Source organism: Virgibacillus carmonensis (assembly GCF_057836705.1).
On the sequence record NZ_JBYQFJ010000023.1, the window covers coordinates 1 to 49,246 of the forward strand.

The following is a 49,246-nucleotide window of genomic DNA, read 5'->3' on the forward strand; positions in this document are numbered from 1 at the left end:
CCTACACGGTGATAGCCACGCTTTTTTATTTACTGGGTTTTGTCCCAGCCTCTTTATTTGATTTGATAGTACGATAGGCAAGCAAAATATTTTCTCTAGATGTAATGACATCATAAAGATGAGAAAAGGATTGATGCTTCAAGCTTTTGTCGAACAAATCTGTGAAAGTCTCGGTCATTTCATAGTAATCCCAATATCGTAAAGCTTGCACTGTGGCATCCCTCCTTTTGGAGTGATGTTCCCACGTTCCTACCCGATCGGTGCAATACACGTTTGGAAAATAATCTTTCTCTTCGCTAGACTTGGGATTGTTCCTCCACTCTCATTACAAGAGATTCATCAGTCATACCCCTACCCTCGCAAGGATAAATGCTCTTTGGCATAAGCCTTATAGCAAACGTTTTGGATGACAGTCCTTGGTTCAACGTTCCTTGTTTTCCAAGTCCCTTACAACCTAGCTATCGATACTGAACTTAGGTGTTCCCCTGGAAGCCTGTGAGCTGGATACCGCCTTAGTCCAGTATAGCGTGTTTCATAGGGCCAATTTTTACTTCACACCACTCACCCCATCGTTGGATGGGACATAAGTTTCCCTATGTTCAAACTTTAGACCTGTATATTCGGTTATTCGTCAGTTTCGTTTCTCTGAAACCATTCTCACCATATCCAGTTTTTCAGCCGTGCGGCATATCCGTCGGCTTACCTTCTCCGAAGGAGTGGCTATAGCCTTCGTTCTGCCGAATCTACCTGTACTTCAAACCCCGTAACCTGTCAGTTACGACGCATGCAGGAGTATTGACGGGATGATTTCAGGAAACTTGGTTCCGACATTCCCATCCTCGGTTGTAAAGTTAGGATTATACGCTACATAACCCCCTGCATTTCACGCTTCAAAGCGCTTATAGCAGAACTTGTCGAGCGTGGCCCTATTGCGGAACAAAAAAATTATATAAGATACAAATCAAGCAATGTTTGTACAGAAAGCCAGAAGTAATATAAGTAATGGTATCCCAAGTACAACGAGCCAAAATTCTGGAGAGCCAACCAAGTCTAAGTAAAACGGTGTAGTCATAAACCACCCGAACGTTGCCAGGAATACAATGCCGCAAAATGTTGAAAAAGCAATAAATAGTACAATTAGGATACATATAAACAACGTATTTTTTATTGCCTGAAGCATTACTATTCTCTCCTTTCTGAGAAGATTCCATATAAATGTCTGCCTAACATCTCTAATGCTTCCTTCTTAATAGCAATGTATTTTCTCTTCCCTATAAACAATTGCGGATAAATCACCTCATCACTAAACCTCTTTCCATCGTTACGTTTTTGCAGGTATTTTAATTGTATGAGTTGCTGTTCACATGTGCCCAACGTATTGACAGCTTGATTTAGGATATTTATCCACTCCGAAGCCTGAATTTGTTTTAACGCAAATGACTCTGTTTTACTTTTCTTAAAATCACCAGAACCGTGCGGCATGTCGGAAACTTGTGAAACAATACACGGTACTTGGGTTCTTTTTGCTACTGCCTTGACCTTAAAATAGCGGTCTAGCCAATTTTTTTCCGCATATTCAATATAAAATTGTTCCTCATCCTTTAATATTTCCTCTATTTCTTCTTGTGAGAAGATGTTTTCCATATGAGAAGCAAACTGCATCAAATCAACTCCTTAACAGTAATGAAAGCATAGTAATTAAAAATATAGATTAAACCAATCCATCATTAACTGATTGATATTTGTGGAACGTAATACCATGTAATAGTTGAATGGGAAAGATCTATATAAGTCTCCGTTTTTGACTAGATCTGATGGCCTTCCTAAATTCATATCATAGTAATTTCTTTCACTTTTATATGGTCTTGCATGGTTTGTGTCTTACTCTTTCCCACTGTTATAATTACTTTCGTCATTCAAAAGCTCGCTCATATTTCCTTACCGGAAATACACTTATGAAACGATGAGGATACAATTTCATACAATCCATGTTGAGTTTTAGTGAGATTCATATTCGTTTCTGGAACATAACAGGGTTTTTCTTGTTGAATTGTATTTTCACTTAATTATTTCCATCAGATCTATTAGTCACCTTTACACCCTCCTTCAATAGTTCAAATCATTAAAATAAACTACAAGATAGTGACTTTGTGTAAATAGATGAAATAACACGATACTAATCAAATCCTCGACTTAAAATGGTGCTTTCCTTATTTAGTTTAAATATGCTATACTAAAGACCCTTTTGATTGGCAGGTAAAACAGATTGTGATATTAGGCGTATCGCTTATTTATGTTTTTCTGCTTTTTTAAGTACTCTCTTGTTTGTTCAACAGTGGGTACAGCTTTATCACCAACTGAACTTTTATGCTTCATCCACTCTTTCAACTTTTGATTGGTTTCCATCTGACTATCCTTTGGATCAAATAGCATTACGCTCCTCATTCCCTTCCACATATTACCATCACCTTTCTATAAACTTTCTATCTGTTTTCATTCGTTCAATGGCTTGATTTTTACGGTAATTAGAAGCTCGATTCACTACCACATTCATGTTGCCTATAATTCGCCACCACGTGCGTCCTTTGTCATCCAATTTGTAAGCAACTTCATCAGCTTGAAACTCTTCTGGAGTTATATTTGATGTTGCCCATATAGGTTTTCCTGCACGTTCTCGCCCATTAATGATTTGAAACATCCAATCCTTTTCTTCGCCTGATAAACGTTGACTGCTCATGAAATCATCCCATATTAATAAATCCGCCTTAAGACATGCCCCCATGATTTCCTCAAAGGACTCTGTATTTTTAAAGTTTTTCGTTGCTAGTAATCTACTAAACAAGTCTTTTTCCGTAATAAAGATAACAGTATGCCCTTGATCAAGTAACTCATTTCCTCCTGATGCGGTTAGGTGACTTTTACCATTACCAGTTTCACCTATAAGAAAAACACCTAATTTCCCTCTCTCCTTAAAGTGATTAACAGCATGTTCGATTTCTTGTTTTGCTTCTTTCGTACCTTTTCTTGAAATAAAGTTAGTAAATGTCATATTTCTTATCTGAGTCATCGAACTACTTAATCTTAGAACCTGATTTATTCGTATCTGTTTTGCTCTGTTTGCTTGTTCTCGCTTAAATTGTTCATCATGTACAATTTCACATGGACATGCACAAGTTACCCAACGCTTTTCTTTTTTGATTGGATGTTCTATTGGTATTTGCGGTTTATCCTTACCACAGTACTTGCATGTAATAGGCTCTGGTTTACTACCATTTGGAGACATTCCAGCACGTTCTAGCACTTTATCTATTTGCTTATACATCCGTATCCTCCTTGTTATACCCTCGAATAAAAATACTAAAGTCTTCCTCTTGTTTACTAGATCTATTCTTTTTTTGTGAAGTTGTTCTTTTATTACTAATCGATTCTTTATGATTATGAAACGCTATTTCCTCTGCATTTGCTTGGTCTAGATTGGTGATGTTTTTGTTGTACCATGATTTTAGTATCTTCTCTGTATAGCCCCAAGATTTCTTACTACGCTTAATAGAACGCTTCATAGCCTCAATTACTAATTTTTCTCCAGAATCATCTATCCATTTCAGAATGGATTCCTGTTCGTATGGACTAGCTATACCAAAATTTTGTTCGTAGAAGGAAATGGCTTTGTCAGTAGTAGTAGTTATAATATCTTTATCTACTTCTTTATCTTCTTCTACTTCTTCTTCTATTGCGTGACTGTCACGTGACGTCACCAATTTGCTGTTTTGTTGTATTTGTTTTGCTTGTTGACGAGCTCTTTGTTTTTGCTTCCTCAACCTATTTTGGTTTCTTACTCTCTCCATACCTTCAATATTTTGATGTTTTTCCCAGTTTGTAATTTGAATGAAGGAGTTTCGATCAATTTCTATCATCCCAAAATTATTTAGTGTTTTTAAAGCGAGCCGAACGGTATTAATTGGTCTATCGAAAATGGTGGCTAACATTTCATCTGTATATGGAATGTTTTCGTTTAAATAAATATATCCACTTGCATTAGTTTTACCTGCCTGTGATAGTAATTTTATCCAAATGATTAGAATCGTATCAGCTTCAGGCACATGTTCAATCAACTTTATTTTTTCATCTTCAAACATGGCTGTATTTAATTTTATCCATTTTATTTCGCTCAAATCTAGCCCTCCTTACTTCCTATTCTCCAACCATTCTTCCAGAAATAGTTTTGCTTCTTCTGCTGGAAAATACCATTTTCCACCGACTTTAATTTTCGGGAAATCCTCATTAAAGAAAAAGTTGTTTTGTATCGTGTTCCAACTCATGCAGGTACGTCTTTTTAATTCGTTGGAATCCCAATACACTAGTTCCTTATCAAGTTCCTCTATTCGGTTTTCAATTGCATCTAGATACATTTGCTTGATCTTATTTTCATCAACTTGTACTTGAATCATAAGCACACCTCCATATACTCTTTAAAGATCTTCCCAGATAGCTTGACCTGCCCCTTCCCAGTGATTAATTACTGGGTCAAACAAACCTTCCTAATATATATACATCAATCTTTCAACCTTTGTTTTACAATTCTCGGAGTTAGTTATAAGATTTTACTAACATCATTTACATAAAATTGTTTCGTCTTCGTGAATCACTCTTAACTGATGTCCGTTAAATATCTTTGTTTATTGACTCATGAAATACTCTCGTAAGGTCATTGATAAGTTTTTTATCAATCGTGTTTAAAAAAACATCCGGGAATAAATTCCTCATATCCTTATTAAAATAATGTTCATATTTAATCATTGTTTCCCTTCCCGGGTTAACAACACCCTTCTCTAGTTTTCGCACATAAACCGTTGATATACCAAGCTCTATGGCAAGCTGTTGCTGAGTAAAATTGTGTTGATCTCTGAGTTGCAAAAGTAATTTACGTTCCATTATATTCACCTCTTATTGATAACTTTTTTATCATTAAAGATAGTATATTAGATAAAATACTTATCGTCAATTGTTTTCGGAAAAGAAATTTATCATTGATAACTTTTTTATCTGATATTGGTTATAATAGAAGTGAATAGAGGTGTTATTGATGGAAAAGAAAAATGGAGTTTTTGGAAAAAGATTGAAATTACAAAGAGCGAAACACGAGAAAAAACAAGAGGAGGTAGCAAATGCAATAAAAGTTTCAAGGGCAAGATATTCGCATTATGAAAATAATCATGTCGAACCCGATTTAGATATTATAAAAAGACTAGCTGATTTCTATAATGTATCGAGTGATTATCTATTAGGAATAACTGATAAACCTAATTATAATATTATTGAAACTGATGTAATACAAGAGGACGATGAAGACTACAAAACGCTTAACAGATATGGACGCAAAATGACACCCGAGCAAAGGAAAAGAGCAGTTAAAATCCTTGAAGCAACATTTGAGGAGTTGTTTGATAATGAGGACTAAACCAGATTATAAAAACGCCAAAAACATGGCTCAAAAGGTATTGCAAGAACACAATGTAGACCAAATCCCAGTCAATGTTGGCTCAATTTTAAAATCTTATAAAAACATCAAACTTATAACCTATAATGAAATGTCAAAAATGTTTAATCTTACCGAAAAAGAAATAATTGATATAAATGCTTCAAAAGATGGGGTGATACAATATTCTGGAAGCAGAAACAAATACTTTATATCTTATAATGAAAATGTTGCTATTAAAGGCAGGATAAATTGGACGTTAGCTCATGAACTAGGTCATTATATTTTAAATCACCATAAAGAAACTAATTGCTCTCTTTTGGAAGAGAGTAGTTTGACACTAGAACAAAATTATGTTGTTGAAAGTGAAGCAAATTGTTTTGCTAGAGAACTTTTGGCACCTCCACCTGTTCTAAGGGAGTTAAATGTAATTAACCAGGAATCCATTTCTGAATTATGTGGGTTATCGGATCACGCATCTAAAAACATACAAAATTTCCTAATTAAAGGGATGAAGGAATTTGGTATAGCATATACACCGGACGACCCAATATTAGAACTGTTTTCTGATTTTATTAACATTGTTAAGAATATCAAATGTTGCAATAAATGTAATCACATCTTTTCAGCTTCGAAACCTCACTTTTGTCCAAATTGTGGTAGTGATAATCTAGTTATAAATATCAATCCTAGCAGAAGTAATAAAACATTATTTAATACTATAAGAACGGATATAACAAGTAATCAAGTAAAGCATTGTCCAAATTGCAAACATAAAGACATAGATGAAGATGCGAATTATTGCAAAATATGTAGCGCATATCTTATCAATAAATGTACAGGCTTTGACATTACCACGAAACACTTATTCAAACAATCAATAAAATGGCATGAAATCGAACTTGGGTGTGGTGAATTTTTAGATGAAAAGTCTCGGTATTGCACAAAATGTGGATCCTTCTCTACCTTTTATCTAGAGGGGTTGTTACAAGATTGGGAAAACGAATCATCACCTGATCCCGTTTTTGTTTCAAATAATGAAAATTAATATCGAGTTAAACTTAGATACATTTGTAGCTCAATAACTTTTTTTAAAAAAGGAGGAGTATTAATGGGATTATCCTTTCGTCAACGTAAAGATAAAAAATGGGAGTATAGGGTTAAAATAAAAGACCCCATTACAAAAAAGTATAAAGAAAAGTCTAAACGTGGATTCAGAACAAAACCAGAAGCTAGATTTGAAGCACAAAAGGTTGAAAAGAATCTGTTAGAAGGATTCTACGTGTCGAATATTTCCCTTCATTACTTCCTAGATTTCTGGATGCAAGAATATAAAGAAGATATTGTAAGGAGGAACACTTATAAAACCCTACAAAATAGTATAGAAAATCACATCAAGCCCTATTTTAAAAACATAGAAATACAAGAGCTAACGCCAGAATTATACCAAAAGTTCCTGAATTATTTACACGATAAAGGATTAGCTTAAAATACAATCAAAAAAGTTCATAATGCTTTAAATGGTGCTATGAATCGGGCTGTTATTAATAAGCAGGTAATAACCAATCCATGCAAAAATGCTGTCTTTAAAGGCATGGAGAAAAAAGAGGATTTAAAATTCATTGAATCATCAGATGTAAACCAATTTCTGACATTCGCCTATGATTACGGTTATATTTATTGGATGTTTTTTAAATTATTAATAGAAACTGGTATGCGAAAAGGTGAAGCTGGTGCTTTACAGTGGACTGATATAAATTTGAATGACATGAAAATTAACATTAGTAAGAGCCTTGACTTCCAGGCAAGTAATGAAACTGAATTATTTGGTGAAACCAAAAACTACAATTCTAAGCGAGTAATTTCAATGAGTAAATCTCTTTCAGATGAATTACGCTTTCATGCTAATTGGCAAAATCAAAATAAAACAGACATTAATGATTTATATCATCATAATTTGAATCTTGTATTATGCAGAAAAGATGGAAACTTTATGCCTAAATCAAGTCTTTTTAATGCATTTGAACGGATATTAAAACGATCAGGTATTAAATCATTACCGATTCACTCTCTACGCCACACACATGCTGTGTTGTTATTAGAATCTGGTGCAGATATGAAATATGTACAAGAACGTTTAGGGCATGGAAGTTATCAAATTACTGCAGATGTATACTCTCACGTATCAAAGAAAATGGAACAAAAAAATACCGCCCAGTTCGAATCCTACATGGACGATATTTTAAAGTGAAATTATTTTTTTAAATTTTTCGTGGGCATTTCGTGGGCGTTCGTTACATTTCAATACTTATTTTATATATCACCCACGATATAAACCCTTTTAAATCAACGTTAATAGCTAGTTAGATACTGTTCTCTCTCCCAAGGGTGAACAGTTGTTCTAAACATGTCCCATTCAATTTCTTTTGCCTCTACAAAGTGTTCATATAAGTGATCTCCTAGCGCTTCTTTAATGACTTCATCTTTCTCAAGTTCTTCTAGTGCATCCATTAATGTTGCTGGAAGATCTTTTATTCCATTTTTTATACGCTCAGTTTTATCCATAGCATAGATATTACGATCAACAGGGTTAGGTGGTGTAAGATTGTTTTCAATACCATCTAATCCAGATGCAAGAAGGACTGCCATGGCCATATAAGGGTTTGCAGCAGGATCCACACTCCTAGCTTCAATTCGAGTACTTAACCCTCTTGAAGAAGGAATACGTATTAGCGGACTACGGTTCAGTCCTGACCAAGCTACATAACAAGGAGCTTCATATCCTGGAACTAAACGTTTATAAGAATTTACCGTCGGGTTTGTAACAGCTGTAAAATTTGTAGCATGCTTAATGATTCCTGCAGTAAACTGCTTAGTTAATTCACTAAGTTGCATATCACCTTTCTCATCAAAAAACATATTTTTATTGTCTTTAAATAAGGACATGTTTACGTGCATTCCAGATCCGTTCACACCAAATAATGGTTTTGGCATAAAGGTTGCGTGTAAATTGTGTTTTCTGGCGATAGTTTTAACTACCAATTTAAATGTTTGAATATCATCAGCATGCTTAACCGCATCAGAATATTTAAAGTCTATTTCATGCTGTCCTGGAGCAACCTCATGGTGTGATGCTTCGATTTCAAATCCCATTTCTTCTAATTCAAGTACGATATCACGACGACAATTTTCACCTAAATCTGTAGGTGCAAGATCGAAGTAACCGCCTCTATCATTTAATTCTAAAGATGGATCACCTTTTTCGTCTAGTTTAAATAAGAAGAATTCAGGCTCAGTACCGATGTTAAAAGCAGTAAAACCTAGCTTTTCCATCTTTTTAAGATTACGTTTTAAATTGTACCTTGGGCAACCTTCAAAAGGTGTTCCATCAGGATTATAAATATCACAAATAAATCTTGCTACTTTTCCTTTGTCGGATGTCCATGGATAGACAACAAAAGTATCCATGTCAGGATATAGGTACATATCAGATTCTTCAATGCGAACAAATCCTTCGATAGAAGAACCATCGAACATCATTTTGTTATCTAATGCTTTTTCCAACTGACTTAATGGGATTTCAACATTCTTAATTGTTCCCAGCATATCCGTGAATTGCAATCTTATAAATCGTACATTTTCCTCCTCGATTTTTTTATAAATATTTTTTTTCGTCATTTCTGAACTCATCATTCATCCTCCTTGGATTAAACAGCATGTATTTTAATGAAAAAATCTTGATAACTCGCCTTGTCGTAAACTCGATTTACCAAATCGTCCTGCTTCATACAATTCATGTTTTAACATGTGCCGTAATTCACGATCTGTAATTTCTTTTGGCTTTTCTTCTATGAAATTTTTATTATTGTTAGTTGGATCCAACAATAATTTTACTCCAGCCAAATTTACACCTTTATCTAGAAGGTTCTTTATTTCTAGTAGGCGATCAACATCATTAAATGAAAATAATCGTTGGTTTCCTGTTGTTCTTGCTGGTTGAATCAGGTCATTATCCTCATAATTCCTAATTTGTCTGGCTGTTAATTCTGTTAATTTCATAACTATCCCAATTGCAAATAAGGGCATCGAACGGCGATCCTGATCATTCATTGGACACCCTCCTACTTTGTTATTATTCATATTTTATAATATGTAAGGTATTTTGTCAACATAATGTAAGGTTTTCTTACATTAAAAATTGTATGGAAAAAAATTACCATGTAACCATTTATCTTTTACCCTATTTACATAAAGTCAAACTTCATAAAAAAGATTTCTGACGGTCAAACTAAAATGAAAATTTATTCCTCAACTAAAAGGGATTTTAAAGATTCCTTTAATGCTATTTTTACGTGTTCATAGGTCAGACCGCCTTGAACGAAAGCTGTATAAGGTTCTCGAATCGGTCCATCAGCTGTTAATTCTAGACTGGCACCTTGAATAAATGTTCCAGCTGCCATGATTACCTTACTATCATATCCAGGCATTGCGCTGGGATATGGGGTAACAAACGAATTCACAGGTGAATTTTGTTGAATGGTTTGACAAAAAGCGATCATTTGCTCTGCAGTCTGAAATGTTACAGATTGTATAAGGTCAGTACGATCAGCTTCATAATGAGGATTGGATGAAAACCCTGCAAGTTGAAGTATTCTAGCTGTAAAGATAGCACCCTTAAGTGCTTCACCTACAACGTGTGGAGCTATAAATAAACCTTGAAACATCTCTTGTAGCATATTTAATGTGGCACCTGTTTCTTTACCAAGCCCAGGAGCAGTTAAACGATGGGCGCATTTCTCTACAAGATCTTTATTTCCAACAATATATCCACCTGCTCGTACAATACCACCACCGGGATTTTTAATTAACGATCCTGCAATAATATCCGCCCCAACTTGGAGTGGTTCTATTTCTTCAACAAACTCCCCGTAACAATTATCAACAAATATAACAATTGATTTATCAATGTTCTTTACGAACTGGACCATCTCTTCAATTTCTTTGATAGTAAAGGATGGCCTGTCCGCATAACCCTTAGACCGTTGTATACCAATAACTTTTGTTTGTTTTGATATAGAACTTTTTATTTGGTCAAAATCAATTTGTCCATTTGCCATCAAGTCAATTTGTTTGTAGGAGATTTGGTAATTTAATAACGATCCATTGTCGTTTTCAGGTGTTCCAATAACACCTTCTAATGTGTCATAAGGTCTCCCCGTAATATACATAAGCTCATCAGATGGGCGTAATAATCCAAATAATGTTGTTGAAATAGCATGTGTACCTGAAACGAGTTGCGGGCGAACAAGAGCGTCCTCCCCACCGAATATGTCTGCATAAACCTTTTCGATTATCTCTCTTCCATAATCATCATATCCATAACCAGTTGTTGCATTAAAATGACTATCGCTAACACGATTACGTTTAAATGCATCCAGTACACGTTTTTGATTATATTCTACAATCGATGCTACTTTTTCGTGCTGTTCTTTACAATCTAATTCAGCCTTTTTTGCTATTTTTTCTATCATGAATCACTTATTGCTCCTTTAGTATGTTTTGGATTGGATGGTTTTGTTTGATGAAGCCATTTATTTTATATTGATCCAATTCAGCATCAAATTCTCTTCCTTTTATTATGGTTTCATGTTCTAATCTGTTTATCATCTTTCCTTCATCAGGATCAAGTGCTGTCGAATACCAATCCCATTCTGATTCTAATAGTGATTCAATTTTTGTAAACAATTTGGTAATGTCTTCTTTATCAAATGCACTTATCACAATATATGGATGGTTGTTAGGGATAAACTCTTCGTTTATTTTATCTTTTTTATTATATACCGTTAGCGTAGGTATCGAAGTAGCGCCTAAATCTTGGAGTAGCTTACGGACAGTTTCTTGGTGTTGTTCTTTGTCCGGATGAGAGCCATCTACTACATGTAAAATAAAATCTGCCTCCGTAACTTCTTCCAATGTTGACCTGAATGCAGCAATCAATGATGTAGGGAGATCTTGCAGAAACCCAACTGTATCTGTCACCAATGCTTGAAATCCAGACGGGAATTGAAAATGTCTAGTTAACGGATCAAGTGTTGCAAATAACTGATCTTCTTCAAGTGATTGTTCTTTTGTGATCCGGTTAAATAACGTTGATTTTCCAGCATTTGTGTATCCCACAATCGCAAGTTGAAAAGCTTGATTTGTTTTTCTACGCTTCCGGTATTGCTCGCGTTGGCTTACTACCACCTTGAAACGACGTTGAATATCATATATTCTCCGTCTTATATGTCGCTGATCTGTTTCCAATTTAGTTTCCCCTGGACCTCTTGTCCCAATTCCTGCTCCTAAGCGTGATAATTCGGTTCCTTGTCCATGGAGTCTAGGTAATAAATATTCCAGTTGTGCAAGCTCTACTTGGAGTTTACCTTCTTTTGTTTTTGCGCGCATTGCAAAAATATCAAGTATTAGCTGACTCCGATCGATCAGACGCACACCAAATTGCTCGGATAAATTTCGTGATTGGCCAGCAGACAATTCATCATTTGAAATAACAATGTCAATTTCCAATTCCTCAATAAAATCACTTATCTCATCTATTTTACCCTTACCAATGTAATTTGCAGGGTGAATCCGATTTCTTTTTTGTGTAACAACTTTTTTAACCGTACCGCCTGCAGTGTTACATAACGATGATAGTTCTTGTAAGGAAGATTCAAAATGCTCATCTGTTTGTTCTGGGTGCTTAACTGCTATTATCAATACTTGTTCCTGCATTTTTATCAGACCTCTTTCTTCAGCCATGTCTATTCCAACAACTATTGCTTATACCTATCCCGTAATAAACGAGCGCTACCGCTTTTACTTTTTCCTAAACCTATCATAGCAAAGTGAAAACCTTATCACAATTTGTATGATAAGGTTTACTCAATTAGCTTACCTAATAACTTGGCAATTTATCAAAGACCAAATCTTGTTTTGTAAGGGTTATCAATGTATCAGTAGAAATTTTGCTCTGATTTAATATACGCATTGCCTGCTTGCGAATTGATTGTTCGATAACATTTCGGACGAAACGTGCATTCGAAAAATTGCTAGGAGAATGATTTTTTTCCATAATAATCTGTTCCTTAAGCTTCCACTCTGCCTCATTTGTTAATTGATATTCTCTCTCACGCAACATCTTTTTTGCAATTTGTACTAATTGGTCAACTGCATAATCTTCAAAATCAAGAATGAAAGGAAATCTGGACTTTAAACCTGGATTTAATAATAAAAATCGTTCCATTTCATATGGATAGCCTGCCAAAATTAACACAAAATCATCATGGTCATCTTCCATATGTTTTACTAAAGTGTCAATTGCTTCTTTACCAAAGTCCTTTTCCCCTCCACGTGCAAGGGAATATGCTTCATCAATAAATAATATACCGCCAGCGGCTTTCTGTATGATTGCACGTGTTTTTTGTGCGGTTTGGCCAATGTACTCGCCAACTAAATCTGCTCGTTCTGCTTCAATGAAATGTCCTTTTGAAAGTATATTCATATCATAATAAGCAGACGCTAATTTCCTGGCAATTGTTGTTTTTCCAGTACCCGGATTACCTTTAAATAACATATGCAGTACCTGATTAGATGAATTAAGACCTACTTGTTTTCGCTTTTCATTAATAGTAATCATTGCATATATTTCTTTTATAGATTGTTTTAAATAGTCCATTCCTACGAATGATGAGAACTCTTGGTCAATACGATAAAATGGACTACTCTCGTTATACGATAGACGCTGGTCTGACTCTACTCTCACGCCATTCTTATCATATAAAACAATATTAATTTGCCCATTTTTATTTTGCATCATTTGCGATTCCAAATCATCACCCCTTAGTCAATTTAGTATACGCACCAAATGAAAAAGTTGTGACAAACGCCTAATAAAAAACCGGAAACTCAACTATTTATAAGTATCCGGTTTCGTTATCTATTCTTTTTCTAGAGTTATATTTTTAACTGGTGCAAAGGTTGAAATCGCATGTTTAAAAATAAGTTGTTGTTTACCATCCGCCTCTAATAAGACAGTAAAATTATCAAAAGCTTTAACAACTCCTCTTAATTGAAAGCCATTTATCAGGAATACTGTAACTGAAATGTGATCTTTCCTTAATTGATTTAAATATTGCTCCTGAATGTTTACTGATTGCGCCATTGTATTTCCTCCTTTTCTATCTATATATATTTAGTTCTACTTTTCTTTCAACATTCCTGCTATATCTGTTAAAATAGTTCGAAATCTTTCATCAATTGCGTCAGATTCTACAGAATACCAATTAACATCCATCTTATTCTTAAACCATGTATATTGCCGTTTGGCAAATCTTCTGGAATTACGCTTTAATAACTCAATGGCTTCTTCCAGAGAATAATCCCCTTTAAAATATGGGATGAATTCCTTATAACCAATACCTCTCATAGATTGATGATTTTCGAATCCCTTGGAATACAACTGATGTACCTCATAAAGTAGTCCATTCTGAATCATTTTATCAACTCTATTATTAATCCGGTTATATAACATCCGTCTTTCCATATCTAATCCAATAAAAATGGGATCATAAGGCGACTCCTTTTGTTCTTCCTGATATTCAGTCATTGTTTTTCCAGTTGTTTCAACTATTTCAATTGCACGAATAAGGCGTCGATGGTTGTTAGGATGTATTTTCAATGCCTGTTCTGGATCAAATTCTTTTAAACGATCATGTAAATGATTAGCCCCCGACTTTTCCAGTTCATTTTCCAACTGGGTCGTTCGTAACGGATCTCTTGCATCGTTAGCGAAGTTATAGTTGTACAATGCTGACTGAATATAAAGACCACTACCTCCAACAATGATTGGCAAACGTTTCTTAGCTTCAATTTTATTAATATAATCCTGAACATGCCTCTGGAAATCCGCTACCGAGAAATCCTCGTTTGGGTCTTTTATATCAATCATATAATGAGGAATACCTTGTTTCTCATCTTCTCTAACTTTGGCTGTTCCTACATCCATACCCCTATACACTTGCATAGAATCTCCACTAATGATTTCACCATTAAACTGTTTTGCAAGTTTGATACTTAATTTTGTTTTACCTACAGCTGTAGGACCTACAATAGCAATAACTTTTTGTTTCATCATTTCCTCCTAGTTACATAACCCTTTTAAACATTTTTTCTAACTCATAGGAAGAAAAATGTACGATAATTGGACGTCCATGGGGACAGGTAAAGGGATCTGTCGTCTTGCGTAAATCTTCGAGTAAGCGAAACATATCTTTTTCATTTAAATAATGATTAGCCTTAATCGAACCCTTACAGGACATCATAATAGCCGCCTCTTCACGAATTGATTCAATCGTTACTTTTTCATCGGCCATTATTTGATCAACCATTTCCCGTATCACTTCTTCCTCGTAGCCAGTCGGGAACCATGAAGGATGCGATCGTATAATATATGTTTGATTCCCAAATTCCTCAAAAAACAACCCAACCTTTTTAAATTCTTCTTCATACTGATCAATAAAAATGGATTCTTGCTTAGAGAATTCAAATGACATTGGTAACAGTAATTCTTGAAGGGTATTTTCTGATTTCCCTAGTTTATCCCTGAAAAATTCATACTTCACTCGTTCTTGAGCAGCATGTTGATCAATCATATATAACCCATTTTCATTTTGCGCCAATAAATAGGTACCGTGCAGTTGACCAATTGGATACATTATTGGTACACGATCTTGTCTAGATATTGTTTGTGTGTTCGATTCTACTTCATCAAAAGAAAGCGATTCTTTTTCATTAACTTGGAATCCAGATTGCACATCATTATTAGAAATGGAATCAGTATGTTGTGCCTTACTGCCTATTGGCCTGAAATGCGATTCATGCATCACTTGTTTTGGTTCATCGAATGTTATGGAAGGCTGGAAGGATTGTGGTTTTCTTGGCTCAGCATGTTCCATCTCAGGAATCAGTGATGTTTGCCGAAACGTTTGCCGAATCATTTCTTCAATCATTTGGAACAACTCTTTTTCTTTACTGAATCTGACTTCAAGTTTTGTAGGGTGTACGTTTACATCTACTAGAATTGGATCCATGGTTATCGACAAAACAACAATGGGCATTCGACCAATTGGTAGCAGCGTATGATAGCCCCTAGTGATAGCTTGAGATAAAGGAATGCTCTTAATGAATCTTCCGTTAATAATAGTAGAAATATAATTTCGCGCGGATCTCGTTATCTCAGGTTTTGCAATGTATCCATTAATTTGAAAGTCTAATGTTTTCTCTTCAACAGGTACCATTTTTTTTGCAACGTTCATTCCATAAACTTGGGAAATAACCTGAAGCAAATCATCTGTTCCAGCCGTCTTAAATAATTGTCTCCCATTATGTGTAAGTTCAAACCGTACATTGGGGTGTGATAAAGCTAAACGATTTATTAAGTCCGTAATATGGCCAAGTTCTGTGTGAATGGTTTTCATATACTTTAATCGAGCGGGTGTATTAAAAAATAAATTTTCCACAAGAATTTCTGTTCCCATGCGAGCGTCACTTTTAGACTGGTTGATTATTTTTCCGCCTTCAAGTTGTATACTTGTACCTGAATGATCACCTTCAGAAGTCTTAATTTTCAGCATACTCACGGCTGCAATACTTGCCAATGCTTCTCCGCGAAAACCTAGTGTTTTAACATGAAATAAATCCGTTTCATTTTTAATTTTACTAGTAGCATGAGGTAAAAATGATCTAGCACAATCCGTTTCAGACATTCCTTCCCCATCATCGGTAACCTTAATCTTTTGTAATCCAGCCTCTTCAACTTCAATTTTAATCCATGTACTATTAGCATCTATACTATTCTCCACCAGTTCCTTTACAACCGATGCTGGTCGTTCCACAACTTCTCCGGCCGCTATTTTATTTGCAAGCGCATCGGACATTTGGAATATTTTCATCAAAAAATCCTTTCTACTCCTACTTTCTAAGCTTCTTTTGCAAACGGTTCAACTCATTCATAGCATCAAGCGGAGTCATGTCAAATAAATTCAATTTTTTTAGCTCTACAATAATGGACTCGTGCGATTTTTCGATTGCCGTCGTTCGAGTGGGTGATGCTTCTTCGGCAAAAAAGGATAACTGATTTGCGCTCTCCTTACTAACGTTACCTTCCTTCTTATCCTTCGCTTCAAAATCATGTAAAATCGATGATGCTCGATTGATCAATTGATCAGGGAGCTCAGCAAGCTTTGCAACATGGATTCCATAGCTTTCATCTGCTGCCCCTTCTTTTATTTGATGTAAAAAAACAACATTACCTTCGTACTCTTCTGCCCGAACATGGATATTCTTCAACTTAGTTAATGATTGTTCAAGCGTTGTTAATTCATGATAATGGGTAGAAAAAAGCGTTTTGGCATGAATATGATTGTGAATGTATTCGACGATGGCCTGTGCGAGTGCCATTCCATCATACGTGCTTGTTCCACGTCCTATTTCATCTAAAAGAATTAAACTATTTTTAGTTGCATTTGAAATTGCATGATTTGCTTCAAGCATTTCCACCATAAAAGTGCTTTGGCCAGAGACTAGATCATCAGCTGCCCCAATTCGAGTGAAAATTTGATCGAAAATAGTTAGCGCAGCATCCTCACACGGTACAAAGCATCCGATTTGCCCCATAAGTACGGTTAACGCTAGTTGACGCATATAGGTGCTCTTCCCGGACATATTTGGCCCTGTAATTAACAGAATATCAGAATCTTGATCCATAAAAACATCATTAGGTACAAATTCGCCATTTTTCATAACTCGTTCAACTACAGGGTGTCGTCCGTTCTTGATAGAAAGATTATCCTTCACAAAACTAGGGCGCTTATAATTATTACTTTCACTGACTGTAGCAAATGACTGTAAAACATCTATTTTACTAACTACTTCAGCAAGCCTTTGCAATTCTGGGATATAAGTTTTTAATTGGTCACGAATAGCAATAAATAGTTCGTACTCCAATTCAACACTTTTTTCTTCCGCTTCTAAAATAAGCTGTTCTTTTTCTTTTAGCTCTGGTGTAACATATCGTTCTGCATTTGTTAATGTTTGCTTTCGTTCATATCTCCCTTCAGGTAAGAGATGAAGATTGGCCTTAGTGACCTCTATATAGTAGCCAAAAACTCTATTATAGCCTATTTTCAATGATTTAATTTTTGTTTCCTGCTTTTCTTTCAGTTCCAGTTCTTTAATCCACTGTTTACCATTTTTAGAAGCATCTCGATACTTGTCCAGCATTTTATTATATCCGTCCCTGATTAATGATCCATCTTTGATAGAAACTGGGGGATTCTCAACTAAACTAGTTGACAACAGCTCTACTAATTGATTTGGAGAATGAATTTCTTTTATGATCTTATTAATCTGTTTGGAACCAAATTGATTTAGAATTGATAGTAAATCTGGAATTTTCATTAGAGATTGTTTTAATTGAATCAAATCCCTACCGTTTACATTTCCAAATGCAATACGACCTGATAAACGTTCCAGGTCATAAACGGATTTCAGTCCTTCTCTCAGTGCGTCACGTTCCATAAAGCCATTATAAAATGCGTCTACAATATCTAGTCGTTCTTCTATTTGTTTCTTATTTAGTAATGGACGTTCTATCCACTTTTTCAACAGCCTTGAGCCCATTGATGTTACTGTTTGATCTAAAACCCATAGTAAACTACCATGCTTACCTTTTTTTATTATTGTTTCTGTTAATTCTAAATTTCGTTTCGAGTACATATCAAGCTTTAAAAATTGTTTTAACTCAATGATTTTGGCCGGTTGTAAATGGCCAAGGGAACGTTTTTGTGTGTGTTGAACATAATTTAACAATCGGCTAAATGCTTTAACTAAACGTTCGTCATTTATATCATCAACTAATTTTCTATACTCCCCATTAAAAGATATTTCGTCCTGGTAGGATAATGTAACGTTCAATTTATCTCTGAGTTGCTGCTGATGTTCTGAAGGCATTTTAGACGATATGACAATTTCTTTGATTGGTTGATTATAAAGTTCATGAATTACAGCATCCCATCCATTTGAAACAAGTGCAATTCTGTTTTCACCTGTTGAGAGATCGTTATAAACAATTACATAGGATCCATCTTTAAAATAAGAAAGACTAGCAATATAGTTATTTTCTTTCTCACTTAACATATTCGATTCCATTACGGTCCCTGGGGTGATTAATTGAACAACCTCTCGTTTAACCACACCTTTTGCATATTTAGGATCTTCTACCTGTTCACAAATGGCAACTTTATAGCCTTTTTCAATTAAGTTTTTTATGTAATTTGCTGCAGCATGGTATGGTATTCCGCACATCGGAATTGGATCATCTTTTGCTGCATCACGTTTCGTTAAGGTGATTTCAAGTTCTCTGGCTGCAGCAACTGCATCATCAAAAAACATTTCATAAAAATCGCCAAGGCGGAAAAATAAAAAAGCATCCTTATAGTCAGCTTTTATTCGTAAGTATTGCTCCATCATCGGTGTATATTTAGACATGCCTATTCCTCCAAAAACAACAAAATATTCTCAAGCAATTATAGCATAAATAGAAAAGCGGAGGCGACTGTTTAGCGACGTACAAATAGATAGGACTGTGAAAGTACGTCGAACTTTACGTACATTCATCAGGACTAACTATTTGCTAGTCGCTAGAAGCCGTAGCTGGATCAAGAAAAGCGGAGGCGACTGTTTAGAAGCAGGCTCATAAACGATACCGGAAAATGAGCTTTGATTTTTCCAAAAGACTATTTTCTAAAAGATTGTTGTTTTTGACACAAAAGATATAAACTGTGTCATAACATACCGCTTCGGAAATACACTACGCTAACATGGTGTCTGGAAGCAGTATTATATAGCTCCTTTCGCTATTTTGGCAGTTGTTTGGAGCGGAGAACCGTTGACTCCTGCGGGAACAGCACGAGTCTGAAGACCCCGCAGCGGTGGTCTTCCCGAGGAGGCTGAAGCCGTGCCCGCGGAAAGCAACGGTCCGCAGCGGAAAACAACCAGCAGTCACTTCGCAGTTTATTTCCGGATCGGTATGTTACGTCGCATTTTTATATCAACTTCGGTGGTATTGAGCAACAAACTATACGAAAACTGCCTTCCAAAAAAAAATTACGAGAGAAATTTCTCTCGTAATAGTATTAATCTTTATCTTTTTCATTGAGAAAATCTGGATTGATCTCATCGAGCTCATCATTACTAACATCAAAATCCCAATCATCGTCGTCATCTTTATGATGAAATCCACTAGGGCTTACTTTCACGGAAATTTTAGTGTCACCTATTATTTGCACCAAAAATTCTCTTTCTATTTCAACTACAATTTTGTTACCTTGGTTCGTTATTTTGCATTCAAGGCAATTAGGTTGTTGTAACACCTTAGCTACTACGTCATAATCATCGTTAATACAATGGTCATCTTTAACGGATAGTTTAATATTGTCACAGTACGTAATTCTTTCTGTGACAACCTCTGTCTTGGTATTATCATTATACGAATACCAAATATTGATATCGTAGCTCCCATTTACCTCGACAGTGTCCTTTGATTTCTTCTTGGCATGATACAAATGGTTAATTACCCAGCACCCTAAAATGCTAGATGGTTTATGGGATGCTGAAACAGAATGTGTTGCTTCAACGAACCTGCGCCCTTTCCCACAAACGGCTTTGGTAATGATTTCTCTATATTCTTGATCAAGATATGTCATAATTCCGTTTACCTCCTCATTTTTCATAGTCATTTTATGCAAGACAAATACCTAAAGTGCATAACAAAACCATGAAAACAAAAGAAGATAAATATTATTCCCCTGAAAAGGTTGCCTAGACTGGGTTTTTGAAGTGAAAAGCCCAGGTAAGAAATATTATATTTCCTACCTGGACAATCAATTAGTGACTACATGATGAACCGTTTTTAGATTTTGAACCAGTTTCACCCGATAATAAATCGCCGCCTGTTGAACGGATCACGTCGTTTGTTACCTCACGAGCAATTGTACCAGATACAAGCTGCAAGACATCGTTTACAACGATTTGTGTTTCCTTAAATTCTTGAACAACAGGAATATCATCTATTTCTGCCTGCAGGCGATCTATTTCTTCTTCCACTCTCTTTAATGCTTCTTTTTTTTCATATGCCTGAAAATTGACTGCTTGCTTTTGTAAAGCTTTAATTTTGGTAATGAGTTTTTGTACCTTTTTGTTTTCATTTATTTTTGCTTCTACTTCTTTAAAACGATCTATCTCATCTGTATTAGCGAGCATTTGGGCTAGATTTCTTGCTTCATCTAATATCTGTTTACGTGTATATTCAGCCATGTTAATTCACCTCAACTGTATTTTCTACCATGATACCATTTAATGACCATGTCTTTGCTTCCGTTATATGAACCTCCACAATTTTTCCAATAGAAGATTCTGGTCCTTTAAAGTTTACAAGTTTATTTTTTTCTGTGTAGCCAGCCAAAACATCTGGATCTTTTTTGCTTTCACCCTCAACCAGCACTTTTACTACTTTATTTTCTAATCGTTTCATGGATTCTGCAGATTGCTTGTTAACTAGGTCATTTAAACGATATAAGCGCTGTTTCTTCACATCCATGGGTACATTATCTTTCTTTTTCGCTGCTGGAGTGCCATCTCGCGGTGAATAAATGTACGTATAAGCGGCCTCAAATCCTACTTCCGCCATCAGTGTCATCGTTTCCTCAAATTGTTCTTCAGTTTCGTTTGGAAAACCAACAATAATATCAGTAGTTAACGTAGCGTTTGGTATTGCTTTACGAATTTTTGCAACTAATTCTAAGTATTGCTCTCTGGTGTATTTACGATTCATCAATTTTAACACATCACTACTACCTGATTGAACAGGTAAATGTATATGATCTAATAAGTTACCACCTTGAGCTAACACTTCAATTAGATGGTCATCAAAATCTCTTGGGTGTGAAGTAGTAAATCTTACTCTGGGGATATCAACCCTGTGGATATCATCCATTAATTCCCCGAAACCGTACGCAATATCTTCAAAGTCTTTTCCATAAGCATTAACATTTTGACCTAATAGGGTGATTTCTTGATAGCCCTGTGCAGCCAAATGCCGTACTTCCTGAATGATATCTTCTGGTCTGCGGCTTCGTTCCTTACCTCTAGTCATTGGTACAATACAATACGTGCAAAACTTATCGCAACCATACATAATGTTTACCCAAGCCTTTATTTTACCTTTACGAACTTTAGGAAGGTTTTCAATGATATCCCCTTCTTTAGACCAAACTTCAACAACTTTGGCCTTACCAAAAAATGATTCTTTAATCAACTGAGGTAAGCGATGGATATTATGCGTACCAAAAATGAGGTCTACTTGCGGGTGCTTTTTCAAGATACGATTAACTACTGATTCCTCTTGTGACATACATCCACATACACCTAAAATTAGGTCTGGTTTCTCTAATTTTAATGGTTTTAAATGCCCGATCTCACCAAACACTTTATTTTCAGCATTTTCACGGATAGCGCAAGTGTTTAGTAGAATAATATCAGCATCTTCAGTTTGGTTAGTTGATTCATATCCTAACTCTGTTAAAATACCAGCCATTACCTCTGTATCATGTTCATTCATTTGACAACCATATGTACGGATTAAGAATTTTTTTCCTACTCCGATATTTTCGATATCTTCGGGAATCCCAAAATCATAATGAACATTTACTTTGTCCCGTCCACGCTTACGAGCTTTATTAAGATTTGGGGGTTCATAAGTAGTTTCAAAGTATTTTGCGAAATCTGAACTCGTTTTTTCTTGCAAAGGTTTGTCCTGGCCGGATTTTCTGTCCGCGGCATCTTTTTGCTTAATTTGGGATATTTCTTTACGCTGTTGTTCGTTCATGTGTGTAGCTCCTTTCTCTATTTAAACATACACATAGGTGCATAGATTTTCATTATTACAGTATAAAGCCTACATGCTAATTAAACAATAGATGGGGCCAGTTAGGGCAACTAAAATTCATCATTCACGTGAAAAAGTTACTATTTTCGACAAAAAAATAGTACTACACATTAAATGTATAGCACTTTCGATATAATCATCGTATTTTAGAGGATGTTCAAAAAGTCATCAAATGATAAATGGCGAATTTCTTCGTTACTCGGTTTTCCGGTCCTCACGTATTAAGTGCATAGAGGAACTGCTACTAAAACCATCGTCCTGGACAACACAGAAGTCAACACGTTCTGTGTAAGTAAGGTTCTCAAACCCTCATGCCTCCGAAGCAGGACGTGCTAGTGTCGACCTCTTTCTAATTCAGCGACTTTTTGAACACGCACTTTTATCTCGGTTCTACTATCAGCTTAATCGCTGTTCGTTCTTCATTATCAATCATAATATCTGTGAATGCTGGAACACATATTAAATCTACCCCACTGGGTGCGACAAAGCCTCGGGCGATTGCTACAGCTTTTACGGCCTGGTTTATCGCACCAGCACCGATTGCCTGCATCTCTGCTGTGCCACGTTCTCGTAGTACGTTTGCAAGTGCGCCTGCTACTGAATTTGGACTTGATTTTGCTGAAACTTTTAATACATCCATTACTAGTACCTCCCTTATATGCTAATGTAGTTCTATTACTACTATATTCATGGAGATGATAGCTTATTACCCTATTATGCATTAAAGATTCTCAACATTCAAATAGTCAACCAAAAAAAGGATGATCATCATTAATTAGTATACGCTCTACACGTGATGTTTTTCCGTTTTTCTCATCTATTGTGACTAAAAATCCATTTAGTTGTGTTCTTCCCTTTTTGTCCGTTTCAAAACGTACAGGTAAGTTTGTTAAAAAACGATTTATTACAGCGTCTTTTTCTACCCCCAAAATACCGTCATATGGTCCAGTCATTCCTACGTCGGTAATGTAACCAGTTCCCTGTGGCAAAATTCGTTCATCGGCAGTTTGTGTGTGTGTATGAGTACCAACCACAGCACTTACACGCCCGTCAACATACCAGCCCATTGCTTGTTTTTCGCTTGTTGCTTCTGCATGAAAATCAAGAAATATGACAGATGTTCTTTTTTTTGCCTCTTCAATTAATTCATCCACTTTACGGAATGGATCATCAAGCGGTGGAAGAAATGTGCGACCTTGCATATTAATAACGGCTATTTCTTTGCCGTTTATATTTATGAAAACAAGTCCATTACCAGGTGTCCCCTCAGGAAAATTTGCTGGGCGAATCATGTATTTTGCATCGTCGATAAATTCAAAAACCTCTTTTTTATCCCAAGTATGGTTACCCATTGTCACAACCTGTGCTCCAAGTTCTAAAAATTCTTTATAAATTTTTTCAGTAATTCCTTTACCTGCCGCAGCATTTTCACCATTTATAATCGTCATATTAGGACGATACTTTTCCTTTAGTTTTGGTAAATACTGCTTTACTGTATCTCGCCCCGGAGAACCTACCACGTCACCGATAAATAATATTTTCATTATATGTATCCATCCTATCTCTTTAGAAAAATTATTTGCCAAATAATAATGGCTAAAGTTTAAACGTATTATATAAGAATAGTGTTTCATAACAGCTATTTAAAGTTTAGAAAACTTGGCATTCGCCAAGCCTTTGGGTGAATGCCTTAATTGCACTTATGCAGAAAAAAATAAAAGCGGAACTATGTCCGCTTTTATTTCGCATACTCTACTGTTCTTGTTTCTCTGATAACAGTTACTTTAATATGGCCAGGATAGTCAAGCTCATTTTCAATTCGTTTTCGAATATCTCTAGCAACTCGAACTGAATCAAGATCATTTATCTCATCTGGTTTAACAATGATTCGAATTTCCCGACCAGCTTGAATTGCGAATGATTTCTCAACACCTGTAAATGACTCAGAAATTTCTTCAAGTTTTTCTAATCGTTTGATGTAATTTTCGAGTGTTTCACTTCTTGCACCTGGACGTGCAGCTGATAGTGCATCTGCTGCTGCCACTAAAACAGAAATAACTGAAGTAGCTTCTTCGTCGCCATGATGGGAAGCAATTGCGTTAATAACAACCTCATGTTCTTTGTACTTTATGCCAAGTTCTTTTCCAATTTCCACGTGGCTTCCTTCGACTTCATGATCAATCGCTTTACCAATATCATGAAGAAGTCCTGCTCTACGCGCTAACTTTTCATCTTCACCTAACTCTGCAGCAAGCAATCCAGATAGATAAGCAACTTCTGTAGAATGCTTCAATACATTTTGTCCATAGCTAGTGCGATACTTCAAACGTCCGAGTATTTTGACAAGGTCTGGATGGAGGCCATGTACTCCGATTTCGAACGTTGTTTCTTCCCCAATTTCTCGTATATATTCATCAACTTCACGACGAGCCTTATCAACCATTTCTTCGATTCGAGCTGGGTGAATACGACCATCTTGCACAAGTTTTTCTAATGCCATACGAGCAGTTTCTCTTCTGATTGGATCAAAACCTGATAAAATTACTGCCTCTGGTGTATCATCAATAATTAAATCAATACCAGTTAAGGTTTCTAATGTACGTATATTACGACCTTCACGTCCAATTATCCGCCCTTTCATTTCATCATTCGGAAGGTTAACCACAGATACAGTAGTTTCTGCTACATGATCTGCTGCACAACGCTGTAACGCCAAAGAAAGAATGCTTTTTGCTTTTTTATCTGCCTCTTCTTTTGCACGGTTTTCAGCTTCTTTTATCATTAGTGCTGATTCGTGTGTTACCTCTTGTTCGATGCGTTCTAAGATAATCTGCTTAGCTTGGTCCGTTGTATATCCTGAAATGCGTTCAAGCTCCGTTTGCTGCATTTGTATCATAGCTTCCACTTTGCTTTCCATTTCTTCAATTTGTTGTTGTTTTTCTGTTAGTGAGTTTTCTTTCTTCTCTAACAAGAGCTCACGCTTATCAAGCGTTTCACTTTTTCTGTCCAGATTTTCTTCTTTTTGCATTAGACGAGTTTCTTGTTTTTGTGATTCGTTTCGTCGTTCACGCAAATCTTGTTCTGTTTGCTGGCGAAGTTTGTGATTTTCATCTTTCGCCTCAAGAAGTGCTTCTTTTTTCGAAGCATCTGCATTTCGATGTGCTTCATCAACTATTTGCTTTGCTAATTTTTCTGCACTTGAAATTTTAGCTTCAGCTATAGATTTACGAATCAGATAACCAACAACAATACCGACGATTAGGGCAAGCAAAGCGGAGATGATTATTGTAATAATGTCCACGGTTTCACCTCCCATTGCTATAAAGTTGTACAATTCATTATTGTCGGCATGTACCAAATTTTAACTAAAAATATCAATATTTGTATAATGCAATTAAAATAATTATACATTCTAATTTTAATTGTCAACATTACCATTGTCAAGGAATCGTAAGAATTAAAAAATATAGTTTTATCGAGAGAGAGAATAACAGCCATGGTAACTGTCCAAAACCTACTAGAGTAATATAAAATAAAAGAAAAAGTAAATCCTCATTCCAATGGTTACAGAATGAGAATTTACTAGATATATTACATAATTAAGCGTTTGTTGAAGTTTCTTTTCCTTCTACTTCTTCAACATCGTCTTCTGGTGTGGCATCTAATTTATAATGATTACGAATCTTTTCTTTTATCTCTGCCATTACATTTTCATTCTCTTTTAAGAATTGTTTTGCGTTTTCCCGCCCTTGGCCAAGACGCTCCTCATTATAGGAATACCATGAGCCGCTCTTTTGAACGATATCTAAGTCTGAGCCGATATCAATGAGTTCGCCTTCTCTTGAAATCCCTTCGCCATACATAATATCAACTTCAGCGACTTTAAATGGTGGAGCAACTTTGTTTTTAACTACTTTAATTCGGGCTTTATTACCAAGTATATCGTTACCTTGTTTTAATGTCTCTGCACGACGTACTTCGAGTCGGACAGAAGAATAAAATTTAAGTGCACGTCCACCAGGAGTTGTTTCTGGGTTACCAAACATAATGCCGACCTTTTCCCTGATTTGGTTAATAAAAACAGCAGTAGTTCTTGATTTGTTGATAGCACCTGAAAGTTTTCTTAAAGCTTGAGACATGAGACGTGCTTGTAAACCAACATGCGCATCTCCCATATCTCCCTCTATTTCTGCCTTAGGAACTAATGCCGCAACCGAGTCTATAACAACAATATCCACTGCACCACTTCGAACGAGCGCTTCCGCGATCTCTAGTGCTTGTTCTCCTGTGTCTGGTTGTGATAAAAGCAATTCATCGATATCAACCCCTAGTGCTCTTGCATAGCTTGGATCAAGGGCATGCTCAGCATCAATAAACGCTGCCTGGCCACCCTTGCCTTGTGCCTCAGCAATTGCGTGTAAAGCTACTGTTGTTTTACCAGAGGATTCTGGACCATATATTTCCACAACACGTCCACGTGGATACCCACCAATTCCTAATGCTACATCCAAAGCTAACGACCCACTTGGAATAGTTGCAATCCTTTGTTCAGCTGTTTCACCTAATTTCATAATAGAACCTTTACCAAATTGTTTCTCTATATTTCTTAACGCCATATCTAATGCTTGTTTTTTATCGCTCAACGAGACAACCTCCTTTAACTAACTATATCTATCATACATGGTTTTATTTTATTTGCCAAGGCTAAAATCGAATAAATGTTCCCATTTTTTCATTGTTTATTTCTAAGTAATTCAGATTTAGCCATATAAGGAATAGCTAAAATACAATTTTTACTATAAACCAATAACTAACATACTATTTTAAGAAATTAAACAAAAGTTCATAGCCTTTCCAGACTGCTTTTTTTCTGATCGACTGACGGTCACCATGAAAAACAAATTTTTCTATTTGTTTTTTACCCATGTCATCAACTATCCCTATATATACAGTTCCTACTGGATGACCTTCTACACTACTTGGGCCAGCAACACCAGTAAAACTAATTCCTATAGATGATCCTAAAACAATGCGTATATTAGTTGCTAAGGAATCTGCGCATTCCTCACTAATCACACCAATATCTTTTGTAATACGTGTTGGAACTTGCAAGAGCTTTTCTTTAACTTTTGTATCATAACAAACAATCCCACCAGGACATACAGCTGATGCACCTTCTACACCTATCAATCTATTAGTAAACAATCCGCCTGTTAAACTTTCTGCAGCGGCAACCGTTTTACTCTGTTCCTTTAATAATTGAAAAACACGTTGATCAATGGTTTCATCATCAATCCCATATAAATGAGATCCAACTCTATTTGCAATTATTTGCTGTGTATCTGTTATTAATTGTTTTGCTTGTTCTTTTGTGTTAGCTTTTGCTGTCAAACGAATAGCAACCCCTTCTGTTTGAGCAAGTGGTGCAATCGTCGGGTTAGTTTGTGCAGCTATGATATCTTTTAGTTCATACTCTAATTGAGCTTCGCCTATACCAATAAACTGGAGCATTCTAGACGCTATAATAGTAGATTCTTCAGATAAATTTTGGATATAAGGTAATACTTCATCTGAAAATAGTTGCTTCATTTCTTTTGGAACACCAGGGAGAAAAACCCACACTTTATCATTTCGATTGATAATCATGCCCGGTGCCATTCCAACTTTATTTTCGAGTACAAATGCATCTTCAAATACTCGAGCCTGTTTTTTATTATTTGGTGTCATGGCTAGCAGTTGTTTGTCAAAATATGCAGAGATCTTATCCATTGAAAGCTTGTGTTCATTCATTGTTAAACCAGATAAAAGTTGAAACGCTTCCCTGGTTAGATCATCATCTGTAGGACCTAAACCGCCAGTAACCACAATGACATCCGAACGATTAGCCGCTTGATTAAATTGATCATGTACTCTTTTTAGATTATCACCTACTACACTATGAAAAAGCACGTTCACCCCATGTAATGCAAGTTTTTGCGAAATCCACTGTGCATTTGTATTTGCAATTTGACCTAGTAGAAGTTCTGTACCTACAGCAACAATTTCTGCATTTATTTGTTTCATCACTTCGAATCCCTCATCACGTTCCAGTTTTTAACAAAATAATCATAACCAGAATATACAGTAATAATTAATGCCGCGTAAAGGCTAACAATGTCAAAGCGAAAGCCTATATAAGAAAATGGGAAATTGTGAAGAAGTAATGCTGAAATAGACACTATTTGAATCCATGTTTTTAATTTACCCATTTGGCTAGCTGCTAGGACTACACCTTCTCCAGCTGCAACTAAACGTAATCCTGTTACAGCAAATTCCCTACTTATAATTACTATTACAACCCAAGCCGGTGCCAGACCCAGTTCTACAAGCAATATTAAGGCGGCGGAGACAAGAAGTTTATCTGCAAGTGGGTCTAAAAACTTCCCTAAATTTGTTACAAGATTATACTTACGCGCATAATATCCATCTACCCAATCAGTTGTTGAAGCTATGATAAATAATAATCCTGCTACCAAATGTGATATAGGTAACACCGCTTCACCAATATTTATCTCGCCCCAGTCAAAAGGAACGGATAATAATATGATGAAAATGGGAATTAAAAATATTCGGGATAGTGTAATCTTATTAGGTATGTTCATTGTTTTTCCTCCTATTACGTAAACCCTTCCACAAATAATTAAAGGGAAGGGTTTAACACATCTTATTATTCTTCAGTTTGATTAATATTTATCCATATTTTCTGATGTACCTTCTCTGTTTCATCAACAGGATATTCTAATTCGACCCCATTAATTGTAATTTGTAGGGCGGGGGCATTTCCAACATTAAAATAAATCCGTTTATCGCCAGAAACATCTATCTCTTTTGGTGAATTTTCAGCAGAAAAAGAACCTGCGTAATATTGTTTTTCTTTATCATTTGTTATTGCAAGATAGGTGTTAGCATCAGACTCGAGTGATATTACCACTTCTTCACTGGCATTGTTTAGATCAAATGTAGATTCCGGACTTGTGCCCGATCCTTCTTCCACTAAATCCAAAGTAGGTTCGACTTCCTCATCTGTATCTGGATCCTCTGCAGAAGTATCCGAATTTTCTTCATCTGAAGGCGTTTCATCTGTTGATGTTGATTCACTACCCTCATCAGGATTAGTGCCTTCATTAGATGTTTGATTGTCCTGAGTGTTTGTTTCTCCAGGGTCGTATATAATTTCATTATCATCTGAAGTGTCCACAGGATCTGTTGAATCATTGCCCGTTGTTTTTGAGATAAAATACCAAGCCGCAAAAAAGATACCAATTATAAGTAAAATAACAATTATTGTTGGAAAAAGAGAGAAAATCACCGGACCTCTCGAAGAATTTGAATCTCTTCTTGAGCGCTGAATTCGTGTATATTGTTCCGTGCTTTTTTCTTCTGTTTCTGGTACTTCCTCTTTATACTCATCTAATAATTCGTTAGGATCTAGTCCAACAGCTGCAGCATATTCTTTAATAAATGCACGAGCATAGAACTTCCCTGGTAACACATGAAAATTGCCTTCTTCAATAGCAACTAGATATCGTTTTTGAATCTTCGTTGTTTCCTGGACACTTTCAAGGGATAAATTTTGTGCTACACGCGCTTCCTTTAATTTCGTTCCAATTTCCATAAGTAACACCATCCAATTTAAAAATCAAACATCGAGAAACCATTTTCATTTGATGCGTTTTCTTTTTCTATAGGTTCGTATGTAATCTCTTCACCCTCATTACTGCGCAGTTCGATAATGTAATCAAAGTCTTTTAATTCATATTCAGTGGACTTTACAAACATATCTGGATGTTCCACAACTTTAATAGCAGGTATTGCCATTATTTCTCTAATTAATTGCCAATGCTTTTCGTTAGCACGACGCGTTGATACAATTCCATCAATGATATAAATATTGTCACTATTGTATTCATCTTTAATTAATTGACTCCGAATCGTTTGCTTTAATAATGTACTAGATACAAATAACCATCGTTTATTCGCACAAACACTCGCAGCCACAATCGATTCCGTTTTCCCAACCCTTGGCATTCCGCGGATTCCAATTAATTTGTGACCTTCCTTTTTATATAACTCTGCCATAAAATCAACTAATAGTCCTAATTCATCACGTACAAAGCGAAATGTTTTTTTGTCATCGACATCACTTTGTATATATCGGCCATGTCTCACAGCTAATTTATCACGTAACTTTGGTTTACGAAGCTTGGTGATTTTGATTGTTTCAGTTGTTTCCAAAATTGACCTTAGTCGGGTAATTTGTTCATCTTTTTTAGATAACAAAAGCATGCCTCGTCTCGAATTTTCAACACCATTAATTGAAATAATATTAATGGAAAGCATTCCTAATAAAGAAGAGATATCACCTAATAAACCAGGACGGTTATATTGAATTTCATATTCAAGGTACCATTCTGTTTTTTCCATAATACGCTCCTTTTTGTTACACGCTATTTTAATGTTACCTAATTAGAGCTGTAAATGCAATCTATCTTTAAAATAATAATAAATGATTTTTGATTCTGTGAAAAGAAGAATATGACTTATATGACAAAAAAGAAAAGAAGCTGCATGTTATCAGCTTCTTTAATCTGCATCCAAATAATTTACTGTTGTGTATTACCTTGGTTTTGAACAAGTTTAACCATTGTACTTGCCAATGCTTGCTTTTCTTCTTTTGAAGCAGCGGTCCATAACTCTCTTAAGACAGCTTCTTCATTATTTTTTGCGTCTACACTCTTCGATAGATAGTCGCCTACTTCATATGCTACGTTGTTGACCGCTTGTTGACTCATACCCTCAGATTGGGCTTGTTGCAAACGGTTTGACAAAAACTCTTTCCATGTATCAAAATTATCTAAAACAGACATCAAACATCCTCCTTTTAACTTATTTTACATAGATAGTATTTGAAAATCTAAATACTTTATACATGTAAGTTAGAGAAAAGGATTTTTACCATGCGCCGGTAATATTAATAATTTCTCCTTGGATATAAGTTGACTTCTCGTCCATTAGAAAACGAACTGTATGGGCAATTTCATCGGGAGACCCAGGTCTATTCGCCGGTATTTGATCGACAATTGCTTGCTTTTCTTCCTCTGAAAAGTGATGATTCATTTTAGTATCAATAAATCCAGGACTGATTGCATTAACGGATATACCACTCGGTGCAACCTCCTTAGCTAATGCTTTCACAAAACTATTTTGCGCCCCTTTAACTGATGAATATAAAACTTCATTACTTGCACCAACATTACCCCAAATGGATGTGATCAAAATAACTGTGCCTTTTTTCTTGTGCACCATAGTAGGCAGTAGATGGTTAACAATCATCCAAGGAGCTTTCACATGTAATGTCAGCATTTCGTCCATTACATCTTCTTCACTATCCTGGAAAAGTGCATGATGTGCTCTCCCACTCGCAATGATAATTGCATCTACGGAAAACACTAACTGGCTTATAAAATACTTAATTCCATCGGCACGGCTAAGGTCGGCTTTTATTTCTGACAAAATGCATTCTTCGTTTATCTTTTCTCGTAAATTTTTAAATCCATCATTATTTTTATTATAGTGAAGAAGAAGACTGCATCCCTCACTTGCCAATTGTTTAGCAATAGCTAGTCCAATATCGCCGCTTGCACCAACAATTAATACGGTTTTCCCCATTGTATCTCCCTATTCTGCTTTAATTTTAAATGAAGTTAACTGCTCTTCTTTAATCCAATCCTTTAAAAATGACGAAACTTCTTCATATGTTAATGATTGTAACCTTGGAATTATCTCTAAGAAATCAATTCCCATCGTATGATAATGAATATATTTTTTCGCCATAAACTCAATCGAGTTCATGGCACGCAACAATTGCCCAATTTGCTTTTTCTTCATCCGTTCAAATTCAGCTTCACTTATCTTCTTTTCTTTGATACTTAGCAACATTTCTTTTACAAGTTTGTCGAATTCTTCGGGTTTTGAGGTATTACTCCCTATTATTGCATACCCAAATCCCTTTTCAATCGTTGTTTCAAAATAGAAACTATTGTCAATTATACCTTTCTGATACAATGCCTGATAAAATGAACCTCCTTCTGAAAAGTAAAAATCTATTATCATACCTTGCACAAGATCGTTTATTAAGAAGGTGTCGCTATCTAATTCATCCACCGTCCCTTTAATTCCGACTGAACACTTCGGTATAGAAACTGGCATGTTAATCGTTGTTTCTTTTTTAAATACTTCCTTTGGTTCATCTGGCATTACACGTTTGATTTCATCTGATGGAGGGAATTTTTTGGACAGTTGATTTTGCTTAATAAGTTCCATCATCTTTTCTTCATCAAAGTTACCTGCTATAAACAAAGTCATGTTATCAGGATGATAGAAAGTTTGGTAACATTCATATAAATCCTCTTTTGTGATAGAAGCAATTGATTCTATTGTACCTGCAATATCTACCTTAACCGGATGATGATGAAATAAATTTTGAATAGTACCCATAAAAACCCGCCAATCCGGTTGGTCATCATACATCGTGATTTCTTGACCAATTATACCTTTTTCCTTCTCAACTGATTGGTCTGAAAAGTAAGGTTCTTGTACAAAATCAAGTAATGTCTCTACATTTTGCTCAATATAATTAGTTGCAGTAAATAAGTATGCCGTTTTCGTGAAAGACGTAAAAGCATTTGCTGAAGCGCCTTGTTTACTAAAGTCAGCAAATACGTCATGATCCTCTTTTTCAAATAGCTTGTGCTCCAAGAAGTGAGCGACTCCCTCAGGAACTGTAATGGCGTCCTGTTTATTTCTCGGAACAAAGGAAAGGTCAATGGATCCATAGTCCGTTGAAAATATGGCAAACGTCTTGGATAGCTCTTGTTTTGGTAACAAAAATACGGTTAACCCATTTGAAAGCTTCTCTGTTAGTAATACTTCGTTTATATCATCATATTTTTTCTTAGACAATTTGATTACTCCTCTCCCTTAGTTGTAAGTAAATAAGTAGTGTCTTCCACAATAGATTGACCCACATCAAGAATGTCCTGCTTGCTAACCGCTTGTATATTTGAAATTAAATCATCGGGTGATAAGGAATGACTTGCTACTACCTGTTGATACAACATTTCAATTATGCCTTGTGGATGATCCAGTGTTTCTAGAAGCTGATTTACAATTAATTCTTTTGTGGAACTGATTTCACCTTCCGTAAAATCGCCATTTTTCATTGCATCCATTTGTTGATCCATGATTTCTTTAGCTTGTTGAAAGTCTTTCGGGGCAATACCACTGAAAACGAATAATAAACCCTTATGACTCTCTATACGGGACGCTGCATAATAGGCGAGGCTATTTTTTTCCCGGACGTGATAGAAAAGTTTTGAATTAGGAAATCCACCAAACATTCCATTAAATACTTGTAATGCGGAATACAATTTATCTTTGTAGGTACAATTCGTTCGGTAACCAATATGAAGTTTAGCCTGTTGTAATTTCTGTTTCTCTGTTACTGTTTTTCGTTCACTATTTTTCTTCTTTTCACTCGTTGACTCGATGGACTTGTTTGAAGAAAGACCTTTTCCAATATGTTTTGTAATTGCATTTGTCATCTGAATTTCTTCAAAATCACCTAATACATAAAAATCCACACTGTTTTCCTTTAAAACTGACTGGTAGTATGTAAACAGGTTCTCACCATTCAACTCTGGTAAATCATCTAAATAACCATGTACGTGGGTTTGATATAGCTCATCCTCACACATTTCATCAATTAAACGCATATTAGCGTAACGCATCTTATCATCCATTATTGAACTAATTTTTCGTTCTAATGTTTCTTTTTCACGTTCAACAATTGGTGAATCAAAGCTATTTCCAGATGCTTTTGGCTTATTTATTATTTCATTTAAAAGTTCAATAGTGTCCTCTATAAGCGCAGACTCATTCTCCAAGAAACGTTGATTTGGAATTTCCAAGCGGAACGTGATAATATGAAAATCGCCTTTTTTAGTCCCATCAATAGATAAAACTGCACCATATAAATCATCCAACTTTTGTTGTAATTCACTACGATTTGGAAATTTATTTGTTCCCTGTTGCAAAATATATGGAAGAATTGCGCGCTTTGTAATGGTAGATCGATTTAAAGGTTCCTTAAATTTAACTACAAAATTTAGGGTTTTAAACTTTTTGCTAGGCACCAAGTGAACGCTAAGTCCACCTGATTTCACCACTTTTTCATTGACTTGGTTCATTAAATACATCTCCATAGTATAATATTTTTTGACAAAACTACTTTGAACATCCTCTACTACAGTCCTGTTCTATAGTATTAACCGTTTATACCATTAATATTGCAAAAAAACTGACTTGCCATGTATTCAGCAAGTCAGTTTATTATATCTTATCTACTACCTTTAATATATGGAACACCATTAGCCTTTGGTGCTTCCGCTCGGCCAATGAATCCAGCTAACGCCAGAATGGTAAGTACATAAGGAGCAATTAATAAGAAAACCTGTGGTACATCTTCTAACAATGGTATACCTGCACTGATAACACTTAAACTTTGTGCAAAACCAAAAAATAATGCAGCCCCCATAGCTCCAAGAGGATGCCATTTACCAAAAATAACAGCAGCTAGCGCCATGAAACCTTGACCAACAATGGTTGCGTGCGAAAAGTTTAATGCAATGGTTAATGCAAAAACAGAACCACCCAAACCACCCATTGCCCCTGATAAAAGTACTGCAATATAACGCATTTTATACACACTTATTCCATTTGTATCAGCTGCCATAGGATGTTCACCTACCGCACGCAGTCGCAATCCAAATGGTGTTTTATACAATACGTACCAAGCTACAAAAGCAAGTGCAATTGCTAAATAAGATGTTAAATAAATACCTTGAAAGAAGATTGGTCCTAAAACAGGGATATCACTTAGGTATGGAATGTCGGTTGTATAGAATGGTTTGCTTACCATATCCGTCTGGCCTTTATCATACCATTGCTTGGTTAAGAAGACTCCTAAACCTAAAGCTAGAAAATTAATTGCTACACCACTTACTACTTGATCTGCTCTAAACGTAATGGATGCAACCGCATGAATAAGTGAAAATATCGCTGAAACAACCATTGCTACTAAAATGGAAACCCAAGGAGTCCACATTCCTAACGTATCAGCAAAGGTGAGGTTAAACACAACTCCTACGAATGCCCCCATAACCATTAATCCTTCAAGTCCTATATTAACTACCCCGGAACGTTCACTAAAAACGCCACCCAGCGCTGTAAAAATAAGAGGTGCTGAAAAGAATAATGCAGGTGGAATAATTGATTGTAATAGATCTACAATGTTCATTTATTTCCCCTCCTTTTTAAAGCGTAGAATAGCCCATCTGATGATATAGCTTGATGCTACAAAGAAAATGATAATTGCAATTATAATATCCACTAATTCTGCAGGTACATCTGCCGCAAGTGGCATATTTAAAGCACCAACTTTTAATATACCAAATAAACAAGCAGCAATAATAACACCAATTGCTGTATTTGCACCCAATAAGGCGACAGCTATTCCATCAAATCCTAAATTCGTAAAACCTGATTGTACAGACATATAACCAAATGTACCGAGTCCCTCAGTTGCTCCTGCAAGTCCTGCGAAAGCCCCAGAAATAACCATTGAGAATACGATATTCTTTTGTACATTCATTCCAGCATATTTAGATGCATGTTGATTAAATCCAACAGATCGTAGCTCATAACCCGTAGTAGTTTTTTCAATGATGAACCACATAATTAATGCTGCAAATAATGCTAATAGTATTCCATAATGCATCCGCGAGTAAAAAGTCATTTGTTGTAACCACTCGGATGCCATAGACGCTGTTGCTGGAATCGTTTCAGTTGAATCCTTTGAATCTGTTAATATGTTTCGAATAACGGCATTCGTTATATATAATGCCGTATAATTCAACATAATGGTTACGATAACTTCATGAACACCTAACTTTGCTTTCAGTATACCTGGGATAAACCCCCATAGCCCACCTGCAACCGCTGAGACTAATACAGCAAGTGGCAAATGAATATAAATGGGTGCATCTACAGCAAGTCCTATCCATACCGCTGCCAGCCACCCAACAATTACTTGCCCCTCAGCACCGATATTAAACAGTCCTGAACGGAAAGCAAAAGCAACGGCTAATCCGGTTAAAATGTATGGTGTTATTTGTCTAACTGTTTCACCCATAAAGTACAAATCACCAAACGCGCCATTCCAAAGTGCAAGATAACCTTCTATTGGATTATAACCAAAAACCAGCATAAGAATAGCACCTGAAAACAAGCCAAGAATTACAGATATTACGGGTACTAAAATGTTAAATAATTTGTTAGATGTCATCTTTATCACCTGCCTCTGTTTTCGTACTTCCAGCCATTAGCAGACCTAACCCTTGTTCATTTGTTTCTTCTGGTTTGACATTCGCTACAACTTTCCCATCAAACATTACCGCAATTCGATCGCTTACATCTAATACTTCATCTAGTTCAAAAGAAACTAGTAAAACCGCTTTTCCTTTATCCCGTTCTTCCACTAGTTTACTATGAATAAATTCAATCGCACCTACATCAAGACCTCTTGTAGGTTGAGCAGCGATTAGTAAATCTGGAGATCGGTCTATTTCTCGACTAATAATTGCTTTTTGCTGATTTCCTCCTGAGAGTGCCCGTGCTTTCGTGTAAACACTTGGAGTTCGTACATCATACTCTTCGACCAATTCATTCGCCTTTATATAGATTTCCTTAAAATTAAGAACATTATTTTTGGAATATGGCTTCTGGTAATAAGTTTGTAATACGATGTTTTCAGCTACCGGAAAATCTAGTACTAAACCATATTTATGACGGTCCTGTGGAATGTGTCCGACGCCACTTTCTGTTACCTTTCGTGGTTTAAAGTTGGTAATGTTTTTCCCGTTAACTTTTACTGAGCCTGACTGGGATTTCGTTAATCCCGTTATGGCTTCAATTAATTCAGTTTGTCCATTCCCATCTACACCTGCAATGCCAACAATTTCACCTGCACGAACCTCTAGATTTAAATCTTTTACTATATTGATATTTCTAGAATCCTTCACATTTAAATTATTGATTTCCAAAACAACATTCGCTGGTTTTGCAGGTTTTTTTTCTGTTGTAAAATTAACCTCACGACCCACCATTAAGGAAGCTAACTCTGTTACATTCGTCTCACTCACATTAACAGTTCCAATACCTTTACCTTTACGAATTACAGTACATCTATCACAAACTTGCATAATTTCCTTTAATTTGTGCGTAATAAGAATAATAGATTTTCCTTCATTAATTAGCGAGTGCATAATGTCAATTAGTTCCTTAATTTCTAAGGGAGTTAATACCGCTGTTGGCTCGTCAAAAATTAAAACATTTGCACCACGATACAACGTTTTTAATATTTCCACGCGCTGTTGCATACCAACAGATATATCCCGAATCTTAGCTGTTGGATTTACTTTCAGTCCATATTTGTCTGAAAGCTCTTGAACTTCTTTTTCAGCCTTTTTAATGTCAATTTTTCCATTTTTTGTTGGTTCGCTTCCTAGAATAATATTTTCTGTTACCGAATAGTTATCTACTAACATAAAATGCTGGTGAACCATCCCAATACCTAATTTAGTTGCAACGTTAGGATCAGTAATGTTCACTCTTTTACCATCATAACGAATTTCACCTTTTTCCGGCTGGTACAGTCCAAATAAAACATTCATTAAGGTTGACTTTCCTGCACCATTTTCACCTAACAATGCATGAATTTCACCTTTCTTTACTTGGACTGTAATATTATCATTAGCGACAATGCCTGGAAATTCTTTTCGTATATTAAGCATTTCTACTACATAATCCAAATTTTTCACTCCCCCTATTAAAAATGCGGTTCTATAAATTAATGTTGCCTTGAAAGATCTCCAAATGAAAAGGGCCGGAACATTCTCCTCTTCATTTGAAGACTTTCAATCTGTTTATTTATTAAGGCTGTTTTCGTATAGTTTGTTGCTCATACCACCGAAGTTGATATAAAATGCGACGTAAGTAATTTGGTTGGACAACCGTTCCGGAAATCCACTACGCGCACCTTAGGGCGAGTGTCGAGCCTCCTCGGACTGCCGTCCTGCGGGGTCTCGCCGATCTCTTGCTTCCCGCAGGAGTCTCCGTAGATTTCCTTCACTAGAATTCTGCTTAACAATTTCAATTTATTTGGTTGCTTATATCATATAGGCAGCCTGCAATTTGTGGCAGTTGATTGGAGCGGAGGGCAGTCGACTCCTGCGGGAGGTTAGGCATAGGTGAGACTCCGCAGTGCGGCAGCAATCCTTTTTTGCGAGGAGTGCAACAACACTGAATTAACTCGCAACACGACGAGCACGAGGAGGCTCACCAGCCGCCCGCGGAAAGCGACTGCCCGCAGCGGAAAACAACCCAGCCTATACGTCGCAGTTTATAGATTTTGTGTCAAAAACAACAATCTTTCAGAAAACAGCCTTTATTAAAACAGTAAGAAAAGCGCAAGCGTCTTGGTCAGCCTCAGCAAGTTTAAGACGAATCTCTAAGTGATGGTTTTTATCACAAAGAGATTTGACTTAAAACCTCAGGCGGGCTAGGCGCTGGAACTAGATAAAAGGCTGGACATATCCAGCCTTTTAACTTTCTATAGTGCTTCTACATATGCTTTTGTTTCTTCACGTGTTTTTGGAACTTCAATTTCGCCACTTACAATTTTCTCTTTCCACTCTTCAATAGCCTTGATGATTTCCTCTGTTAAAGCCTCTTTGTTTGTTTTCGCAACAGAAACAGCATCATCTTCTAAACCATATGCAAGAACTTCTCCACCCGGAAATTCTCCATTCATAGCTAGATTAGCAACATCTTGAACTGCAAGATCAACACGTTTAACCATTGATGTTAGCGTCACGTTATAATCACCAATTTGACCTTCGTCATATTGGTCACGGTCAACACCAATTACCCATATTTCTTTATCTGGGTTATTTTGTTTAATATCTTTTGCTTGAGCAAAAACACCGTTTCCAGTAGCGCCTGATGAATGATAGATTACATCAATCCCGTCATTGTACATGCTTGAAGCAATTAACTTACCATCATCTGGGGCATCAAATGCTCCTGCATATTGCACTTTAACTTCAATATCGGGATTTACTGATTTAGCACCAGCGATATAACCGGATTCAAACTTGTTAATTAGTTCTGAATCGGTTCCACCAATGAAACCAATTTTATTTGTTTTTGTTTTCTTTGCAGCAGCAACACCAACTAAGAAAGATCCTTGTTGCTCTTTAAATGTAATGCTTGCAACATTTGGCTGATCTACAACAGAGTCCACAATCCCAAATTTTGTTTCAGGAAATTGTTCTGCAGATTTACTGATAGCATCATTTAACTTATATCCGATTCCAAAGATTAAATTATAATCATCACGAACTAGGCGGGTAATATTAGGCATATAGTCCGCATCTTCGTTTGATTGAATGTAATCAAAGTTTGTGTCTTGTTCGAAACCATGCTCTTCGCCCCAGGCTTGCAGTCCTTCCCATGCTGATTGGTTAAATGATTTATCATCCACTCCACCAACATCTGTAACCATACCTACTTTATAATCGCCAGATTCCTCAGACTTATTGTCATCAGAACCACTTCCAGAACTCTCTGATTTTTCACCTGAATCCCCACAAGCTGCTAAAATTATTCCTAGACTTAACAACATAGCAAACAGTAATAAAAATTTACGATTTTTCAATCTAAATACCCCCTATTTTAGTAGTTAATTATGACTATAATCAGACTAAACGCGTATCCAGTTGCGTTAACAACCACCTCCCTAAAAAAATGAAACCCCTTACATACGTTTCCTTAATACATGAAAGCTAAATACATCGGACCGGAAGTAGTTAGCGGAATATAATATTGGTTCATCTTCTTCCGTATAATGCATTTGTTTCAAAAGTAATAAAGACTGATCAGGATCACAATTTAATATTTCATAAATACGATCATGATAACCAATCGGTTCGATATACGTAACCGCATACGTAATTCTTTTATGGGAATATTCTTCAATTAACTTAAATAGAGAATCCTCTTTATGTACACGTTCTAAAGGTATTATTCCCTCGGGAACCTTATCAATACAAAACACGACGGGATCATTATCTGCTGTTCTGACTCGTTCAATTTGTGCTATTGTATGGATTTCTTTTGGTGAAAATCTTATTTTATCTTCTTCCATTGGCTCTAATAGCTCTGTGGATAAATATTGTGAGCCAGGAATTCTACCAGAGTTTTCAATCATTAACGTCACACTGTTTAATTGTTCGATACCTGAAGAAAAAATTGGTTTTGGATTTACAAAGGTTCCAACACCATGTTTACGGGTCACAACATTTTCTTCTTCCAAAATACGTAATGCTTCTCGTAAAGTCGCACGTGACACTCCTAATTGTTTTGATAGTTGAAATTCAGATGGAAGCTTTTCTTTTTCTTTGTAATTCTCCTGCTGAATATCGCGCTTAATTTCTTCGATAACTTGTAAGTATAGATGACGTGAATCGGTTTTGATCGACATAGTGACCCCCTGTTTGACAATCTTACTAGTGATAAAAGAGATCTGACATCTGACGTGTGACTCTTTTGTCCGAAATAAATATAACACTTTTAAAATGATAAATAAACACTATAGGTCAAATTTCTCAAAAAAGTTTAACGCTTTTCTACATTTTCAGTCATTTAACTCATAACAAAATCGGACGGTGCTGGCAGGACTGCCAGCACCGTCCGATTATTTGCTGCATAAATTTGAAACACTGTAGATAAGCGAGGTACATTATCAGCCACGTCCAGGTCATACGGCAATAACCGGGCACTTCCGCTTTTGTTCAAAGCAAAGAAAGCGATTATATGTCTAGCTCCAGCACCTAGGCACTCGAGACATAAGCAGTTTACTTCCGCGCGAGTAAAGCGCCCACACTGCACCCTCTGCTTACGCTTGTCGTCTCTTTCAAGGCGCCCAGAGCTTTTCTTATTTAAGAAAGTTTTTCTTCTGATGATTTGGATAGTAATACCGATCTTGGCTTACTACCTTCGTATGGACCTACTATACTTCTATCTTCCATTGCATCTATTAATCGCGCCGCTCTTGTATAACCAATTCTAAACCTACGTTGCAGCATAGAGACACTGGCGGTTTGCATTTCCACTATGAGTTGAACAGCATCGTCATATAGCTCATCGTCCACCTCAGACTTTACTTCACTAGTTTCCTCGGGAATCATTTCCTCCTGATAGGAAGCTTTTTGTTGTTCAATACAATGATCAACAATTCGTTCAACCTCTTCGTCAGATAAAAATGCACCTTGGACACGTGTAGGTTTAGATGAACCAGTTGGCATAAATAACATATCGCCTCGTCCTAATAACTTTTCAGCACCCCCAGAATCTAAAATAGTTCTTGAGTCTGTTTGCGAGGAAACACTAAATGCAATTCTTGATGGTATATTTGCTTTTATGACTCCAGTTATAACGTCAACAGAAGGACGTTGAGTGGCAATGATGAGATGAATTCCTGCTGCACGTGCCATTTGTGCTAATCTAGTAATAGCATCTTCAACATCACTAGAAGCAACCATCATTAAATCAGCCAGTTCATCAACAAGTACTACAATGTATGGAAGATTTGGTTGTTTCTCTTCTTCTTCTTCTAAAGTTTGATTATATTTACGTATATATTCGTTATACCCTTCAATATTACGTGTGCCTGTATCTGAGAATAATTCATATCTTCTTTCCATTTCGGATACAACCTTTTTCAGGGCTCTTGAAGCCTTCTTCGGATCCGTAACAACAGGTGCTAGTAGATGTGGAATCCCATTATATACATTTAATTCTACTTTTTTAGGATCTATCATCATCATTTTCACTTCATGAGGTTTAGCCCGCATCAGAATTGTAGTAATAATTCCATTTACACATACACTTTTACCACTTCCGGTAGCACCAGCGATTAGTAAATGTGGCATTTTGTTTAATTCCGCAACAACCGCATCACCAGATATATCTCTTCCTAAACCGAATAACAGTTTTGAAGACTGCTTAGTTAGAGTAGTATCGACTACCTCTCGTAAAGAAACCATTGCTACTTCCTTATTAGGAACTTCGATGCCTACAGCAGACTTTCCTGGTATTGGTGCTTCAATCCGAATATCCTTTGCAGCTAATGCGAGAGCAAGATCATCATGTAGACCTACAATCTTACTCACTTTCACGCCAGCTTCTGGGTATACTTCATATTTTGTAACTGCCGGCCCCACATGAACCTTCGTAATTCTTGCTTTAACTCCAAAACTCGTAAATGTACGTTCTAACTTTCTAACAGTAGCTTGTATATGAGATTTTTCATGCTGTTGCGAGTTGTGAGTTGGTTCAGCAAGTAAGTCAAGTGATGGTAATTCATACTCGTAGTTTTCAGGTTCAGTCATTGGCATTGAACTTGTAAAGTCCGTCTCAGTTTCCTTTTCGTTTGTTTCTTTTGGCTTTCCTTCAGTTTGTTTTCTTTGATCAAAAGAATATGCCACGTCAGTGAAATCCTGTATGACAGGCTCATCGTGGATTACCTCTTGTTGTTGAGGTTGATCATTTTTAATCTCTAGTTTTTCATCTGTCTCATTTTTCGCTTTTTTATTTTCCTTTACTTTCGCTTTGCTATTTCCTAAGAATGCCTTCAATTTTGACCAAATCTTAGCGGAAAAATCACCTAACGAAAATTCAGTCAAAAATATGATCCCTATCATCATGGAAAAAATAGCTACAATTTTTGCCCCAATCGATGAAAATAAATAGTAACAGAACGAAAATAAGATTGCTCCAATTATACCGCCACCGGTTTGAGCCAGCTCACCAGGGCCATTTACATACGTGAAAAAGTTACTCCATGTTGATCTAATAATGGATGTATCATTAGATCTTATTAATAACATCTCATATGTTTGGATATGGGTTAAGAGCAAAATGCCTATAAGAATAATATAAAATCCAGTCATTTTCTTGTGAGAAAAATCAGGGTACCTTCTTTTAATAATTAAAAATAGACCAGTTAATAGTAACAGTAATGATGCTATAAAATACCAGATTCCAAAAAAGAACTGAAATATGTTTTCTAGTATACTTGGGATTGCCCCATCACTGATAATGCCAGCTCCACTACCGAAAATAGCAATGAATATAAAAAGTAAGCCTAATAATTCAAATTTCACTTGTTGCTTTAATTGACTCTTTTTCTTTTTTTTTCGTTTCTTAGCCATAAATTTCACCCCACATACCATCCGATGTAAACTGAATATGAAACCCCTGCCAAACTTTGACAAGGGTCCTAACAATAATATCCAGTATCTAACGCTATTATAGCATAGATTGTATATGGAATCTCAGATTAAATGAAACTTCATTCAGTGATAGTTTCCTTCCCCACTGAATGTTAGTTGAACCAACCTTAGCTTGTACGGACAGTTATCCCCACCCGATATTCTCAGTCTTACCTCAATTTTTGAAGTGGGGACTTTACTGCTCGTCAAATTGCAACAACTTTAAGGTGATGATAGAATCGAACCTGGTTGATATTGTGGATCCATGAAGTCTTTTGGGTCTGTCGATAACAGTTGAACAATTTGATAACTTCCATCTTGTTTTTTTTCGACATAAACGGATCTGTCTTGATGTGTTATTACCGTCCGATTTGAACTATTATCCTGATTCGGAAAGACATCAGATTCAACCATCGGTGTATATAAGATCATTCCGTATCACTCCCCTTTTGTTTAGTCTGGTTAATGAGTTCACTTACTTTTATCATTGCTTCCTTTACACCACCGACAGCATCAATCAATCCATATTCTACCGCATCAGCACCAACCACGTTTGAACCAATATCTCGCGTTAAATTACCTCTTGCAAACATGAGTTCTTTAAACTTTTCTTCTTTAATTTTAGAGTGATCAATAACAAAATTAATCACTCTGTCTTGCATTTTATCCAGGTATTCAAAAGTTTGTGGTACACCAATTACCATACCTGTTAAACGTATCGGATGAATAATCATCGTAGCCGATGGAACGATAAAAGAATGGTTTGTCGAAACTGCTATTGGGACACCAATTGAATGTCCTCCACCTAATACAATTGATACTGTTGGCTTTGATATTGATGCTATCATTTCTGACAATGCTAGTCCAGCTTCGACATCCCCCCCAACAGTATTAAGTAAAATAATAACGCCTTCGATTTTTGGGTTTTGTTCAATTGCAATTAGTTGCGGAATAAGATGTTCGTATTTCGTCGTCTTATTTTGTGGCGGTAATTGTATGTGACCCTCGACTTGACCAATAATTGTCAAGACATGAATATTTGAATCAGGGGCTTGTGGAACATTCGATTGGCCCAACTGCTGAATTTTTTCCACTAGAGATGATTTGTTTTCCTCATCTTGATTTTGATTTTTATCTTTTTCCATTGATGTATCGCTATTCATTTACGAACACTCCTCTTGTTTTAATCCTATAAGAAATAGTATGAACAAGTGGATGTTTTCTTATTAAAAAAACTACCAACAAATTGTTGGTAGTTTAAAAACCCTTTAGTATGTCGTAAATTTTTGTTTGTTCATCCTTGGACAATGATACAAGTGGCAAGCGAACACCACCGCAATCAATCCCCTTCTGATGTAAAGCATATTTTACTGGTGTTGGTGAAGGATATGCAAATAATCCATTCATAACAGGAAGAAGCTTTCTATGAATCGCTGCTGCTTCTTTTACATGACCTCGCTTAAATTCTTGTACCATCTTATTTAACTCAGTACCAATAATGTGCGAAGCGACTGATACAACACCTAAAGCTCCAATCGAGAGCATTGGTAATGTTAACCCATCATCACCACAGTATACGCTAAAATCGGAAGAAGTTTTTTCGATAATTGTGGAAGCTTGATCTAAATCACCGCTCGCTTCTTTTACTGATACAATATTTTCGACTTGACTAAGTTTAACAATAGTATCCGCATTCATGTTTATAGCAGACCTACCCGGAATGTTATAAAGCATTACGGGTAACTTCGTCGCATTAGCTATTTGCTCAAAGTGTTGATATAGGCCTTTTTGGCTCGGTTTATTATAATATGGGGTTACTAGCATAACTGCACTGACACCACTATCCTCAGCTTGTTTTGTTAATGCAATCGATCCTGCTGTATCATTACTCCCAGTACCTGCAATGACCGGCACTCGTTTATTTACAATTTTTACAACGTGGATAAATAAAGCAACTTTTTCTTCCGTGGATAAAGTAGGTGATTCTCCAGTGGTTCCAGCTACTACCAATCCTTCAGTTCCATTATTTAATAAGTATTCCACTAAATTTGTAACTTCCTGAAAATCTATACGGCCTTGCGGATTAAATGGAGTCACCATAGCTGTTAGTACGTTGCCGAAATTCATTCATCATCACCTTTTCTTTTACTTCTTTCCTTAGAAGTTTTATAGTTTCCTTCCGTGTAAAAAAACTATCTATTTTATACCTGGCTCTAATGTTAGTCCTAACTGAAACGTATCATGCAGTGCGTTAACTGCCTTCGTTAGATCCTTCTCATGAATGAGTACCCAAATTGTCGTGTGACTGTCAGCCGATTGTAAGATTTGAATTCCCTTTTCAGTAAGTGCCTGCACGATCTTAGAAGCAATACCAGGAACCCCCATCATGCCGCCTCCAACTACTGAAACCTTCGCACAATTCTCAATCACTTGAGGGTTAAATCCTAAATTTATGATTTGGTCTAATGCAGATTGTGTATAGACCTTAGGGATAGTAAAAAGCAATCCAGTTGGGGATATATTAATAAAATCAACTGAAATCCCCGCGTCTGCCAAAACCTTGAAAACTTCTGATTGAAGACGATACATTTCTTCTCTAGTTTTAATTTTGATTTGGGTAACAGAAGGCATATGGGCAATTCCTGTAATTAAATGATCAGGTATTTCCTTAATGCTTGAATTTGTCACCAATGTTCCATCTTCAGTTGAATAGGTAGAACGAACATGTAGCGGTATATTTGCCTGCATTACGAGTTCTATAGCCCTTGGATGAACTACCTTAGCGCCTTGATATGCCAGATTGCAAATATCTGTATACGTAACAATTTTTAATTGCCTGGCAGATTTGACCATGCGTGGATCTGCTGTCATGATTCCATTAACATCTGTGAAAATCTCGACTTTTTCTGCGTTAAGTGCCACCCCAAGAGCGGCGGCAGTGGTGTCACTGCCTCCCCTACCAATTGTGGTTATCTCTCCAGTGGACGTCTGTCCTTGAAAACCCGCAACAACGACTACATCATAGTTATCTAATTCATTTAATACGCGCCTAGTATTCACACTTTTAATTTTTGCCTGTGTAAATTCGGATGTAGTCATAATTCCTGCTTGCGCACCTGTAAGTGCAACAGAACTTATATTATTATTTTGCAACTCATTTGATAAAACCACACTAGCAATTGTTTCCCCGCAAGACAATAATAAATCGGTTTCGCGTTTCTTATGGAGTGGAATTGACTGATTAATAAGTCCCAGTAACGTATCTGTAGCGTAAGGATCGGGCATGCGCCCTAATGCTGAAACTACTACTACCAATTTATAGTTCTTTTTAACTGCCTGCTTAATATGGGAAATTACTTTGGAAATGCTAGCAGGTGATTGTAATGAGGTTCCTCCATATTTCTGAACTAAGATTGCCATCAAAACACCTCTATTTTACAACCATTTATTTTTTATTAGACTTTGCACTATTTGTATTGTTGCCTTCGAAAAGGCTCAGAGTACGCTTAACTTTCCCCATTATTTTGGTAGGGTACAATAACTGGCTGAATTTGTTCAAAAAGCAGTGCTGATTCTACAGTGTCAGCTAGCAGATCCATGTGTGATACGAGTGAATTTGGCTTTTTATAAGGGTCATCCTGGCCATAAGGGATGAAATAAATATACTTGCTAGCCATTAGTCGCATTAGATTAACACCGTTTAGGCCTAATGCATCATTCGTGGAAATACCTAAAACAACCGGTTTCCCATTTCTCATTGTCGCTTTTGCTGCCATTAATACAGGCGAATCTGTAAGTGCATTCGCGAATTTACTCATGGAATTACCTGTTAGCGGGGCAATAACCATACAATCAAGTGGTGCAGTTGGCCCTAATGGTTCAGCTTCAGGCATTGTAGAAATTACCTTCTTGCCTGTTATGGACTCGATTTTTTCAATATGATCCTCCGCTTTACCGAATTTTGTATCTGTAGTTCGTACTGTATACGTTACAATTGGAACAACCTCTGCACCCGCCTTCATTAGTTTCTCAATTTGTGGAAACACCTGATCATACGTACAATGAGAACCTGTAACTCCAAAACCAATTCGCTTTCCTTCTAAAGTCATTCTTTTTCCTCCTTGCTAGTAATAAACTGTTTAATCACATCAGCTAAGATTCTACCAGCAGTTTTAGGTGCAACAATACTAGGTAAACTTTTAGCCAATATGGCTTGAATTCCACGTTGTTCAGCATATTCAAAATCTGTTCCGCCTGGTTTGGATGCCAAGTCAATGATTAATCCATGTGATGGTAGATATTGAATGGACTCTTTTGTGATTACACGAGCCGGTATGGTATTAATTAATATGTCACAATCAACCGTATTACTTGGAAGTTGATTGAGTGGAATAGCATTAAATCCCATTTCTGTTATTCGCGCCAAATCTTCATTTTTTCTGGCACAAACAGAAACCTTGGCACCTAGAGCAGCGAATTTATTCGCAATTGTTTTCCCAACGCGGCCATAGCCAACCACAAGAACATTCGCGGAATGAATGGTAAAATCAGTATGTTCTATTACCATCATAATTGTTCCTTCAGCCGTTGGAATGGAGTTATAAACTGCGATATCGTCTCTGTCAAATAATTTCACTAAACGACGATTCGCTTCAGATGTTATCGAGGTTAAATAATCATTTGTAATTCCTGTAAAAATGGAAACAGAACTTTTTAATTGTTGAACCCATTCCTTTGTTAAAAAAATCGGTTGATCGGAAAAAACTGGATCAATCTTTCCTTTATTATCCGTACCAGTGACAGGTAGAATAACCATATCCAATTGCCCTGGTTCTAGCTCAGAAAATTCCATTTGCTTTAAACCTGTATAACCTTGGTCCAATTTATCAAATCCAATTAAGCAAATAGTGGTATTGTCTAGTTGTTGTAATTGACGTATTAATTCAATATATCTGGCATCTCCACCAATCACTGCTATTAAATAACCCATATGCGATATACACTCCTTGTTATACAAAAACCAATTTTGAAATCATTTCCTTATAGCTTATGTGTATCACGTTGGTAAGTGAGTATTATTAGAAAAAACTTGTTATTCACCTTGTCTTTAATAGCCATGTGAAAATTTATCTTTTACCAAGTTCCTCTGATACTTTATGCTTTCAGTAGAAAAAAGGAAAAGAAAAAAGAGGCTGGGACAAAACCCAGTAAATAAAAAAGCGTGGCTATCACCGT

General features: G+C 36.2%; 47 protein-coding genes and 1 pseudogene. 3 read left to right on the top strand and 45 right to left on the bottom strand.

Annotated features, from left to right (window positions below):
- Window positions 1-25: 25 nt before the first annotated feature.
- From AC3G7N_RS15495 to AC3G7N_RS15530, 8 genes are all read right to left on the bottom strand, one after another.
- Complete coding sequence (locus AC3G7N_RS15495) at window positions 26-211, bottom strand: hypothetical protein (protein ID WP_489423069.1); 186 nt, start codon at window positions 209-211, stop codon at window positions 26-28.
- Window positions 212-961: 750 nt separating this feature from the next.
- A complete protein-coding gene (locus AC3G7N_RS15500) occupies window positions 962-1,180 on the bottom strand; it encodes a hypothetical protein (protein ID WP_489423070.1) in 219 nt (72 codons plus the stop codon).
- Between the two features lie 2 nt (window positions 1,181-1,182).
- Window positions 1,183-1,662, bottom strand: a complete 480-nt coding sequence (locus AC3G7N_RS15505) for an ArpU family phage packaging/lysis transcriptional regulator (RefSeq protein ID WP_489423071.1) — start codon at window positions 1,660-1,662, stop codon at window positions 1,183-1,185.
- A gap of 612 nt (window positions 1,663-2,274) precedes the next feature.
- Entirely contained in the window at window positions 2,275-2,433 is a 159-nt protein-coding gene (locus tag AC3G7N_RS15510) for a hypothetical protein (protein ID WP_489423072.1), read from the bottom strand.
- Window positions 2,434-2,464: 31 nt separating this feature from the next.
- Complete coding sequence (locus AC3G7N_RS15515) at window positions 2,465-3,322, bottom strand: ATP-binding protein (RefSeq protein ID WP_489423073.1); 858 nt, start codon at window positions 3,320-3,322, stop codon at window positions 2,465-2,467.
- Window positions 3,315-4,172 carry a phage replisome organizer N-terminal domain-containing protein gene (locus tag AC3G7N_RS15520; protein WP_489423074.1) on the bottom strand — a complete coding sequence of 286 codons (858 nt, stop codon included), beginning with the start codon at window positions 4,170-4,172 and terminating at the stop codon, window positions 3,315-3,317. Before AC3G7N_RS15520 ends, AC3G7N_RS15515 begins: the two co-directional genes overlap by 8 nt.
- Before the next feature lie 12 nt (window positions 4,173-4,184).
- Window positions 4,185-4,448 (bottom strand): helix-turn-helix domain-containing protein, encoded by a 264-nt coding sequence (locus AC3G7N_RS15525; RefSeq protein ID WP_489423075.1) that lies wholly within the window; start codon window positions 4,446-4,448, stop codon window positions 4,185-4,187.
- Between the two features lie 214 nt (window positions 4,449-4,662).
- The gene (locus AC3G7N_RS15530; protein ID WP_489423076.1) at window positions 4,663-4,932 is read right to left on the bottom strand and encodes a helix-turn-helix transcriptional regulator; all 270 of its coding nucleotides are present in this window, start codon (window positions 4,930-4,932) and stop codon (window positions 4,663-4,665) included.
- 151 nt (window positions 4,933-5,083) lie between these two features.
- On the opposite strand from AC3G7N_RS15530, the gene AC3G7N_RS15535 reads away from it, so the two are divergent.
- The 3 genes and pseudogenes from AC3G7N_RS15535 (at window position 5,084) to AC3G7N_RS15545 (ending at window position 7,727) form a co-directional block, all read left to right on the top strand.
- A complete protein-coding gene (locus tag AC3G7N_RS15535; protein WP_489423077.1) occupies window positions 5,084-5,458 on the top strand; it encodes a helix-turn-helix domain-containing protein in 375 nt (124 codons plus the stop codon).
- Window positions 5,448-6,524 (top strand): ImmA/IrrE family metallo-endopeptidase, encoded by a 1,077-nt coding sequence (locus tag AC3G7N_RS15540; protein WP_489423078.1) that lies wholly within the window; start codon window positions 5,448-5,450, stop codon window positions 6,522-6,524. The genes AC3G7N_RS15535 and AC3G7N_RS15540 overlap by 11 nt, the downstream gene beginning before the upstream one ends.
- A gap of 63 nt (window positions 6,525-6,587) precedes the next feature.
- Window positions 6,588-7,727: pseudogene (locus tag AC3G7N_RS15545) on the top strand (site-specific integrase).
- A gap of 101 nt (window positions 7,728-7,828) precedes the next feature.
- On the opposite strand, the gene glnA reads toward AC3G7N_RS15545, so the two are convergent.
- From glnA to dpaA, 37 genes are all read right to left on the bottom strand, one after another.
- Window positions 7,829-9,166, bottom strand: coding sequence for a type I glutamate--ammonia ligase (gene glnA / locus AC3G7N_RS15550; protein ID WP_489423079.1), 1,338 nt, complete (start codon window positions 9,164-9,166; stop codon window positions 7,829-7,831).
- 33 nt (window positions 9,167-9,199) lie between these two features.
- A complete protein-coding gene (locus tag AC3G7N_RS15555) occupies window positions 9,200-9,586 on the bottom strand; it encodes a MerR family transcriptional regulator (RefSeq protein ID WP_489423080.1) in 387 nt (128 codons plus the stop codon).
- A gap of 191 nt (window positions 9,587-9,777) precedes the next feature.
- Window positions 9,778-11,007: a methionine gamma-lyase family protein gene (locus tag AC3G7N_RS15560; RefSeq protein WP_489423081.1), complete on the bottom strand. Its 1,230-nt coding sequence runs from the start codon at window positions 11,005-11,007 to the stop codon at window positions 9,778-9,780.
- Window positions 11,008-11,014: 7 nt separating this feature from the next.
- Window positions 11,015-12,277, bottom strand: a complete 1,263-nt coding sequence (gene hflX, locus AC3G7N_RS15565; RefSeq protein WP_489423082.1) for a GTPase HflX — start codon at window positions 12,275-12,277, stop codon at window positions 11,015-11,017.
- Window positions 12,278-12,413: 136 nt separating this feature from the next.
- Window positions 12,414-13,334, bottom strand: coding sequence for a stage V sporulation protein K (gene spoVK / locus AC3G7N_RS15570; RefSeq protein WP_489423112.1), 921 nt, complete (start codon window positions 13,332-13,334; stop codon window positions 12,414-12,416).
- 120 nt (window positions 13,335-13,454) lie between these two features.
- Window positions 13,455-13,679, bottom strand: a complete 225-nt coding sequence (gene hfq / locus AC3G7N_RS15575; RefSeq protein ID WP_489423083.1) for an RNA chaperone Hfq — start codon at window positions 13,677-13,679, stop codon at window positions 13,455-13,457.
- A gap of 36 nt (window positions 13,680-13,715) precedes the next feature.
- Window positions 13,716-14,648 (bottom strand): tRNA (adenosine(37)-N6)-dimethylallyltransferase MiaA, encoded by a 933-nt coding sequence (miaA, locus tag AC3G7N_RS15580; RefSeq protein ID WP_489423084.1) that lies wholly within the window; start codon window positions 14,646-14,648, stop codon window positions 13,716-13,718.
- 13 nt (window positions 14,649-14,661) lie between these two features.
- Complete coding sequence (gene mutL / locus AC3G7N_RS15585) at window positions 14,662-16,467, bottom strand: DNA mismatch repair endonuclease MutL (RefSeq protein WP_489423113.1); 1,806 nt, start codon at window positions 16,465-16,467, stop codon at window positions 14,662-14,664.
- Window positions 16,468-16,486: 19 nt separating this feature from the next.
- A complete protein-coding gene (mutS, locus tag AC3G7N_RS15590; protein ID WP_489423085.1) occupies window positions 16,487-19,063 on the bottom strand; it encodes a DNA mismatch repair protein MutS in 2,577 nt (858 codons plus the stop codon).
- Window positions 19,064-19,710: 647 nt separating this feature from the next.
- Window positions 19,711-20,280, bottom strand: coding sequence for an outer spore coat protein CotE (locus AC3G7N_RS15595; protein WP_489423086.1), 570 nt, complete (start codon window positions 20,278-20,280; stop codon window positions 19,711-19,713).
- A gap of 181 nt (window positions 20,281-20,461) precedes the next feature.
- Window positions 20,462-20,890, bottom strand: coding sequence for a YlbF/YmcA family competence regulator (locus AC3G7N_RS15600; RefSeq protein WP_489423087.1), 429 nt, complete (start codon window positions 20,888-20,890; stop codon window positions 20,462-20,464).
- A 1-nt stretch (window position 20,891) separates the two neighbouring features.
- Window positions 20,892-22,460, bottom strand: coding sequence for a tRNA (N6-isopentenyl adenosine(37)-C2)-methylthiotransferase MiaB (gene miaB / locus AC3G7N_RS15605; RefSeq protein ID WP_489423088.1), 1,569 nt, complete (start codon window positions 22,458-22,460; stop codon window positions 20,892-20,894).
- A 439-nt stretch (window positions 22,461-22,899) separates the two neighbouring features.
- Window positions 22,900-23,160, bottom strand: coding sequence for a stage V sporulation protein S (locus tag AC3G7N_RS15610; RefSeq protein WP_089532513.1), 261 nt, complete (start codon window positions 23,158-23,160; stop codon window positions 22,900-22,902).
- 106 nt (window positions 23,161-23,266) lie between these two features.
- Window positions 23,267-24,064, bottom strand: coding sequence for a TIGR00282 family metallophosphoesterase (locus AC3G7N_RS15615; RefSeq protein WP_489423089.1), 798 nt, complete (start codon window positions 24,062-24,064; stop codon window positions 23,267-23,269).
- A 194-nt stretch (window positions 24,065-24,258) separates the two neighbouring features.
- The gene (rny, locus tag AC3G7N_RS15620) at window positions 24,259-25,836 is read right to left on the bottom strand and encodes a ribonuclease Y (RefSeq protein WP_489423090.1); all 1,578 of its coding nucleotides are present in this window, start codon (window positions 25,834-25,836) and stop codon (window positions 24,259-24,261) included.
- A gap of 283 nt (window positions 25,837-26,119) precedes the next feature.
- Window positions 26,120-27,163, bottom strand: a complete 1,044-nt coding sequence (gene recA, locus AC3G7N_RS15625; protein ID WP_489423091.1) for a recombinase RecA — start codon at window positions 27,161-27,163, stop codon at window positions 26,120-26,122.
- A gap of 175 nt (window positions 27,164-27,338) precedes the next feature.
- On the bottom strand, window positions 27,339-28,583 hold the full coding sequence (locus AC3G7N_RS15630) for a competence/damage-inducible protein A (protein WP_489423114.1): 1,245 nt from the start codon (window positions 28,581-28,583) through the stop codon (window positions 27,339-27,341).
- Window positions 28,583-29,161 carry a CDP-diacylglycerol--glycerol-3-phosphate 3-phosphatidyltransferase gene (gene pgsA / locus AC3G7N_RS15635; RefSeq protein WP_489423092.1) on the bottom strand — a complete coding sequence of 193 codons (579 nt, stop codon included), beginning with the start codon at window positions 29,159-29,161 and terminating at the stop codon, window positions 28,583-28,585. The genes AC3G7N_RS15630 and pgsA overlap by 1 nt, the downstream gene beginning before the upstream one ends.
- A gap of 65 nt (window positions 29,162-29,226) precedes the next feature.
- Complete coding sequence (locus AC3G7N_RS15640) at window positions 29,227-30,174, bottom strand: helix-turn-helix domain-containing protein (RefSeq protein WP_489423093.1); 948 nt, start codon at window positions 30,172-30,174, stop codon at window positions 29,227-29,229.
- 17 nt (window positions 30,175-30,191) lie between these two features.
- The gene (locus AC3G7N_RS15645) at window positions 30,192-30,983 is read right to left on the bottom strand and encodes a DUF3388 domain-containing protein (RefSeq protein ID WP_489423094.1); all 792 of its coding nucleotides are present in this window, start codon (window positions 30,981-30,983) and stop codon (window positions 30,192-30,194) included.
- A 179-nt stretch (window positions 30,984-31,162) separates the two neighbouring features.
- A complete protein-coding gene (locus AC3G7N_RS15650) occupies window positions 31,163-31,426 on the bottom strand; it encodes a DUF3243 domain-containing protein (RefSeq protein ID WP_489423095.1) in 264 nt (87 codons plus the stop codon).
- Window positions 31,427-31,511: 85 nt separating this feature from the next.
- Window positions 31,512-32,228: an elongation factor P 5-aminopentanone reductase gene (gene ymfI / locus AC3G7N_RS15655; protein ID WP_489423096.1), complete on the bottom strand. Its 717-nt coding sequence runs from the start codon at window positions 32,226-32,228 to the stop codon at window positions 31,512-31,514.
- 9 nt (window positions 32,229-32,237) lie between these two features.
- Window positions 32,238-33,521 carry an EF-P 5-aminopentanol modification-associated protein YfmH gene (yfmH, locus tag AC3G7N_RS15660; protein ID WP_489423097.1) on the bottom strand — a complete coding sequence of 428 codons (1,284 nt, stop codon included), beginning with the start codon at window positions 33,519-33,521 and terminating at the stop codon, window positions 32,238-32,240.
- 5 nt (window positions 33,522-33,526) lie between these two features.
- Window positions 33,527-34,807, bottom strand: a complete 1,281-nt coding sequence (yfmF, locus tag AC3G7N_RS15665) for an EF-P 5-aminopentanol modification-associated protein YfmF (RefSeq protein WP_489423098.1) — start codon at window positions 34,805-34,807, stop codon at window positions 33,527-33,529.
- A gap of 149 nt (window positions 34,808-34,956) precedes the next feature.
- Window positions 34,957-35,916: an ABC transporter permease gene (locus AC3G7N_RS15670; protein ID WP_489423099.1), complete on the bottom strand. Its 960-nt coding sequence runs from the start codon at window positions 35,914-35,916 to the stop codon at window positions 34,957-34,959.
- On the bottom strand, window positions 35,917-36,963 hold the full coding sequence (locus AC3G7N_RS15675) for an ABC transporter permease (RefSeq protein ID WP_489423100.1): 1,047 nt from the start codon (window positions 36,961-36,963) through the stop codon (window positions 35,917-35,919).
- Window positions 36,953-38,488, bottom strand: coding sequence for an ABC transporter ATP-binding protein (locus tag AC3G7N_RS15680; protein WP_489423101.1), 1,536 nt, complete (start codon window positions 38,486-38,488; stop codon window positions 36,953-36,955). The genes AC3G7N_RS15675 and AC3G7N_RS15680 overlap by 11 nt, the downstream gene beginning before the upstream one ends.
- An 800-nt stretch (window positions 38,489-39,288) precedes the next feature.
- Entirely contained in the window at window positions 39,289-40,395 is a 1,107-nt protein-coding gene (locus AC3G7N_RS15685) for a BMP family lipoprotein (protein WP_489423102.1), read from the bottom strand.
- Between the two features lie 99 nt (window positions 40,396-40,494).
- Window positions 40,495-41,220: a GntR family transcriptional regulator gene (locus AC3G7N_RS15690; protein ID WP_489423103.1), complete on the bottom strand. Its 726-nt coding sequence runs from the start codon at window positions 41,218-41,220 to the stop codon at window positions 40,495-40,497.
- Between the two features lie 161 nt (window positions 41,221-41,381).
- Window positions 41,382-41,534: a hypothetical protein gene (locus tag AC3G7N_RS15695; RefSeq protein WP_489423104.1), complete on the bottom strand. Its 153-nt coding sequence runs from the start codon at window positions 41,532-41,534 to the stop codon at window positions 41,382-41,384.
- 143 nt (window positions 41,535-41,677) lie between these two features.
- Window positions 41,678-43,951: an FtsK/SpoIIIE family DNA translocase gene (locus tag AC3G7N_RS15700; protein ID WP_489423105.1), complete on the bottom strand. Its 2,274-nt coding sequence runs from the start codon at window positions 43,949-43,951 to the stop codon at window positions 41,678-41,680.
- Window positions 43,952-44,233: 282 nt separating this feature from the next.
- The gene (locus tag AC3G7N_RS15705; RefSeq protein WP_489423106.1) at window positions 44,234-44,443 is read right to left on the bottom strand and encodes a YlzJ-like family protein; all 210 of its coding nucleotides are present in this window, start codon (window positions 44,441-44,443) and stop codon (window positions 44,234-44,236) included.
- Window positions 44,440-45,174, bottom strand: coding sequence for a ClpP family protease (locus AC3G7N_RS15710; RefSeq protein WP_489423107.1), 735 nt, complete (start codon window positions 45,172-45,174; stop codon window positions 44,440-44,442). Before AC3G7N_RS15710 ends, AC3G7N_RS15705 begins: the two co-directional genes overlap by 4 nt.
- Window positions 45,175-45,268: 94 nt before the next feature.
- A complete protein-coding gene (gene dapA / locus AC3G7N_RS15715; RefSeq protein ID WP_489423108.1) occupies window positions 45,269-46,138 on the bottom strand; it encodes a 4-hydroxy-tetrahydrodipicolinate synthase in 870 nt (289 codons plus the stop codon).
- Between the two features lie 69 nt (window positions 46,139-46,207).
- Entirely contained in the window at window positions 46,208-47,431 is a 1,224-nt protein-coding gene (gene dapG, locus AC3G7N_RS15720) for an aspartate kinase (RefSeq protein ID WP_489423109.1), read from the bottom strand.
- Between the two features lie 86 nt (window positions 47,432-47,517).
- Window positions 47,518-48,120: a dipicolinate synthase subunit B gene (gene dpaB / locus AC3G7N_RS15725; RefSeq protein ID WP_489423110.1), complete on the bottom strand. Its 603-nt coding sequence runs from the start codon at window positions 48,118-48,120 to the stop codon at window positions 47,518-47,520.
- Window positions 48,117-49,001, bottom strand: a complete 885-nt coding sequence (dpaA, locus tag AC3G7N_RS15730; RefSeq protein ID WP_489423111.1) for a dipicolinic acid synthetase subunit A — start codon at window positions 48,999-49,001, stop codon at window positions 48,117-48,119. The genes dpaB and dpaA overlap by 4 nt, the downstream gene beginning before the upstream one ends.
- Window positions 49,002-49,246 lie beyond the last annotated feature (245 nt).

Coding starts and splice junctions, on each gene's coding strand:
- AC3G7N_RS15500 (WP_489423070.1), bottom strand. CDS start 1,180: ATGCTTCAGGCAATAAAAAATACGTTGTTTATATGTATCCTAATTGTA.
- AC3G7N_RS15505 (WP_489423071.1), bottom strand. CDS start 1,662: ATGCAGTTTGCTTCTCATATGGAAAACATCTTCTCACAAGAAGAAATA.
- AC3G7N_RS15510 (WP_489423072.1), bottom strand. CDS start 2,433: ATGCTATTTGATCCAAAGGATAGTCAGATGGAAACCAATCAAAAGTTG.
- AC3G7N_RS15515 (WP_489423073.1), bottom strand. CDS start 3,322: ATGTATAAGCAAATAGATAAAGTGCTAGAACGTGCTGGAATGTCTCCA.
- AC3G7N_RS15525 (WP_489423075.1), bottom strand. CDS start 4,448: ATGATTCAAGTACAAGTTGATGAAAATAAGATCAAGCAAATGTATCTA.
- AC3G7N_RS15530 (WP_489423076.1), bottom strand. CDS start 4,932: ATGGAACGTAAATTACTTTTGCAACTCAGAGATCAACACAATTTTACT.
- AC3G7N_RS15535 (WP_489423077.1), top strand. CDS start 5,084: ATGGAAAAGAAAAATGGAGTTTTTGGAAAAAGATTGAAATTACAAAGA.
- AC3G7N_RS15540 (WP_489423078.1), top strand. CDS start 5,448: ATGAGGACTAAACCAGATTATAAAAACGCCAAAAACATGGCTCAAAAG.
- glnA (WP_489423079.1), bottom strand. CDS start 9,166: ATGAGTTCAGAAATGACGAAAAAAAATATTTATAAAAAAATCGAGGAG.
- AC3G7N_RS15555 (WP_489423080.1), bottom strand. CDS start 9,586: ATGAATGATCAGGATCGCCGTTCGATGCCCTTATTTGCAATTGGGATA.
- AC3G7N_RS15560 (WP_489423081.1), bottom strand. CDS start 11,007: ATGATAGAAAAAATAGCAAAAAAGGCTGAATTAGATTGTAAAGAACAG.
- hflX (WP_489423082.1), bottom strand. CDS start 12,277: ATGGCTGAAGAAAGAGGTCTGATAAAAATGCAGGAACAAGTATTGATA.
- spoVK (WP_489423112.1), bottom strand. CDS start 13,334: ATGATGCAAAATAAAAATGGGCAAATTAATATTGTTTTATATGATAAG.
- hfq (WP_489423083.1), bottom strand. CDS start 13,679: ATGGCGCAATCAGTAAACATTCAGGAGCAATATTTAAATCAATTAAGG.
- miaA (WP_489423084.1), bottom strand. CDS start 14,648: ATGAAACAAAAAGTTATTGCTATTGTAGGTCCTACAGCTGTAGGTAAA.
- mutL (WP_489423113.1), bottom strand. CDS start 16,467: ATGAAAATATTCCAAATGTCCGATGCGCTTGCAAATAAAATAGCGGCC.
- mutS (WP_489423085.1), bottom strand. CDS start 19,063: ATGTCTAAATATACACCGATGATGGAGCAATACTTACGAATAAAAGCT.
- AC3G7N_RS15595 (WP_489423086.1), bottom strand. CDS start 20,280: ATGACATATCTTGATCAAGAATATAGAGAAATCATTACCAAAGCCGTT.
- AC3G7N_RS15600 (WP_489423087.1), bottom strand. CDS start 20,890: ATGGCTGAATATACACGTAAACAGATATTAGATGAAGCAAGAAATCTA.
- miaB (WP_489423088.1), bottom strand. CDS start 22,460: ATGAACGAACAACAGCGTAAAGAAATATCCCAAATTAAGCAAAAAGAT.
- AC3G7N_RS15610 (WP_089532513.1), bottom strand. CDS start 23,160: ATGGATGTATTAAAAGTTTCAGCAAAATCAAGTCCAAATTCAGTAGCA.
- AC3G7N_RS15615 (WP_489423089.1), bottom strand. CDS start 24,064: ATGAAAATATTATTTATCGGTGACGTGGTAGGTTCTCCGGGGCGAGAT.
- rny (WP_489423090.1), bottom strand. CDS start 25,836: ATGGGAGGTGAAACCGTGGACATTATTACAATAATCATCTCCGCTTTG.
- AC3G7N_RS15630 (WP_489423114.1), bottom strand. CDS start 28,583: ATGAAACAAATAAATGCAGAAATTGTTGCTGTAGGTACAGAACTTCTA.
- pgsA (WP_489423092.1), bottom strand. CDS start 29,161: ATGAACATACCTAATAAGATTACACTATCCCGAATATTTTTAATTCCC.
- AC3G7N_RS15640 (WP_489423093.1), bottom strand. CDS start 30,174: ATGGAAATTGGAACGAAATTAAAGGAAGCGCGTGTAGCACAAAATTTA.
- AC3G7N_RS15645 (WP_489423094.1), bottom strand. CDS start 30,983: ATGGAAAAAACAGAATGGTACCTTGAATATGAAATTCAATATAACCGT.
- AC3G7N_RS15650 (WP_489423095.1), bottom strand. CDS start 31,426: ATGTCTGTTTTAGATAATTTTGATACATGGAAAGAGTTTTTGTCAAAC.
- ymfI (WP_489423096.1), bottom strand. CDS start 32,228: ATGGGGAAAACCGTATTAATTGTTGGTGCAAGCGGCGATATTGGACTA.
- yfmF (WP_489423098.1), bottom strand. CDS start 34,807: ATGAACCAAGTCAATGAAAAAGTGGTGAAATCAGGTGGACTTAGCGTT.
- AC3G7N_RS15670 (WP_489423099.1), bottom strand. CDS start 35,916: ATGAACATTGTAGATCTATTACAATCAATTATTCCACCTGCATTATTC.
- AC3G7N_RS15675 (WP_489423100.1), bottom strand. CDS start 36,963: ATGACATCTAACAAATTATTTAACATTTTAGTACCCGTAATATCTGTA.
- AC3G7N_RS15690 (WP_489423103.1), bottom strand. CDS start 41,220: ATGTCGATCAAAACCGATTCACGTCATCTATACTTACAAGTTATCGAA.
- AC3G7N_RS15700 (WP_489423105.1), bottom strand. CDS start 43,951: ATGGCTAAGAAACGAAAAAAAAAGAAAAAGAGTCAATTAAAGCAACAA.
- AC3G7N_RS15705 (WP_489423106.1), bottom strand. CDS start 44,443: ATGATCTTATATACACCGATGGTTGAATCTGATGTCTTTCCGAATCAG.
- AC3G7N_RS15710 (WP_489423107.1), bottom strand. CDS start 45,174: ATGAATAGCGATACATCAATGGAAAAAGATAAAAATCAAAATCAAGAT.
- dapA (WP_489423108.1), bottom strand. CDS start 46,138: ATGAATTTCGGCAACGTACTAACAGCTATGGTGACTCCATTTAATCCG.
- dapG (WP_489423109.1), bottom strand. CDS start 47,431: ATGGCAATCTTAGTTCAGAAATATGGAGGAACCTCATTACAATCACCT.
- dpaB (WP_489423110.1), bottom strand. CDS start 48,120: ATGACTTTAGAAGGAAAGCGAATTGGTTTTGGAGTTACAGGTTCTCAT.
- dpaA (WP_489423111.1), bottom strand. CDS start 49,001: ATGGGTTATTTAATAGCAGTGATTGGTGGAGATGCCAGATATATTGAA.